This is a genomic window from Pedobacter sp. BAL39 (assembly GCF_000170795.1).
In the GTDB taxonomy this organism is placed as follows: Bacteria; Bacteroidota; Bacteroidia; order Sphingobacteriales; family Sphingobacteriaceae; genus Pedobacter.
The window spans coordinates 115,344-173,014 of the sequence record NZ_ABCM01000012.1 but is presented as its reverse complement, the minus strand read 5'-3'; the positions used below and the strand labels follow the sequence as shown (position 1 = coordinate 173,014).

The following is a 57,671-nucleotide window of genomic DNA, read 5'->3' as shown; positions in this document are numbered from 1 at the left end:
TGATGGATAATCTGAATGTGCCATTAATTGTGGCAGGGAGCCTGATCTCCGAGTTTGATATCCTTGTAAAAGACCATCTGACACCTTTGAAGAATGTCTGCGACATGACAGAATTTCTTGAAGATTTATAAAGAATTTTGCCTTATTTAATAGGTAAAATCCTAATTTTGCCATACTTATAGCATATTCAAAAATAATGGATAATTTATCTTATCTCAGCGGCGAGAACGCCGAATACGTAGAATCCCTTTATCAAACTTTTAAGGAAGACCCCAGTTCAGTTGAGTTCGGTTGGCAGAAATTTTTCGAAGGCTTTGACTTTGGAAGAGCTGCTGGCGGCAACGCAGTAACTGATGAAACTCCCGAGCATTTTCTTAAAGAAATCAACGTGCTGAACATGATCAATGGTTATCGTCAGCGCGGCCACCTGTTTACACATACCAATCCCGTTCGTGAAAGACGCCTGCACCTGCCAACATTGGATCTGGAGAATTTCAAGCTGTCGGCGGCTGACAACGATACTGTTTTCAATGCCGGCATCGAGGTTGGTCTTGGCGCTGCGAAGCTGAGTGATATCGTTGCTTTTCTGAAACAGACCTACTGCAGGTCTATTGGTGCTGAATATAAGTATGTGCGTACTCCTGAAGTACTTTCCTGGATTGAACAGAAAATGGAGGGTGTGCGCAATACGCCCAACTTCTCCATTGATGAGAAACGCAGGATACTTAAAAAACTAAATGAAGCTGTAAGTTTTGAGAATTTTCTGGGCACCAAATTCCTGGGGCAGAAGAGATTTTCGCTGGAAGGTGCTGAGGCATTGATTCCTGCTTTGGACTCTGTCATTGAGAAAGGCTCTGAACTTGGTATTGAAGAATTTGTGATCGGTATGGCGCATCGCGGAAGGCTGAATGTTCTTGCCAATATCATGCAGAAAACCTATAAGGATATTTTTGCCGAGTTTGAGGGCAAAGGTTACAGTGCTGAATCTCCGTTTGGTGGTGATGTAAAATATCACCTTGGTTATTCTACAGACGTGACCACCAATAATGGTAAAAATGTACACCTGAGCCTTTGTCCAAACCCATCTCACCTGGAAACGGTGAACGGTGTGGTAGAAGGGATGACAAGGTCTAAGATAGATTTTAAATATGGTGGCGACAATGCACGCATTGCACCAATTCTGATCCATGGTGATGCGTCTATCGCAGGTCAGGGTATCGTATATGAGGTGATCCAGATGGCCGGTCTTGACGGTTATAAAACCGGCGGTACCATTCACCTGATCATCAACAACCAGATTGGTTTTACCACCAACTATAAAGATGCGCGTTCAAGTACCTATTGTACGGATATCGCAAAAGTGACTTTATCTCCCGTGTTCCATGTGAATGGCGATGATGTAGAGGCACTGGTTTATGCAATTAACCTGGCAATGGAATATCGTCAGAAATATAAAAATGATGTGTTTATCGATATCCTGTGCTACCGCAGGTTCGGACACAATGAGGCGGATGAGCCTAAGTTCACACAGCCATTGCTGTATAAGACCATTGAGAAACACGCCAACCCGCGTGACATCTATGTGCAGCAACTGATTAGTGAGGGGAAACTGGAAGCGAGCCTGGCAAAAGAAATGGAGAAAGAATTCCGTGGTATTCTGCAGGAGCGTTTAAATGAGGCTAAGGAGCTGACCTCCACTTATCAGGATGTTAAATTTGGTGGTGCATGGGCAGATATGCGCATTGCTACAGCCAAGGATTTCGAGAGCTCTCCAAATACAGCGGTTAAGAAAAACACTTTACTTGAAGTTGCGAAGCGGATCAGCAGTTTGCCTAAAGACAAGAAATTCTTCAAGAAAATTGAAAAGCTTTTTGACGAGCGTAGTAAGATGGCCACGACGACACACATCTTCGACTGGGCCATGGGTGAGCAATTGGCATATGGTACTTTACTGGCAGAGGGTAAACGCGTCCGTTTAAGCGGACAGGATGTGGAACGTGGTACGTTCTCGCACCGCCATGCCGTGATTACCCTTGAAGATTCAGAAGAAGAATATATCCCACTGTCGAATGTTTCTGATCAGCAGGCGCCTTTTGACATCTACAATTCACACCTTTCGGAATATGGTGTACTTGGTTTTGAATATGGTTATGCCATGGCCAATCCGAATGCACTGACCATCTGGGAAGCTCAGTTTGGAGATTTCTTCAACGGTGCACAGATTGTGGTAGACCAGTATATTGCCAGTGCAGAAACCAAATGGCAACGTGAAAACGGCTTGGTGATGTTGTTGCCACATGGATATGAAGGACAGGGACCGGAGCACTCTTCGGCGCGTATTGAGCGTTTTATGGAACTTTGTGCAGACCACAATATGCAGATTACCAACTGTACAACACCGGCGAACTTCTTCCATGCCATCCGCAGACAGTTTAAGCGCGATTTCAGAAAACCGTTAGTGGTCTTTACGCCGAAAAGTCTGTTGCGTCATCCTCAGTGTGTATCCGGTATCGAAGAGTTTACCGATGGCAAGTTCATGGAGGTCATTGATGATGCCCGTGTGAAAGCAGCTGATGTGAAAAGGGTGTTGTTCTGCAGCGGTAAGATTTACTACGAGCTGTTGGAAAAACAGACGAAAGACGAGATCAAAGATGTGGCCATTGTGAGGGTTGAGCAATTGTATCCTACTCCTGTGGCACAGATGGAAGCCGTATACAAGAAATATAAAAATGCGGACGAGGCACTTTGGGTACAGGAAGAGCCTGAGAACATGGGTGCCTGGCCATATCTATTGCGCAGACTTCGTAAAACAAGTTTCAGCGCAATCGAAGTGATCTCAAGGAAGGAGAGCAGCAGCACAGCTTCTGGGTTTGCAAGGCAACATGCAGACCAGCAAGCCTATATCCTGGCAAAATCTTTTGAGATGCCGGTAACGGAGCAGGAGAAAAAGATCGCCAAAAAATCGGTGAGCAAAGTTTATAATGTAGATTAGAGAAATATAATACATCAGTTATGAGTATAGAAATAAAAGTTCCGCCAGTAGGCGAGTCGATTACCGAAGTTGTTTTGTCACGATGGGTGAAAAACGATGGAGAAGCAGTTGAAATGGATGAGGTTATTGCCGAATTGGAATCTGATAAAGCAACCTTTGAGTTAACTGCTGAACAGGCTGGAACTTTGAAAACAGTAGCTAGCGAGGGAGATACCCTGGCGATAGGTGCTGTAGTATGTAAGATTGAAGATGGAGGGGCTGCACCTAAAGCGGCCGAAGCTCCTGCTGCTGCGAAAGAAGAAAAGGCAGTGGTAGCTGAAGAAAAAGCAGCTGCTCCGGTGGCTGAAAAATCTGGAAGCAGTTATGCAACAGGTACGCCATCTCCTTCTGCAGGAAAGATTCTTGCTGAAAAAGGAGTAGATGCCGGTTCTGTACAGGGTACTGGTGTGGATGGAAGAATTACTAAGGAAGATGCCCTGAAAGCAGAAAAATCACAACCTAAAGCTGCGCCTGCAGCGGCACCAGCTGCTGCTGCCCCAGTTGTTGCGGGAGAAAGAAACGAACGCAGACAAAAAATGTCTCCGTTGCGTAAGACAGTTGCAAAACGTCTGGTGAGCGTCAAGAATGAAACGGCCATGCTGACTACCTTCAACGAGGTCAACATGAAGCCGATCATGGACCTGCGCAGTAAATATAAAGATCAGTTCAAGGAAAAACATGGTGTAGGTCTTGGTTTCATGAGCTTCTTCTCTAAAGCGGTGTGTGAAGCGATGAAAGATTTTCCTGCCGTGAATGCACGTATTGACGGTGACGAGCTGGTATACAATGATTTTGTGGACATCTCTATCGCGGTATCAGCACCGAAAGGTCTTGTTGTGCCGATCATCAGAAATGCCGAAAGCCTTTCGCTTGCGCAGATTGAAAAGTCGGTAATTGAGCTGGCTACGAAGGCCCGCGATAGCAAGTTGACGATTGAAGAGATGACAGGTGGTACTTTCACCATCACTAATGGTGGTGTTTTCGGATCTATGATGTCTACGCCGATCATCAACGCACCTCAGTCGGCGATCCTTGGTATGCACAACATCATCGAACGTCCGATTGCTGAAAAAGGAGAAGTGGTGATCCGTCCAATGATGTACCTGGCTTTGTCTTACGACCACAGGATCATTGATGGAAGAGAATCTGTTGGTTTCCTTGTTCGTGTAAAACAATTACTGGAAGATCCTGCAAGATTGTTGCTTGGTGTATAATTAGACATTCAGGCCGTTTAAAGGTTTTGATCATAGAAAAGCCTGTATGCGTTTTCGCATACAGGCTTTGTTTTTTGCGGCCTTTACATCTGCTATTGCTGCACTTTTGTCTTGATGTAAAAATTAGGATTTACCATGAAACTTTTGCTGTCGATACCGGCAGTCAGGGCTGTGGTCTTCCAGGTAGTTTCCGGGTGGATGAGGCTGAACGTTTTATTGCCTTTCAGGTTTGCCAGCAGTGGCATATCAAAACCTTCGATAACGTTTGTCCAGCGGTAGGTCAGTTTGCCATCCTTGATCTTATATTCCAGCAGGGGAATCCGGGTATCGCGAAGGTACTGGTCAAAAACCTTGTCCAGCTTTAGTCCACTTTTTTTGGCGATGTAGCTTTCGATCTGCTGTGTGGTTACGGTCTGGTGGTAGAAATCCTTGTTCAGCCCCCTCAGGATTGCCCTGAACTGATCATCGTTAGCCATCAGCTGTCTGATGGTATGGATGAGGTTTGCACCTTTGTAGTACATGTCTCCCGATCCTTCTTTGTTGACATTATAGGGGCCAATGATAGGGATGTCGTTAGAGATGTTCATCCGGATGCCCTGAACGTAAGCTGAAGCTGCATCCTTACCATACAGGCTCTCGGTGAACAGTGCTTCTGAATAACAGGTAAAACCCTCATGAACCCACATATCAGCGATATCTTTACTGGTGATGTTATTGCCAAACCACTCGTGGCCGCTTTCGTGAACGGTGATGAAGTCGAACTTCATTCCCCATCCTGAGCCCGACAGGTCGCTGCCCAAGTATCCTTTTTTAAATTTATTGCCATAGGCAACGGCACTCTGGTGTTCCATGCCGAGGTGTGGTGCCTGTACCAGCTTGTATCCATCAGTATAAAAAGGATAGGGGCCGAACCAGCTTTCAAAAGATTTAAGCATTGGTTTGACATCTGCATCCCAGTGCGGGCGGGCCTCGGTACTGTCTTCTCTCAGCGCCCAGAAATCCAGTGTCAGCGGTCCCTTTTCACCCTGATAGGTATCTGTCCAGTGTGCATATTTGCCAATGTAAAAACTGACACTATAGTTGTTGATGGGGTTGCTGATACGCCAGTTGTACTGTGTATAGTTGTCGTCAAGCTTTTTTTTGCTGACAAAGCGACCGTTGGAAACTTCATCCAGTCCGTTGGGAATGCTAATGCTGACCGTCATGCTGTCTACCTCGTCACTCTGGTGGTCTTTCGTGGGCCACCAGCTGCTGGCGCCGAATCCCTGGCAGGCAACGGAAACCCATGGGTTGCCGGACCTGTCCTTGCTGAATATAAACCCTCCGTCCCATGGTGGGCGTCTGGCAATGCTGGGGTTGCCCGAGTAGAAGACCCTGAAGCTTGCTTTGCTGCCTTTTTTGATTTCATTGGGGAAGGACAAGTATACAGCGTCCAGTTCTCTGTGGAAGTGTATCTCCTGTCCGAGGTAGACCACCTTTTCGATAGTCATGTTCCTGAAAAGGTCAAACTGCAATGTGCTGAAGTCGCTCAGGGCGGTAAAGCTGAATTCATTGCTGCCGCTGATGAATTTTTTATCGATGTCAATTTTCACATCGAGGTGATAGGTGTTGATGTCATAACAAGAGCGCAGGGGCCCCCACATCCCGCGGAGTGTATCAGCACGGCTATACCCTTTTTTGGCACCCAGCAGTTGCGCCGTTGCAATGAGCGGGCTTGCGGCCAGCATGTAAATAAATAACAGATAAAAGGTCCTTTTCATCAGTAGGTGTTTATGGTTTAAGTACCGTTACAATGATGGAAGAGGCATTTTGCTGATCGTGGTAGATGCGGTGTGTTGCTTTCCTGAAGTCTGCATCAGCAGCCTGATAGATGTCTGTAAATACCTGGGGGTTCCTATCTACAATCGGGAACCAGGAATTTTGTACCTGTACCATGATGCGGTGTCCTTTTTTGAAGGTATGTCCAACGTCGGGCAAGGTGTATTTTACCTCAGTAACTTTTCCTGGTACAAACGGTTCCGGGGTCTGAAAGCTGTTCCTGAACTTCCCGCGCATCACCTCGCCACGGATAAGCATCTGGTATCCGCCCATGATCACCTCTTTGTTTTCTGCTGATGTTTCTTCAGTGATTTCAGGGTATACATCAATCAGTTTCACCACATAATCCGCGTCGGTGCCTGAGGTGGAGACCAGGAGATCAGCAGTAAGCGGGCCGGCGAGGGTAATGTCTTCAGTCAGGACTTCTGTCTGAAATACTTTAACATCAGGTCTGCGAGCCGCAAAGCGCTGGTCATCGATCATGTATTCGCGTGTTCTTCTTGCCTGCACACCATCCTGATAAGGAACCGGGTTGTTGGGGTCGCTTTCATACTCGTTGAAGCTGTCCGCGGTTGTAGGTTTATTAAAAGCCAGTCCCCCCTTGTCCTGGAAATAAAGCGTTTTTGTTTCCGTATCCTTTGGTGGCCAGGTGTCAAACGACTTCCATTCATTGCTGCCGGTAAGGAATACCGTTGCTTCTGCAAGGTTAGGGTTGGCACCATCTTTAAGGTAGTGCATAAAGAAGGGGAATTCTATCTTTTCCTGGTAGTAGGTGCTGGTAGGCTGGCCGAATTTGATGTCCCCGAAGCTACTGCCTGTACTTCTGACCCATCCGCCGTGGAACCAGGGGCCGACGACTAGTTTGTTTATGGCATTCGGATTTTGCTTTTCGATGCTTTTGTAGGTGTGGAATGTGCCGAAGGCGTCTTCAGCATCAAAAAATCCACCTACAACCATGACCGCAGGTTTGATGTCTTTAAGATGAGGAGTGATGTCTTTCGCCTGCCAGAATGCGTCGAGGTTAGGATGTTTCATCATCTCGTTCCAGAACTGGATGCTGTCGCCGAAGTATTTGGTGTTCACATTTCTTAGTGCGCCGATGCTGAGGTAGAAGCGATAGTTGTCAACAATAGGATACTCGAAAGGTTTAGGTCCTTTGTCCGGGGTGATGGGTTTCGGTCTTGGCACCCCAAAAGAGGAGTAAAAGTTGAAGGCATCCGCCAGCATGAAAGCCCCGTTGTGATGGAAATCATCCCCCCTGAACCAATCGGTTACCGGAGCCTGCGGTGATACTGCTTTTAATGCCTTATGTGCGCCAGGCAATGCTGCTGTAGAGTAGAAACCCGGGTAGGAGATGCCATATAGTCCGGCCTTGCCATTGTTGTTGGGAATGTTTTTGACCAGCCAATCTATGGTGTCATACGTATCGGAACTTTCGTCGATGGCACTTTTTCCTTTTTTGTGGTCGATGTGTGGCCTCACATCAACGTAATCCCCTTCGCTCATCCATCGGCCCCTCACGTCCTGATAAACGAAGATGAATCCTTCCCTGAGAAATAAGGAAGTGGGACCGAGTGAGGTTTTGTAATTTGCTTCGCCATAAGGTGCAGAGGTGTAAGGCGTGCGGTTGATCATGAATGGATATTTCTTGCTTTTATCCTTAGGGATATAGATCGCGGTAAAGAGCTTTTTGCCATCACGCATAGGGATGCTGCGTTCTATTTTAGTGTAATTTTCGCGTACATACGCAGAGTCTGACTGCTGCGCCAACAGGGATGTTCCTGCAAAAAAGAGGACAAGCGCAAGCCCTAAGGATTTAATACTGGTCATGATGTGTTTGATCGATTTAGTGATGGCTAAATATACAGAAATTGCCATTTGAATGTCCTGTTTGTAACATTAAAGATGTGTAAAATCTGGGGATTAGCAGGATTATTAGCCTTATGTTTATTAACTTTGTACCACAAAAAAAATCCTTATATATGCAGTACGATGTAGTTGTTATTGGCTCGGGTCCGGGCGGTTATGTTGGAGCAATCAGATGTGCCCAACTAGGCTTAAAAACGGCGGTAATAGAAAAATACAAAACTTTTGGTGGTACTTGCCTGAATGTGGGTTGTATCCCTTCAAAAGCATTGTTAGATTCTTCTGAGCACTTTCATAATGCTGCTCACACTTTCAATACACACGGGATCAACCTGAAAGACCTGAAGGTAGACATGCCTCAGATGATTGCCCGCAAGAATGATGTGGTTGCGCAAAACACTGCCGGTATTCAATATCTTTTCAAAAAAAATAAAATTGATTCTTTCCAGGGCCTGGGTTCATTCGTAGATAAAAATACTGTAAAGATCACTAAGGAAGATGGTTCTACAGAGACCATCACCGCAAAAAATGTGATCATCGCGTCGGGCTCAAAGCCTACGGCTCTTCCTTTTCTGCCTATCGATAAAAAGAGAATCATTACTTCTACGGAAGCCTTGAACATTACCGAGGTTCCTAAGGAAATGGTCGTGATTGGTGGTGGGGTAATCGGCCTGGAGCTGGGTTCCGTATATGCACGCCTGGGAACAAAAGTTTCTGTGGTGGAGTTTATGCCTTCCATCATTGGTACCATGGATGCTGGTCTTGGAAAAGAACTGCAACGCGTATTGAAAAAATCGTTGGGTATGGAGTTCTTTATGGGACACAAGGTGACCGGAGCGACAACAAAAGGTAAACGTGTAACTGTAACTGCCGACAATGCGAAGGGAGAGCAGGTGAAGCTGGAAGCTGATTATTGTATCGTTGCTGTCGGACGTACTGCTTATACTGAAGGATTGGGGCTGGAGAATATAGGCATCAAAACAGAAGAACGCGGAAACAAAATTCCAGTAAATGATCATCTGGAAACAGCTGTACCTGGAGTGTATGCGATTGGTGATGTGATCAAAGGAGCGATGCTTGCGCATAAGGCCGAAGATGAAGGTGTGTATGTTGCGGAAACGATTGCCGGACAGAAACCACACATCAACTACAACCTGATTCCAGGAGTAGTATATACCTGGCCGGAGGTTGCGTCGGTAGGTTTTACCGAAGAGCAGCTGAAAGAAAAAGGAACGGCTTACAAAGCAGGATCATTCCCTTTCAAAGCAAGCGGACGTGCGAAGGCGAGTATGGATACTGATGGTTTTGTGAAAGTGCTGGCTGACGCTGCTACTGATGAAATCCTTGGTGTACATATGATTGGGCCACGTGCGGCTGATATGATTGCAGAGGCTGTTGTAGCCATGGAGTTCCGTGCTTCTGCGGAAGACATTGCAAGGATCTGCCATGCTCACCCTACCTATACAGAGGCCTTAAAAGAAGCGGCAATGGCTGCAACTGAAAACAGGGCGATCCATATTTAATGAACTTCTATGCGCTGCTTTGCTAAAGCAGTGTATCTTTAAAGCCGCAGACTATTCGTTTGCGGCTTTATCTTTTTCTTTCAGATTCGGGTAACACTCATATAGCGCTTTTACTGCGATTTCTATGAGTCTTAAGTTTTCTTCCTGATGACCATGTTGTACTTCTACATTGATATAAGGAATCTGGTTACGTTTCGCGTAGATAGATAGAGAGCCATCGTCATCGGCTTCGGTATGTTGCAATACCACATTTACATTGGCCTTTTTTAAAGCGTTGTAGAGTTTTTTCTCTGTCACCAGCACCATGTCGTCCGGGTCCATCTGGAAATTGATGTGGACTGAGTCTGTGACCTTTTCAAGTTCATATCCTTTGAGATAGGACGGTATGCCAAAACCGCCGTCGGCATTGTTGTGCAAAGTGAAGATATACCCCAGTTTTTTCGGATTATATTGGTTCAGTATGATCCTGGCGATGTTTTCCATCTGGTGTACCACTTCATTATTGGAGGGGCCAAATTTTTCAATTCCTATTTTGGCACCTTCTTTTGAGTAAATGCTGTTTGGGTCTGTCTGGTACTGCTGACCGTTATATGTGAACTTGTAATTTCTCTTACCACCATATTGACAATCGATGATGCTGCCCCCGCTGAACTGTATGTATTCAAATGCTGCCTTTACGCCCGTATCCTCATCGTCGTGAATGGCCAGGAAGGAGATGCTGGGTTTACCATATTTGTAGCGTACCAGATTGACATTTAAGTCTCCTGCAACGATAAGGGTAGTATCCATCTCCATCCCTTCAAATACAGGAGGGTGTTGGGCAAAGGCATTCAGGCAACAGCATAGCATCAGGGAAAGGATATACTTCATCATTTTAATATTACAGCGAATCAGTCCATTTGTTTTTCGCTGTAAAATAAAAAAAGAGAATGTCTTTTCAGTACATTCTCTTTTTTTATTATGGAACAAATCGCGTTTTTTTAACGATTAATTGGAGTTAGCACTAGTGGCCGTGGTCCAGGTCATATTCCTTAACATCTTTATGCGTGTAAGGCTCAGCAATCAGTTCTTCCATAGTTTTGCCTTTTTTGTTGAAGCCAAAACGTTCCAACATGCCATCGAAAACCTGATACATTACCGGTACGACGATGAGGGTCAGGAAGAGTGAACTGGTCAATCCACCGATAATGACCCAGGCAAGACCGTTTTTCCATTCCGCACCCGCACCACTTGCAAGGGCAATTGGAAGCATACCGATGACCATGGCAATAGTAGTCATGAGAATCGGTCTCAAACGGGCATGGTTGGCAAGGATCAGTGCCTCGTGCGTTGACTTTCCTTCGGCTTTCATCTGGTTGGTAAAATCGACGAGGATGATCGCATTTTTTGCGACCAGACCAATGAGCATAATGAGACCGAGGATGGTGAAAATACCCAGGGAATTATTTGTCAATGCCAATGCAAGTAATGCTCCAATGACCGACAGTGGGATGGAGAACATCACTACTAACGGGTAGATAAAGCTGTCGTATAAAGCCACCATGATCAGATAAACCAGGATGATAGATGACAGCAAGGCGATTCCCAGTGTACCAAATCCTTCACTTTGGTTTTCCTGGTCACCTGCCCACAGGTAACTTACCCCTACAGGTTTTTTCAGTTTGCCATTCTTTTCCATTTCATCCAGTTTTGCCTGGAATTCGGTGACGATCGTTCCCGTAGGACGGCCAATAGACTGAGCTTTCACCGATACGGAAGTACTCTTGTCCCGGCGTTCCAGCTGACTTGGACCTGCTCCTTCTTTGATTTCTGCAAACTGCGATAGTTTGATCTGCTGACCTTCAGGATTGACGAATATCAGGTTTCTAACATCATCAATATCCTTGCGGTTGAAAGTTTGGTACTGAATGTTGATGTCATATTCATATTCACCTTTACGGTACTTTCCATCAGTATTTCCACTAAAGGCAGTCTGCATCGTAGACCCTACCGTTTGCATGGTCAGACCTAGCGCTGCCATCTTATCGCGGTCTACCTGAACATTAATTTCAGGGCTACCCTTTTCAACAGATAGTTTTACCTCCGCTGAACCTTCGATTGTTGCCAGAACCTTCATCGCACCCTCAGCATATTTCATCGCGCTATCAAGGTCAGAACCCATCACCACCATGTCAATAGGTGCATTCTCCGCAATACCAAGTATACTAATCGGGACAGTTTTTACTTTTGCCCCCACGAGTACCTTAGCGAGCTCGCGGCTCACTTTTGTTGCATAGATGCTGGATTCGTCTTCGCGGTCTTTACGATCTACCAGGCGGACGTTGATCTCCGATTTATAAGCTGTAGCCTGTGTTCCTCCAAAATCACCACTTGCCTGACCTACCGTAGTAATCATCTGGGTAATTTCCTTTTTTGTATTTAGGAATTCTTCTGCTTTCTGAGTATACTGGTTTGTTTTTTCAAGAGAGGCATCTTTAGGTAATTCTATCTGGACAAGGAACTCTCCCTTATCACTTTTCGGGAAAAACTCAGTACCAATAAATCCACCTATAGTAAGCCCGCAAGAACTGAAAAGTAATAAGAACACCCCAATAATGGTGATGGCTTTATGCTTTAACGTCCAGGTTAAGATTCCGGTGATCCATAGTGTGAATTTATGCAGTTGCTTTTCAAACCAAAGGATAAAACGGCCAAAGATGTTTTTTCCCTCAATTCTCTCCAGCTTACCGAAACGTGAAGACAATAGGGGTACAATGGTAAACGAAGCGACAAGGGATAGGAGTGTCGCAATGATCACCACGACACAGAACTGACGCAGGATGTTGGATACAAGTCCAGTGCTCACTGCGATTGGGAAGAATACGACCACAATTACAAGCGTAATAGAAACGACTGTAAATCCAATTTCACTCGTTGCATCATAGGCTGCACGCACTTTGTTCTTGCCCATTTCCATGTGTCTGTAAATGTTCTCCAACACTACGATGGCATCATCGACAAGGATACCTACTACCAATGATAAACCCAGGAGCGACATTAGGTTGAGCGTGTAGCCAAAAAGCCCAATACCAATGAAGGTCGCAATCAGTGAAGCAGGGATCGATACCATAACAATTGCCGCATTTCTTAAACTGTGAAGGAAGAAAAGCATTACAAATGCAACGAGTACAATGGCCAGGATCAAATCATGGATAACGGCGTCTGCAGATTCCAGTGTGAATATCGAGCTATCATTTACAATCAAGATCTTAAGGCCATTGGCTACATAATCTTTTTGAAGGTTTTCAATGATCTTGTGCATACCCCTGCTTACCTCTACGGCATTCGCGTCAGACTGCTTAATGATCTGTATGGCGATGGCACCTTTTCTGTCAATCCGGGCTATTTTTTCAACTTCTTTCTGTGAATCCTGGACGTCTGCAACGTCGCCCACACGGATTTGTGCACCGCTTTTGCTGGTTGCGACAACAAGGTTTCTTAACTCGTCAACTGATTTGTATTTTCCAGACAAGCGCACGAGGACGTCTTGATTCTGTGTTTTTACACTACCGGTAGGGAAGTCAAGATTCGAAGTCAGAATGGCCTGCTGGATTTGAGGTACAGAAAGACCATAACCCTGAAGTTTATCTGCGTCAAGACCTACCACAATTTCACGTTCCTGGCCACCCACGAGTGTTACCTGAGCTACCCCGCTTACCCTGGAGAGGATTGGGGCAATACGTTTATCTATCAAGTCATAAAATGCCGCGTCATCCATCTTCGCAGAGGCAGACATCGTAATCACCGGCAAGTCATCCAGAGAGAACTTGCTGAGTGAGGGCGGGTCTACATCGTCTGGCAGATCAGAGAGAATCGCGTTTACTTTACGTTGTGCGTCATTTAAGGAAAGATCGACATCGGCTTTATCGTTCAGCGTGATGGTAACTACAGATAAACTTTCGTAAGAAACTGCATTCAGCTTTTTGATATTTTCCATCGAGGATACCGCATCTTCAATTTTCTTGGTGACGGTATTTTCCACCTCGTTTGGTGACGCTCCTGGATATATCGTGGAGATGGAGACCACATTGTTTGAGAATTTGGGAAGAAGTTCATAACTCAGCCCAAAGTAGCTCAACAGACCCATCAACGTGAGGACGGTAAAGACCACGATCACGAGGGTAGGGCGTTTGATTGATATTTCTGTAATTTTCATCAGATCTATTTATATTTTAACTGTTTGAAGTAGCCCGGTTTGGCGAGCTGCCTCTTGTCGGTTGAATTGGTAGTCCTGCTTATTTAACAGGCGTAACTTCTGAGCCGTCAACCAGGTTAATCTGGCCACTGGTGATCACTGTTTCTCCTTCTTTCAGGCCATCAACGATTTCAACGTTTTCTCCAAGAATTCTTCCTGGGACCACTTTTCTGATCCTGGCAGTTTTTCCATTTTCCAATACAAAAATCTGGTTGCTGCTCACGCTGCCTACGAATGAACCACGAGGAATGGTCAATGCCGGATTCTGTTTAGGGAACTTAAATATTGCCGTTCCATACATTCCTGCCTTGATGGTGTTCTTTTTATTGTTTTCCACCTGAAGTTCAATCGGGAAGTTCAGTGAGTTGTCTGCTTTTGCAGCGATGAACGTAACTTTGCCCTGGTAATCGTCAGCAGGAAATACATTCGACTTGATCTGTACCTGATCGCCGATATTCAGGTTGGCCACCTGTGATTCATTGACGCTTACTTTAAGTTTCAGTTTGGAAACATCAACCAGTTCAAACAGCTGGGTACCCTGAGCGGTTACAAAGGCACCAACCTCAATGTATCTCTTATTGACAATGCCATTGATCGGAGATTTGATGTTGGCATCACTCACTTTTCTTTGTGCACTCTGCAGGCGTAGCCGTGCATTTTCTACCGCTAGTTTTGCCTGGTCCAATTGCTGCTGCGTTACACCACCGGTTTTGAATGAGCTGCTGTATCTCGCCTCGTCCCTGATGGCATTCTGAAGTGTTGCCTGTGCTGTTTCTTTATCTGTATTGATGATCTCTGCGTCAATGCGCGCCAGGATTTGTCCTTTAGACACTCTTGCACCCTCATCTACATAGATCTTGGTCACGCGGCCAGCATTCTCTGAAAGGAAGTTGAGTTCCTGATTGGCTGCAAAGGTGCCGTTAGCACTGAAATCAAGGTTAATAGGCTCTCTTTTGATAACGGAAGTACGCACACTGACTGCGCCTGAGCCTTGAGCAACTATAGCCGTTTTTGCCGCATTTTTCTTTTTGTTATTGCTCAGCACCCATGCAATAGCACCGATAGTGACGATAATGATTAAGACTGTAATAATTACTCTTTTCATTGTAGTAGTGATTTTATATTTCCGTTTGATTTGATTAATTGAATTTCGGCGATCTTATAATTCAGGAGCGCCTGGGTATAGCTGTTCTGAGCTTCTGTCAATGCGTTTTCTGTATCAAGCAGGTCTGTTAAAGCAGCAAGTCCATTGTTGTAGTTGTTTTGTGTACTGTTGTAGATCTCCTGTGCAAGCGTCACATTCTGACGTTGAGAGTTGATGGTGTTCAGGCTGTTTTTCAATTGAATCTTGGCATTTTCATAAGCCATGTTCAAGGAGTTCCTGGTTTGTCGCCTGTCCTCTTCTGCTTTTTTCAGATCGACATCTGCCTGTCTCACTTTAGATCTAATCGCAAACCCGCTGAAGATGGGTACCCTCAATGTGACACCAATTGCGGAGGCATCATACCAGAAGGCAGAACTATTGCTTTTGAAAAGGTCGAACTTATCGCTCTGACCAGTATAGGAGTAGTTTGCTTTCAGGGCCATTGTGGGATAGTATTCCGCCACGTACGCTTTGCGCTGCAGGGTTAGTAATTCCTTCTGTATGCCTAATAAACGCATTTCAGTCCTTGTTTCCACATTGATGCTGTCGGCAAATACCGGAAGCGAAGGGTTGTTGTCGAGTTGGTTGACTGGCAGACTGATTGGTGTTTCAATTGGCATCCCCATGGAAAATTTCAATTGATTTTCCAGCTGCGTGATGGCATTCATGGTCTGCTCCCTGTTGGTTTGCAGGTTGGTGAGGTTCACCTTGATCCTGTCAACATCAATCTTTCTTGCCAATCCATTTTTATATTGGTCATTAATGATGTTTTCAATGACTTTAACATTTTTGATGTTGGTGTCAATTACATTGAGCTGCTGTCTGTTGACGAGCACCTGGTAGTAATTGTTGGCTACCTGTTCGATGATCTGCTCTTCCGTGAGGTTTGCAGTCATGTTGTAATAGCTTTCACTGGTCCTTGCCGCTTTGAGGCCTGTGAACACCTGCTGATTGAAAATCTGCTGGTTCAGCTGTATGCCTGCATTGGCGTCCCAGCTTCTTCCCAGCTGAAAGGACTGATCACCAACAACCAGCTGTCCGATTACGGGGTTGTAATTAAGGCCTGCATTTCCGGATATGTTTGGTAATGCCTGCGCGCGGATCTCTTCGGTTTTATACCTTCCGCCGTCAATGTCTAGTTTCGCTTTGCGTACATTGACGCTGTTCTGGATGGCATAGTTCAATGCATCCTTCAGGTTCAGCGTCTGCTGGGCGTTGGCTGCGTTTGATAATAGTAATCCGAGCATGAGCAGCGGAATCAGTCTTATCCCTTTGGTGATCGTATTCATCTGATAGTGGTTTGTCTTCGTGATTTATTTAAGTCCTTTGATAAATATATTGGAGAGGCTAAGCTGCTTTTCCCGGATCATTTTCAGGTCCTTTTTGCTGGGGAGCAGCTGTTTATTGCCTTGCAAGAGGCAGAGTGAGGTGATTCCTGCCAGGCTGTCGAGATACAGCTCGGCCATATCTTCTACGTCAATATCGCCGATCTCGCCCTTTTCTACAGCCTCAGCCATTACCTCTGCGTGGAATTTCTGGTTTTTTTCTTTCATGGCCATGAAGGTGCCAATGAGCTGCTCCGAGTGCAATGCAGCATCAGGGCTGCCCCCCGAAAGGTGCAGCATATAATACTTGACGAAAAAGCGGTGTCTGATCTCTACGAAACTCAACAGGCGCTCTTCCACCCTGAATTTATGAAGTTTTTCTCTTTCAACCTGTTCAAAATAATCCGAGAAAATCTTCTCAAGGACACCGTGGATCAGGCTTGTTTTGTCTGGGAAATAATAATATAATGAAGGCTTGGATACGGATAAGTCTTCAGCAATTTCATTCATCGTTGTTTTGCTGATCCCATAATGTGTGAAACGTTTAATTGCACCCTCAATGATAATATCCCTCTTTTTATCTGTTTCTACCATTCTACCTTTTTACCTTTTGACTTTTTGTATTTATTAGTCAAAGGTAAGGCATGAACTGATGATCAGTATAGTTATGTCTTGAAATCCATCGAAACTTACAGTATTATGACAATCTCTTTGTTATTTTGTTTTCAATCCGTTGAGAAAAATCTCGGCTAGCAGCATCTCTTTCTGAAAAATCTGCTTAAACTGATCTTTATTGGGGAATATGGTCTTACTTTTCGCAAGGATATTGAAGTGGATGCCCTGAAGTGCATCGATAAATACTTCAGTGGTGAGCTTCGGATCTTCCATCTGCAATTCGCCGCTAGCTATCCCGCGACTGAACATGGAGCTGATGATGATGACTTCAAATGTTCTTGCTTTATGGAACTTATCCTTCAGGTTTTCAGGGAGTTCACTGCCAATCAGTTGAATCGAATCGAATAGGGTATAGTACTTCTGGATGAAGGTTTGCCTTTTTTGAAGCAGCTTCATGACCCCCTCGGTAACGCTGTTGGTTTTATCAATTGATTTGACCAGATCCCTGCTGATGTAGTGCATGAGGTATTCTATGGCGCTGACATACAGGTTGATCTTGTCTGGGAAATAGTAGTAGAGGAGGGCTTTGGAAAAAGAAATGTCCTTTGCAATTTCGGTCATTGTTGTTTTGGCCAGACCATAATGTGCAAAGCGCTTTAAAGCAGCCTCAATAATTAAGTGTCTTTTTTTATCCTGATTTTCCATGAAGTAAGCCTGACGTCCCTCTCTCTAATTGATGTTTAAACTTTCAAATTCAGTCGAAAAATAGACAAAATTTTTAAATATATTTTTAAACATCTTTATTACAAACCTGAACAATTACATTTGTAAAGAATAGTATATCCACCATTAATATGCCAGTTTTACAGGAAAACATTTCGTTATTGCCGTACAATACTTTTCGTTTAAAAGCTAATGCCCGTCATTTCGTAGAGATTAACGAGCCGTCGGACCTGGTGGCTTTGCTGTCTTCTGCAATGATTAAGGAGGAGCGGTTGCTGGTGTTGGGTGGTGGCAGCAATGTCCTGTTTACAGAAGATTTTGACGGTCTTGTGATTAAAATGAGCATTGGGGGGATTGACGCCCGCACAAAGGGAGACGATGTGTTTGTCACGGCCGGCGCGGGCGTGGTATGGAATGATTTTGTTGGATACTGCGTGGAGCATGGATATGCTGGTGTAGAAAACCTGACCCTCATTCCGGGAACGGTTGGTGCTTCACCAGTTCAAAACATTGGTGCCTATGGTGTGGAGCTGAAGGATGTTTTTTACAGCTGTACGGCTTATCATATCCAAACCGGTATGTCGAAAGTTTTTTTTGCGGAGGACTGCAAGTTCGGTTACCGCGAGAGTGTTTTCAAAAATGAGCTGAAGGGACAATACATCATCAGTAGTGTCACGTTCAAACTCAGCATGAATGCGGTAGTGAATACCAGCTATGGTGCCATTCAGGCAGAGTTGGATCGCATGGCAATTGCTGCTCCAGCCATAGCGGATGTGTCTGCTGCTGTGGCAAGGATCCGTGTGAGTAAGTTGCCGGATCCATCAACGATCGGAAACGCAGGCAGCTTCTTTAAAAATCCGGTGATCGACCTGGAGCAGTTTGAACGGCTAAAGTCCCGGTTCCCGGATTTAGTACATTATACGATGCCTGGAGGAGGGGAGAAGCTTGCGGCGGGATGGCTGATTGAGCAGTGCGGGTTTAAAGGATTGGTTTCAGGCCATACCGGAACATGGAAAAATCAGGCACTGGTGTTGGTGAACCACGGCGGAGCTACAGGACAAGAGGTGTATAGTTTTTCAGAAAAGATCATCACTACAGTGGAGGCCAAATATGGGGTCAAACTTGAAAGAGAAGTAAATATGCTGTGACACTTCTCCATAGACTGCCCATAGGGGGTTTAATCTGCTGCAAACGGCTTTCAGGCGTTTTTTGGTACATATGTTGCATATTGATTAGGGTATAAATTAGACAGACATCAGGACGCCACTCCTATGACCTTGTTTGTTTGCGTATTAATCCTAAAAATTAAAACATTATGACAAAAAATGAATTCAACCTCCAGTTAAACGACCATTCGGTTTCTTTACAGTCATTCGCTTTAAATTTTACTAAAGATGTTGAAGATGCAAACGATCTGGTGCAGGATACGATGTTAAAAGCAGTGACCTACTACAGTAAATTTAAAGAAGGAACCAACTTAAAAGGATGGTTATTCACCATCATGAAAAATACTTTTATCAATAACTACAGGCGTTTGGTGAAAACGAATGCGCTCATCACCAAGTCGGAGGACATCTCGTCGGCCAATCTTCATTATAGTGCTGCAAAAAATGCGAGCGATAGTAAGTTTGTGATTGGTGACATCAATAAAGCACTTTCTACCTTACAGCCTGAGTATTATGTTCCTTTTATCAAATACTTTGAGGGATTCAAATACCACGAGATTGCAGATGAGCTGCAGATCCCTATAGGAACGGTAAAAACAAGAATCCACGTTGCACGTCAGATTCTAAAGAAATACCTGAAAACGTATTCCAAAGAAATTTTAGGAGCTGAAGTCGTTTAGTCGATTTTGCTTCTTTTCCGAGCGCCTTAACCGATCAGTGTTAGGGCGCTTTTTTTGTTTCCAGATATTTTGATCGCGGATCAGTGTTTTTTTACACTATTTTTGATCCTGATCATGGCAGAACTCCCGATATATACCAAACAGCAGCTGGCACTAAGGAACGGCCAGGATAAACCTCAGATATGGGTAGCTTACCTTGGCGTGATCTACGATGTCACGGAGAGCCGGTTATGGCGCAATGGTAAACACTATGAGCATTGGGCGGGACAGGACCTGACGGATGAGCTGGCAGACGCGCCACATGCAGAAGGTGTCTTTGAAAAGTTTGATGCGGTAGGGAAACTCGTATAAAATAAATCGGTTAAAATAAAACTGCCCCGGCAATCTTCCAATTTCCGGGGCAGTTGCAGTTCTTTACTTGTATAACATTACTCAATGGTAAAGGCGCTGAGGCTTACAAACTCCTTGATCCTGGCCGAGACTTCTTCTTCGGTCAGGTTGAGGATTTTTTCAGTTCCAAATTTCTCTACACAGAAAGATGCAAGTGCTGAGCCAAAGATGATGGCATTTTTCATGTTGTTAAAGCTGATGGTGCCTACTTTTGCCAGGTATCCGATGAAACCACCGGCAAAGGTATCACCTGCACCGGTCGGGTCGAATACTTCTGCGAGTGGAAGGGCAGGGGCAGAGAATATTTTATCTTCATTGAACAACAAAGCGCCATGTTCACCTTTTTTAATGATCAGGTACTTAGGACCCATAGCCAAAATCTTTTTCGCCGCTTTAACCAATGAATACTCACCTGCAAGCTGACGTGCCTCAGCATCGTTAATGGTCAGCACATCGACCAGCTTAATGGTCTCCAAAAGGTCATCCATCATGATGTCCATCCAGAAGTTCATGGTATCCAGGACAATTAGTTTTGGTCTCTTTTTAAGACGTTCTATGACTGTTCTCTGTACGATTGGTGTAAGGTTGCCCAGCATCAGGTACTCACAGTCCTGGTAACTCTCCGGAATAATCGGATCGAAGCTTTCCAGTACGTTGAGTTCTGTAACCAGGGTATCACGACTGTTCATGTCATTGTGATATTTTCCAGACCAAAAGAATGACTTCTCTCCTTTTTTTACTTGTAAGCCTTCGGTATCGATGCCATGTTCGGTAAAGGTGTCAATGTCCGACTGAGGGAAGTCGTCACCTACCACACCTACGATTTTTACTTTATTGCAAAAGTACGAAGCAGCTAAACTGGCGTATGTTGCGGCGCCACCTACTATCTTATCTGTTTTTCCGAACGGAGTCTCTATAGCGTCAAAAGCTACAGTACCTATGATTATCAGGCTCATATAGATTGTTTTAAAATTATTTCACTTTTTTTCGATACAAATATTGCATAAATAAATTAAAACCCCTAATATTGCATTCCCAAAACGAACGAAGCTTTGTGTTCTCCAAAGGGTTCAGGAAGCGTTTATTTGGATTAACCAGTACTCCCGAGTAGCTCAGCTGGTTAGAGCATCTGACTGTTAATCAGAGGGTCACTGGTTCGAGCCCAGTCTCGGGAGCAGATTAAAAGAAAGCCTTGCCATTCCGGTAAGGCTTTCTTGTTTTTGAGAATTTTTAAGATTTTCAGGAAGATGGGATCAAGTTCGAAAGTTGTTGGTCCTTCAGTATTATTGGAATACCACCAAAGTCTAAAGATGCATATAGCGAATTTTTGGCTCTTTATGATGTATTGCTAATACTGAATCCCTTTTATCCAAAGAGATTCAGAATCAAAGGACATCAGATGAACTTTAAAAATAATATAGGCCCGGGGTTAATGACCGGGCCTTTGTTTTAGAGTATGTAAAAGACTTTTGATGATGCGAGAGCTGCCCCACTGTGTTTCTCGTCAGCTTTATAAGCTTGTTTCAGCATCTGCTTGATGTCTCGTTCAGCAGTTCTGGATATCGTTGTTGTTGGCGTATCCGTAGGCATGTTTTCAAATGGATCCTGCAGATGAATGGCCATCTTCTCAATGAGAAAGAAAGAGCAGGAGATGGCAATAACCAAAGGTACTTCTACGATTCCGAAGAATTCAATCAGACCGAATGGAAGGAGCATGATAAATAACACCAAGGAGAAGTGAATGTATACACTGTAGGTTGCAGGAAAGATCGTGTTTTTAATGCGTTCGCAGCCACCCATCAGATCCGTAAGACGCGTCAGTGTCCTGTCGATCTCCACCTGTTGGAATTCATTGATCCAACCCAGCTTATAAGCATGACGAAGATCGTTCCCCTGCAGTTCAAGCAATGCAACAGGTATATTAGTATAGTTTTTTACGTACTCCAGGTCCTCAGAAGAAATCCATTTCTCCAGATGGTAAAGCGGATCCTGTGTTCTCAGGTGTCTGCTCAGACTATAACACCAGGCGATCTGCCGTTTGGCCATGCGCTCACAAAAGGCTTTCTCTTCATCGGAACCGTAATTGGTGTCGACAAAGGTAAGCAGCTGCCGTGTAAGCGTTCTGGATTCGTTCAGTATCCCGCCCCATAAAGTCCTGGCTTCCCACCAGCGGTCGTAAGCCTGATTGGATTTAAAAGCCAGCAGCAGTGAGATCACTGTTCCCAGGATGGTCGGCACCGCGATGGGGATGGATATCCTTGTGAAATGGAAATTTTTATACATCAGTGCAATCAGTACTGCATAAATGGTCACAAGGATCAGTTCTTTCCGGATCTTTCCGAAAATGTATTTAATTGGAATATTCTCTTTTAACAGCATGATACGATGGATTAAATGGTTTTCAATTAAGCTTCTTTCAGAAGCTCTTCTTCTAATACTTCCAGGCGTTCGGAGGTAGTGACCTGAACGGGACGCATCGGTTTCATTAGGTTTATTTTCAAGGTGTTCAGGCCGCATTTTTTTATGAGCATGGCAGGGTCTAAGCTTGACTTATTCAGGATGCCTGTGGAGCAGAGGTTCAGGTCCAGCACTTCGTTAATGCAGTGTGCTTCCAGGTAATTTCTAAACATAATTAAGGTGTTCCCATAGAAGAAATCTATTTTCAGCGATTTGATCTGCGGAAATTTTGCCTTTAATGCTTCGCATTGTTGGTAGAATTCATCACTTACATGTTCATATTCTTTGCTTCGGCGCGATAACATCAGCAGGTCTCCAATGGAGTCTGATAGTTTGAACATATGCATGAAAATAAGACTGAGGTCTTTTCCACCAGTCTGCTCACATAGTGATGGTATACAATCCAGGGAGCTGAGCTTAAAATCGGTTGGTACCAGAATGGTCTGCATAGAAATAATTTTAAATGATTGACAATTAAATATTTACAATGCAATATTACCGCTCAATTATTAAGCTGAGATAACAATGGTATTAGATACTCATTAGAGTTTGTGTCTAATATAAGGAGATGTATTTTGTTTAAGTTGTTGTTTTACAGGTGTTTGTCTTGTTTTTCGCTCTAATGTGGTATGTGGACATTAGAGAGTTGTTAAAAATAACTTCAGTTGGATCAGGAACTGGTGGCAATTCTATTCAGTGCGGGTAATATAATCTGTATTTCTGTTCCCTTTTCCACTTCAGATCTGATCCCGATGGAACCCTTGTGAAGGCGGATAATGTTGAGGGTAAGGGGCAGTCCAATACCGTAACCTTCAAACTTCCCTGTGTTGGAGGCCCTGAAGAAAGGTTCAAAGATATGCTGCTGGTCTTTCTCGGGAATGCCAATGCCGCGATCTGTGACGATGACCATAATCAGATTGTCCCGGAACCTGGCCTGGATCTTAACGGGCTGATTATTGGAGTATTTGCAGCCATTCATCACGATGTTACTGATGGCGAGTTGCAGGAGATTGACATTTCCTTCTGTGTATAGGTAGGCTTCATCATCCGGCAGTTCGGAAAAGTCGATGTCAATGACGCGGTTGGGGTCTATCTTTTTTACAGAATCGGCGACATTCAGTACCAGCTCATCAACGCGGATCTGCTGCCAGTTTTGTTTCTTTCCATCGAAACCAGATTGCGCCAGGCCAAGAAGACTGGTCAGGATGTGCTGTAACTTCTCCGCTTCTGAAAGGATTGTTTTTACGGAGTGCGTCGTTGAAGCATCGAGCTGTTGGCCGGAAAGGAGCAACTCTGTTTCACTGGTAATGATGGTTAAAGGGGTCCGCAATTCATGGGAAGCATTGCTGATGAAGTTGTTCTGTGTTTCAAAGGCTGTTTCGAGCCTGGTCAGCATGTTATTAAAGGTGGACACCAGCTCTGACATTTCATCCCGCCCTTTGAGTTCGTCAAGTCGGGAATGCAGGTTATTGGCCTTGATGCTCTTTACCCGTCGGGTGATGTTCCTGACCGGCTGGATGGTGTAGTGGGAGAGTACGGCACCCGCAATATAGGTAAGGATCAAAGAGATCACGAAACTGATGATGAGTACACGTTTCAGTTCCTGTAGCTCCTGGAAGCCATAAGGGTCTGATGCGGCAACGATCACGATGTACTTACCAAAGGAGGTACTGAAGGTTGCTCCAACGTAAAAGTGGTTTTCTTCATTATATCTCGCCCGTCCGTTGTCCAGAATGGCTTTGTAGAAACTTTGCGGCAGTGGCAAAGGTTTCTTGAACTTGTTGTTTTCAGGATTGATCTTAATGATGTAATCTTTCTCTTCCTCGAGCTTTTCAAGGTACCTGGCCCTCACTTCCTCATAAGCAGACGAGTTTTTATCCGGATAAATATTGGTTTGGGCAGCAAGGTTAACCCTGGCGTCAAGACGGTCAAAGAAATCCTCAAAGTTGAACTGGCTGACAAAATAAAAGATAGATGCGTTGAGCAGGATCAGCCCAATGGCCGACATGCAGAAGAAGAGTAGGGTAATCTTAGTCTGTATCTTCATTTGGAGCCTGTGATTTAAAGATGTACCCCATGCCAAATACAGTGTGTATCAATTTGGTCTGATACCCATTGTCTATTTTTTTTCTGAGGTAATTGATATAGACATCTACCACATTGGTGCCCATATTGAAATCTATATCCCATACATTCTCAAGAATCTGGATCCTGGAAAGCACCACATTCTGGTTTTGTATAAAGTACTCGAGTAGCCTGTATTCTGTAGCGGTGAGGTTGATGGTTTTGCCGTCTCTGGAAACAGTTTTTGCGAGTGTGTCGACCTCAAGCCCTGAAATGCTCTGTGTGCTGCGCGGACTGCTGACCACCTTGCTGCGCCTGACCAGCGACCTGATGCGGGCTTCCAGCTCGGCAAACTTAAAAGGCTTTACCAGATAGTCGTCGGCCCCACTGTCCAGACCTGTGATGATGTTTTCTGTACTGCTCAGGGCGGTGAGCATCAGTACCGGTACATTGTTGTTTCCCTTGCGGATTTCCCTGCACACCTGGATGCCATTCATGCCTGATAACATGATGTCCAGGATGATGAGGTCGAAATCATGTTTCATAGCCATCTCGAGGCCTACCAGCCCATCTCCTGCAACGCTGATCTGCATGCCAACTTCGGTCAGCCCTCTGATAATTACAGATACCAGACCCGGTTCATCCTCAATAAGTAAAATCTTCATCGCCACTATTTTTGGGAAAATAAACTGTTGACGTCAAAAAATGAACCGAAATAGAACAATTGACTTAATGATGACTGATCTATCCACATAATTTTAGCTTTTAGTCTTGTTAGTGATATAATAAAGAACTTACTAAGTCATTTCCTTAACAAAAATATCCTCTATGGTCTGAATCTCTCCTGCATAAATGGTTTTTTTTCGTGTAGAAAAGTAAAGTGTGTTTTCCAGGATGTTGTTTCCTTCCCAGATGACCTTGATCTGGCCGCTTTCTATTTCTTTTTTGCATAGAAAATCTGGAATAATGGCCAGTCCATTTTTGCCACTGATACAACGGATGATGGAGCTGAGGTTAGGTACGATATAATTGGGTTTGAAATCGGGCCTTTTATTGAAATTTGTGTGCCAGAAACGCTGCATATGTTCCATGTCGGCGGTAGTACCATACCAGGTTTGAGCCTTCAGCCATTGCTGAAATTCTTGCAGTTGCTTTTTGGTATCGATGCCTTCCAATCCTGCCAGATCAGTTTCGCTACCTGCTACCAGCACAATCCTTTCTTTTGAAAAAGGCTTGTAGGAAATGCCCGGGGATTCTCCTTTCTGCGGAGTGATAATTAAATCAAGGATGCCATTGTCAAGGTCGTTCAGCATCTCCGGATACTCCCCGAATTTGATGATGATGTTGAAGGGGAGCTGGGGAAGATACGATTCCAGTGTAAATTGAAAAGTTTCGAAACACATTCCAATGCTGATCGTTGGTGTGTCCTTTTCTGTGCTTTTATGAAAATGATGTTCTGCTGTTTCCAGTTTGGCCACCGCCTCCTGAATGTAATTGTAGAGGACCTTGCCGCGCTCTGTGGCCACCATCTTTCTAGATGTCCGGTCAAATAATTTGTAGCCCACATAAGCTTCCAGCGAACTGAGGTGCAGACTGACACCCGGTTGGGAAATGTATAGTGCTTCTGCGGCTCCTGTGAGCGTTCCCGTCTCATAAATCGATTTGAAGGTCCTGAACCATTCCAGATTAATCATATACCAGGTATTATAATTATGATACAAATGTATGATTTATCTTATTTTAATTATACAATGCGGCGCTTTAATTTTGTAGTGTCAAATCAAAACAGATATCACAATGAAAGTTTTAATCATAAATGGCGGTCAGGTTTTCGGACACTCCGGAGGTCGTTTCAATGCCACAGTCACCAATGAAACCATTAGTTTTTTCAGCCAGCAGGAAGGGGTGGAAATTCGGATTACGAACATCAATGATGTTTATGATCCTGCCGAAGAAGTAAAAAAATACGTATGGGCAGACCTGATCATTTACCATACACCAATCTGGTGGTTCCAGCTGCCCCACGAGTTTAAAAAGTACCTCGACGTAGTTTTCAGTGCAGGTCACAGGAATGGGATTTACCGAAGCGACGGCCGGTCAAATGAAAATCCTACAGCAAACTATGGAACAGGTGGCATGCTACAGGGCAAGAAATATATGGTTACCACCTCCTGGAATGCGCCTAAGGAAGCCTTTACGCTTCCAGGAGAGTTTTTCATGGAAACCAGTGTTGACCAGGGGCCTTTATTTGGCTTTCACCGGATGAATGCCTTTATCGGTCTGAAACCTCTTCAAAGTATGCATTTTCACGATGTAGAGAAAAATGCTGACATTGAACAGGACATGCTGGTTTACAAAGCGCATCTGGAGAAACTGTTTCTGCCAGCGTTGCCTGCGGAATCCATAGTTTGATAATTAGCCGGAATTTCCCGACAATTACGCTATATTGGAGTAATTTAATGCCGGAAAATTAGCGATGATACCATGTCAAATATTAAACTGATTATAGAAGAAAGGCCGAGTAACATTGGCAATTTTATGGTGGGACGACTGTTGCCTTTTCGGGAGAAGAGGATGGTCGGCCCATTTGCTTTTATTGATCATATGGGCCCCGCCAGTATGAGTGATCATGAGAATCTTGATGTTCCTCCACATCCCCATATTGGACTGTCGACACTTACCTTCCTTTTTGAAGGCAGCATTACCCACAGGGATAGTCTTGGTAGTCATGTTGATATTGAACCCGGACAGGTGAACTGGATGACAGCCGGAAGGGGTATTGCGCATTCTGAGCGCACGCCTGTCCACCTGCGTAGTTCTGATAAGATGCTGCACGGACTGCAGATCTGGGTGGCCTTACCAAAGGAGCTGGAAGAGATGGAACCTGAATTCTTTCACATTGAAGCCGCAGATATCCCCTACTGGGAAGAGGCTGGGGTTGCCTATAAACTGATTGCGGGTGAAGCTTTTGGCAGAAAATCGCCGGTGCCGGTATACAGTCCGTTATATTTTCTTGAACTGAAAGCCCGGGATCGGCAGACAGTTGCTATCGGAGCTGATCTGTTTGGGGAGAGTGCGCTTTATATCCTTCAGGGGGCGATAGAAAGCGAAGGGTATATTTATGGTCCAAAGCAGATCCTTGTGGCCAGTGACAGCCGGCTGTGTGAATTTACCATGCAGGAAAATACGGTGGTTTACATCTTTGGAGGTGATGCCTTTCCGGAGGAACGGTTCATCTACTGGAACTTCGTTGCTTCATCAAAAGAGAAGATTGAGGAAGCCAAACAGCGCTGGCAGGACCAGCAATTTGCGCCGGTGCCGGGAGAAACAGATTTTGTGCCTTTGCCGCCGCAGGGCAAGCAGGTTAAATAACATCAGTTAACCGGTTATCCATCCCGGTTACAACAATACTTTATCCAGATTAGAAAAATACTTTTATGAATATAGAACAGGAAAACACAGAGAAAAAAGGTTATTTCAAGGCACTTGAGGGGTTAAAGGAGGCAGGGCTGATGAGTTATGTATGGGCGGGCCCCGGTAAGATCATTATTGACCATACCGAGGTGAACCCAGACTTCTCAGGCAAAGGTGTAGGGAAGGCGCTGGTACTTAAAGCTGTGGATTACGCGCGTGAAAACAAGATAAAAATCCTTCCTTTATGTCCTTATGCGAAGAGTGTTTTTGATAAGGACGCCGGTTTGAGCGACGTCCTGTTTTAGCTGTTAAACTTTGAACCTTTCATGAAATGCACGGTCGAGCGTCTCACGGTGCATCGGGTGCGCAAGGCTGATCAATGCCTGTGCACGTTGTTTAAGGCTTTTTCCAAAGAGGTTTACCTTACCGTATTCTGTTACGATCCAGTGTACGTGTCCACGCGTGGTCACCACACCGGCACCTTCTTTCAGGAAGGGAACAATCCTTGAAATGCCTTTTGAAGTAATGGAGGGCAATGCGATAATTGGTTTACCTCCATTGGATAACGAAGCGCCATGGATAAAGTCCATCTGTCCGCCGATGCCTGAATATTGATAAGTACCCATGGAATCTGCACAAACCTGACCGGTGAGGTCCAGCTCAATTGCGGAGTTGATGGCAGTCACCTTCGGGTTCTGACGAATCAGACTGGTGTCATTGGCATGTGAAATCTCCATGACCCTGATCATAGGGTTGTCATTGACGAAATCATATAATTTTCTCGTTCCAATCATAAATGAGGTAATGGACTTTCCTTTGCTTACCTTTTTCTGGCTATTGTTGATGACCCCGCTCTGGATCAGAGGAATGACACCATCAGAAAGCATCTCTGTATGCAGACCCAGGTTTTTATGGTTGGTCAGGTTTTTCAATACCTGATCTGGGATACCGCCGATGCCGAGCTGTAAGGTGGCACCATCGTCAACCAGGGAGGCAATGTGCTGACCGATGGTCACCATGGCATCTGTAATTTTCAATCCATAGTCTACTTCCGGCAGTTCTGCCTCATGGTATACCATGGCGTTGAACTTGCTGACGTGAACGAATCCATGTCCGTGTGTTCTTGGCATCCTTGGGTTTACCTGTGCAATAACGTACTTCGCGGTATCTACAGCCGCTTTTGCGATATCTACGGAGGTGCCCAGGGAGCAATAGCCATGTGCATCAGGTTCTGAAACGTGCACCAGCGCAACATCTAAAGGAAGAAAGCCTTCTTTGAAAAGTTTAGGGATCTGACTTAAAAATACAGGTACATAATCGCCATGGGCACTGTTTGCCACAGACCTGGTAGTGGCGGATACAAATAGAGAATTGAAAAAAAAGCTGCTGCTGTACGTAGGATCGTTGAAGTCAATATCGCCAAGGGTGGTGATACTGGTTAGCTCGACGTTGTTGAGTTCTGCATGTCTGGCTTGCAATGCTTTAACGAGGTGTATTGGTGTGGCGGCGCTGCCGTGAATGAATACCCGGTCTCCGGATTTAACGATTTTTACTGCTTCTTCTGCTGAAATATGATTTTGATGATTCATTGATATATTATGATGGGTTGATATTCATGTTTTGTTCAAAACACCTCGCTGCGATAGACTGATCTGCGAAGTCCAACACTTCCTGTCTGACGATTTTGTAATGTGCAAAAAGGTCGCTGACTTCCTGTTCCATGTCCAGGTGCCTGTTGAGGAATAAGATAGTAATATTTTCCTGGGGATTGACCATCAGCGGTTCAATCACTTTCAGGTGCGCAGCAAGCGCATCCTCTGTTTCGGTGATTTTTTCCTTCAGCACAGCTGTTCTCTGGACAAGTGTTTTCAGGGTTTTCATTTTTTCTTTATCTGCCCCAACATATCTTAACGACAGTTTTTGGAAAAAATTGAGTTCACTCTTGTGAAATTCCAGATTTGATATCCAATATTTTGTAACCAGATGAAGCTCCTGGAGCTCATTTTCGAGTTGAAGATCTTCTATCGTTTTCATGCTTTCTGATGTTAATCTTTCGTGTGATAAAGATCAGAAAACAATGGTTTTAGGATGGTGATGATGGTCACATCAACCCATGATTGTAGTCATACAGAAAAAATAGAGTGTCCCGGGTTATCTTCCGGTAAGATCTACCTTAAACGTGTCAAACAACTGCGCCTCCTGATCTTCCACATTGACACCCAGTGCCGGGATGGTATAGTAGCTGCCATGGATGGCGAAGCTGAAGGGTGTTTTCTCAATTTCAATCTTAAGGAAGCCATGTTTGTTGTCGCAGTAATTTTGCAGATGTATCTCGTCCAGCAACTTACTGTTGGCATTCATGTTCGGTCCCTGCGGATCAGCAAGGGCATGCAGCTCGTCGAATCCGCCAGCACCTGCAACAATAAAAGGAAGGGTTTTTCCATCACTATATTGTTTGTGGAAGCGTTGGTAATTGTGGACATGGCCGCTGAAGATGATGTCTGGCCTTACACCGGCTTCCTCAAATGAAGATTCCAGGAACTCAATCATGGGCTGACTGGAGCCGTGGTTGTTGTCTGCCGAATAAGGTGCATGGTGCATGCAGACAATGATCGCCTTATCAGCCTTATGCAATGCGGCGTGTTTGAGCTCATTGACGAACCAGCGCTGCTGCTCCTTTTCGATGTATCCATATTTAGGTACATTGGTATGCAGCCCGATGATCGTCGCCAATGGGGCCTGCATCGTCCAGTATACATTAGGTTGTACCTGGCTTTTGCGCTTGCTTGCCGTTCCGAAATAAATTGTCTTGGGGCAGACATTGCAGAATGCCGCATAGAAAGCCTCCAGGCTGCTGTATTCTTCTTCACATTCAGGGTTCACATCACTGTCGTGATTGCCTGCAATGGCATAGATCGGACCCGGGTAATTATCGTAGGGTTTTAGGAACTGAGATTCATATTGGTTGGCCTCTCCATAGTGATAAACAATGTCTCCCAGGTGGTATAAAAATGAGGGGCGTTGTTCTTCCGTTCCGCAATTGAGGAATTGCTGGGACATCTGACTTACGACTTGCTGCTGAGATTCAGGATGTTTCAATCCGCCGGTATCACCTACCATGTGGAAGACCATCGACTGCACCGGTGTCGCTACAGGCTGTTGGCCTACATCTAAACGGTAAGGGTAGCTGCCGGATGGCGACGGCAAAGGCTGAAACTTATACTGGTCATCAATTTGATCTTTTTTAAAAACTGCTTTGTAAAGAATTTTTGTGCTGATCATAGTCGTACGATTTTGTTTACTACTGGGCTTACTATGTTGGTAAGTTACCATCAGTATGTTAATTCCCGGTTAAGTGTCTAATTCTTAATGTAAGTTTAAAGGCCAGCTAACATTGACGGGTAATTTGCCGGAATTGTGAAAATTTTCAGCTTATCTTTATCGAAATTATGCTGATGTATGAGCAGTTCAGAAATCTCACGGTTGTCCAGGCTTACCGCCATTTTACTACAACTCCAGTCCAGGAGGATGTCTACTTCTACAGCGCTTGCCGAACGGTTTAATGTAAGTGTGCGGACCATCTACCGGGACATCAGGGCGCTGGAAGATGCCGGTGTGCCCGTCATCGCTGTTGAAGGAAAAGGTTATAAACTGATGGAAGGGTACACCCTGCCTCCGGTCAGCTTTACGGAACGACAGGCAAATGCGCTGATCACTGCCGAGCAGCTGGTCATGAGGAACCGCGATGCTTCTTTTGTTCAGGACTATGCAGAAGCGATTGTTAAAATAAAAGCGGTCCTGCAACATGGCATCCAGCATAAAACGGAGCTGCTCTCGGACCGGCTGGTGGTCGGATACCAACCGGAAGGTTACAGTTGCACCAGCAATAACCTATCTGTCATCCAGCTGGCGCTTACAAACTTTAACCTCCTCCGCATTGATTATCAGGCGGCAGATCCGACAGCCAAAACTTCGAGGATAATTGAGCCCTTTGCTTTATACAGCTCGCAAGATAACTGGGTGCTAATTGCATTTTGTCGCTTGCGTGCCGAATTCCGCTCCTTCCGTCTCGACAGGGTAAAACACCTGGTGGTACTTGACGAAAAATTCCAGCCCCATCCGCTCACCCTGGCTGAATATTTCGAAGAATGGATGAAAAAATCGGATAGGCCCTGACAATGGGTTGTCAGCATCAAGGTTAGTTTTGCCCCTATGATGATCAAAATGGACGAAGAACAACTGGATGCCTTTTATGTATTGGGTATCGCCGTAAGAACAGCGAATACACCAGGACGGGCGACAAAGGATATTCCGGCCCTCTGGGCACGTTTTCTGTATGAAAATGTGGCTGAAAGAATTGAAGGCAGACTGGCTGATGATGTATACTGCGTTTACACGGAATACGAAGGCGATTATACGATGCCTTATACCACGTTGATTGGTTGCCGGGTACAAGCCGGGACTGAGGTTCCTGCCGGGATGCAACTGATGGAAGTTGAAGGTGGCCAGTTTCTAAAACATACGGCGGCCGGCGACCTGATGAAAGGCCTTATTTTTGAAGCATGGACCAACATCTGGAACGCAGCGCTACCCAGGGCTTACCGCTCCGATTTCGAGGTGTACGATGCTGCTCCATCAGCCGAGGCACTGGCTACGGTCTCTATTTATCTTTCCGCAAAGCTGTGATTGGCATACCTTGCTTCCAATTGTTTTGTTAAATTTGAACATACCTAAATAGTTAGTATGATAAAATTTAATAAATCAATTGGAATACCCATGGTAGCGGGTTCCATCATGCTGCTTGCAGCATGCCAGTCAGGCAAGAACACTGAGTTGTCTTCCGGAGTCATCCTCAAAAATATGGATACTACTGTAGTCCCTGGAAACAACTTTACCCAATATGTAAACGGCGTATGGATCAAAAACACGAAGATCCCTTCTGACAAACCTTCTTATGGCGTTGGTGCAATTATCAACGATAAGGCTCAGGAAGATGTGAAGGAGATCATCGAAAATGCGGCAAAGACCAAGTCTGCGGATGGATCTGAGGAGCAGAAAATCGGCGATCTTTATGAGTCGTATATGAACATGAAAGTTCGCGATTCTATTGGCCTGGCTCCTTTGGCTGAAGAATTTAAGAAGATCGATGCCATCGCTGCTGTAAAAGACCTTCCTGCCTACTTCGCTTACGCCAATAAGTTCGGTAACATGATGCCTTTCAGCATCGGTGTGACCGAGGACTTCAAAAATCCGAAACAATATGTGCTTCAAACCTGGCAAGGCGGACTTGGATTACCTGAACGTGAATATTATTCACTGCAGGATGCAAAATCCAAAGACATCAGGGCCAAATATCTGCTGCACATTGAACGCATGCTCCAGCTGGCACAAATCCCTGATGCAAAAGCAAAGGCTTCGCAGATCATGGCATTGGAAACGGCCATCGCCGCACAGCACATGAAAAAAGAAGAGACAAGGAACATGGCTGGTCTTTACAACAAATACGCAGTGAAGGACCTCTCCAAATTGACGCCTGATTTCGACTGGAATGTGATGTTGTCGGAAGGTGGTTTCAAAAAACAGGATAGCGTCGTGATTTCGCAGGTGGCTTACACAAAAGCATTAAACGGAATTATTAAAAATACGCCAGTGGAGGTATGGAAAACTTACCTGAAATGGGGAGTGGTTACTGGTGCAGGTTCTGCATTGACAACTGCCATCGACAAAGAGAATTTTGACTTTTATGCGAAGACCCTTTATGGAATACAAGAGCAGAAACCGCTATGGCGCAGGGCTGTAAATGTGGTGAACGGCAGCCTCGGTGAAATGGTTGGTAAGCTGTACGTGGAGAAACACTTTTCTCCTGAAGCTAAGGAGAGAATGCTGAAACTGGTGCAGAACCTCCTGAAAGCTTATGAGGTGAGCATCAAAGGCCTCGACTGGATGAGTCCGGACACTAAAAAACAGGCCCTGGATAAAATCAGCAAATTCACACCGAAAATCGGCTATCCTGATAAATGGATTGACTATGGTGCCTTGAAAGTAGTAAAGGGAGATCTGTATGGCAACTTACAGCGTGCTACTGAGTTTGAATACAAGCGCAATCTTGACAAATTGGGTAAACCTGTAGACCGCACGGTATGGGGCATGACGCCGCAAACGGTGAATGCCTATTACAACCCAACCATGAATGAGATCGTTTTTCCTGCTGCCATCCTGCAACCTCCGTTTTTTGATATGAATGCGGAAGATGCGGTAAACTACGGTGGAATTGGAGCGGTAATTGGCCACGAGATTGGTCATGGTTTCGACGACCAGGGCAGTACCTTTGATGGAGATGGGGTGATGCGCAACTGGTGGACAGAAAAAGACAATACTGAATTTAAGAAACGTACCAGCGCCCTTGTTGCTCAATACAGCGACTTTAAGGTCTTTCCTGACCTGAACGTAAACGGCGATTTCACGCTTGGTGAGAACATCGGTGACCTTGGTGGATTGACCATCGCCCTGAAAGCTTATAAAGCGAGTCTTAATGGCAAAGAAGCACCTGTAATGGATGGCTTCTCGGGAGAGCAAAGGGTGTTTCTCGGATGGGCACAGGTGTGGCTGGAGAAATCAAATGAGCAATCGCTGAGAAACCAGGTGGGTACGGATCCACATTCACCGGCGAAATTCCGTGTGAATGGTGTGGTCAGGAACATCCCTGAATTTTATACTGCCTTTAACGTGAAACCTACAGACTCACTGTATCTTGCTCCTGAAAAAAGAGTAAAGATCTGGTAAGTACGCAGGTGATTGCGGTAAAGCTTAAAAAGCGTCTGAACCCTATGGGCTCAGACGCTTTTTTTATATCATCGGAAGCTGTTCTTATCGGGGCGTCTCTTTATATCGGGGCCTGTCAAATTTAGGAGCTGATGTAACTCTCCAGCTGTGAAATGGTCAATTTCTGGTCCTCAATGATAAACTTCACGACGTCGCCAATAGAGACCATACCAATCACACCCGTTTCGTTCACCACGGGTAAATGTCTGATGTGTTTGTTGGTCATGATTTCCATGCATACCTCGATATGATCATCGGGACTAATGGTAATGGGCTGCCCGGTCATCACTTCCGCCAGGAATGTATCTGCAGATGATTTACCCTGGAGGATGATCTTGCGGGCATAATCACGCTCTGTAAATATGCCCAGCAGCTGGCCGGATTCCATGATCAGGAGCGCACTGATGTTCTTCTCCATCATGACGTGCAGGGCGTCCAAAACGGAGGTACTCGCCGGAACAGAGAAAATCTGGGATGATTTAGTTTTCAGGAGTTGTTTTATAGTCTTCATAACACGTTAATTATTAGCTAATTAAATGTAATGAAAAATTATGAAATCCAAATGCACTAAATCATACTTTTATCTGTCATCATCGGAAGGATTTCATCTACATAGGTACGCTCGTTGGCCAGGCGCGGTACTTTATGCTGACCACCAAGTTTTCCTTTTGACTTCAGCCAGTTGTAAAATGTGTTGTAGGGGGCGTTGTGGACTTTCGGACGTCTTAAAGCGAGGTCTTTAAAGCGCTTGGCATCATAGTCGGAATTGACCTCCCGAAGTGTTTTGTCGAGCACATCTACAAAGTATTCAAAGTCGTTTGGCTGCTGGTCAAATTCAATGATCCATTCATGGCCACCAACTTCTTCTCCTTTAAAGTAGATAGGGCAGGCGGTATAATCTTTAAACACCGCACCGGTTTCGGTACAGGCCTTGCAGATCGCCTGTTCGGCATTGTCGATGATCACCTCTTCGCCGAAGGCATTGATGAAGTGTTTTGTTCTGCCGGTAATCTTAATACGGTAAGGAGAGAGGCACGTGAACTGTACCGTGTCGCCAATCATGTAGCGCCACAAGCCTCCATTGGTGGAAATGATGATGGCGTAGTTCTTAAACAGCTCCACTTCATCCAAAGAAAGGGTGTCCGGGTTATCATCGTCCAGCTTTTCAATTGGCAGGAACTCGTAGTAAATGCCATAATCCAGCATCAGGAGCAGCTCGTCGGACTTCACCTCATCCTGGATGCCGAAAAAGCCTTCAGATGCGTTGTAGGTCTCCAGATAATACATGTCACAGTTGGGGATCAACTCCTTAAACTGCTCCCGGTAAGGTTTAAAGTTGACCGCTCCGTGGATGTAAAGTTCCAGGTTTGGCCATACCTCCAGCAGGTTGCTCTTGCCGGTCAGTTCCAGTACTTTTTTGGCGAGGACAATCGTCCATGTGGGTACTCCCGCAATGTTGGTTACATTCTCCTTGATGGTGGCAACAGCCATCTTCTCCATCTTATCCTCGTAGTTGTCCATGAGTGCGATGGAGATGTTTGGCGTGCGGTAGTACTCCGCCCACATCGGCAGGTTTTTGATCAGCACAGCAGAGAGGTCCCCATAAAAAGAATCCTCGTTCAGTTGGTTAATCTGATGGCTCCCGCCCAGCACAAGGCCCTTGCCTGTTAAAATCTGGTTTTCCGGGCGGTTGTTGCAAAAGATGGACAACATGTCTTTTCCACCCTTAAAATGGCACTCCTGCAGCGATTCTTCCGAAACAGGAATAAATTTACTGCGGTCGCTCGTTGTACCCGACGACTTTGCAAACCACTTGATTTCTGTCGGCCATAGTATATTCTGTTCTCCACGGAGCATGCGCTCAATGAAAGGTTTTAAAGTTTCGTAGTTCTGGATCGGGACCCTTTCCTTAAACTGGCGGGGGTTGCTGATCGACTCATAATCATATTTTCTACCCCATTCTGTATCTGCGGCACTGGAAATGAGCTTCTCAAACCATTCTTCCTGTACATCATGTGGGTATTTCATGAAAAGCTCAATCTGATGAACACGCTTTTTCATGTACCATGTGAAAATCGAATTTACAATTGCCATGTGTTAGAATGATAAGGGTTATAGATTTTTAGTGCGCAGTACAAAGTTTGATCCAAGGTATACACGTCTTACCATCTCATTGGCGGCAAGTACCTCCGGCGTGCCGGACTCCAGGATCTTGCCCTCAAACAACAGGTAAGCCCTGTCTGTGATGGAGAGTGTTTCCTGTACGTTGTGATCCGTAATCAGGATGCCTATGTTTTTCTTTTTCAGCTTGGCAACGATGGTCTGGATTTCCTCTACGGCAATGGGGTCTACCCCCGCAAATGGTTCATCCAGCAGGATGAAGTTGGGGCTTGCTGCGAGTGCCCTGGCGATTTCTGTCCTGCGGCGTTCCCCTCCGGAAAGAAGGTCTCCCCTGTTTTTGCGCACCTTGTTCAGACTGAACTCATTGATCAGCTCTTCGAGTTTCTCATGGCGCTCCTCCTTGCTCATGTCTGTCATCTCCAGAATGGACATGATGTTGTCTTCTACAGAAAGTTTGCGGAATACAGAGGCTTCCTGTGCCAGATAACCGATGCCTTTCTGTGCCCTGCGGTACATCGCATCAGAAGTGATGTCCTCCTCATCCAGAAAGATGGTGCCCTCGTTTGGTTTGATCAACCCTACAATCATATAAAATGAAGTGGTCTTGCCAGCCCCATTCGGCCCCAGCAAACCAACAATCTCGCCCTGGCTAACCGAAAATGAAACATCGTTAACAACCGTGCGCTGTTTGTACTTCTTGATGAGGTGATCTGCTCTTAGTATCATTTATAGTTTTGGTTTTATGACGGTTTTTCAGAACTTAGTAGGTTTTGATCCCTTTGATGTTCAGCTGCAGCCGTCTCTGGTCTTTCCAGACGTTTTCTTCTATGGTATAACAAATTGAAAAAGGAACATTTGGCCGTAACAACGATTCATGCTCAGCAAAATTAAATCCAATACTTTCAAAAATAGGGGAATTTTGTTGTTTTACACTCAACTTTAAATGTTTTGTGGCGACAACATAGGGCCTGCCCACCATGGTTACACCATGACTTATGAAAACAGGTGCCGGATTATGCGGGCCGAAGGGCGACATCTGGGAGATGATCCGCTGAAACTTGCCGTCGATTTGTTGAAGTTGTATTTCTGCATCGATGCTGATCTCCGGACAAAGCAGGTCCTCGGTGATGGTGGAGGAAACAATCTCCTCAAACCTTGCCGAAAAAGCGTCTATCTTTTCAGGCTCAATGGTCAGACCGGCAGCAAACTTATGTCCTCCAAACTGTACAAGCAGGTCCTGGCAGCCCAGCAGTGCTTCATAAAGATCAAAGCCGGCGACAGATCTTGCGGATCCGGTAAGCAGTCCGTTGGACTTGGTAAGCACCACTGTAGGGCGGTAATACTTTTCCGTCAACCGGGAGGCAACAATACCGATGACCCCCTTGTTCCAGCTTTCATGGTACACAACGGTGGTTTTTTTGTTGATCAGTATTTCACAGTCGGCAATCAGCGCAAGTGCTTCAGCAGTAATGTTCTGGTCGGAGGTTTTGCGTTCGGTATTCTGCAGGTCAATGAATTCGCTTTGCGCCAGCGCAATCGTATCCTCGGTGCACAGTAGCATTTTTACCGCCTGGTTGGCATGGTCCATTCTTCCGGCGGCATTGATCCTCGGGGCCAGGGAGAAAACCACATCGGTCAGCGTATATTGTTTGCTTCTTCCGGAGATGTCCATCAGGGCCTTCAGTCCCATACAGGGTGCGGTATTCAGCTTAATGAGTCCATGATAGGCAAGGATACGGTTCTCATCTTCCACAGGAACAATGTCTGCAGCGATACTCACCATCACCAGGTCCAGATAACGCTCATACTTTTCAGCAGGAAGCCCGTGTTTGATACAGTAGGCCTGCGCCAGTTTGAACCCAATGCCACATCCTGCAAGCTCTTTAAAAGGATATTCACAGTCTGATTGTTTCGGGTCGAGCAAGGCGGCGGCGGCAGGGAGTTCTTCACCAGGCATATGATGGTCACAAATGATGAAGTCTATACCCAGGCCCGTTGCATACGCTACCTTATCTACGGATTTGATGCCACAGTCCAGCGCAACAATCAGGCTGTAGCCATTTGCACTGGCATAGTCGATGCCCTGGGTGGAAATGCCATATCCTTCTTTATGGCGGTCGGGGATGTAGTATTCAATCTTTGTAGTGAACTGGCTGAAGAAACTGTAGGCCAGGGCCACAGAAGTGGTTCCATCTACATCATAATCTCCATAAATCAGTATTTTTTCTGATGCAGCAAGTGCCTCCTCAATCCGCAGGACCGCTTTCATCATGTCCTTCATCAGAAAAGGATCATGAAGTTGTGACAACTGAGGCCTGAAATAGTCTTTGGCCTGTTCAAAGGTGATGATGCCCCTTTGCACCAGTATCTGTGCCAGGCTGCGGTCTATATTTAATTGCTGTGCAAGCGAATCTATATGTACGTAGTTCCCTTGTACAGCCTGCACCCATCTTTTTTCCATTAGGTTTTTCTCGTCTAAATCTTTTCTGAACGCTCACCGGCTTGCGAATGTCTTTTTACAGACACTTAGTTCCGGCAGGTTCCCTATCTTTGCAAAGATTCGTAAATATATCATTTAATTATTTCTTCTTACTAATACTAATAACTACGCCATTGCAAGTTCACACGCTATATGAAGGATCTTATTCCGTAGATGCTACCAAAAAATTCATCCCTTTCGACCCGGTAAAAGATAAGGCAAAAGACCGTCCTGCTTCTTTATTTGTTCATGTGCAGCCTTTCCTTGTTGCCATGGAAGACCAGCTGATCTTGTTCGATACAGGTCTGGGTTACAGCACTGAGGAAGGTAAACTGATCTTGCACGAGAACATAAGAAAGGCTGGGTTCAGTCCAGATGAAGTGACGATGGTGCTGATGTCACATTTGCACTTTGACCATGCCGGCGGTATGATCCATCAGGTAGGGGAGCAGGTGGAGCTAAGTTTTCCACATGCCGTATATGTGATTCAACGTGGCGAGTGGGAGAGTGCCTTTAGCAATACCTCGTCTTCTTACAAAAAAGAAATCTTTGAATTTTTACAGCGCAATGCGCAGTTGCATTTTGTAGAGGGCTCAGGTGCCCTGAACGCTCAGATCAGCTATGAGCTTACTGGTGCTCATACCCCCTTTCACCAGACTTTCCTGCTGGACGAGGGCGATGAAAAAGTGTTTTTTGGTGCAGATGTACTCCCCGAACCCGAAGAGTTGCTGCGTAAATTTATCGCGAAATACGATTTTGACGGACGAAAAGCAATGGAGTTACGTCAGAGCTACGGCGAACGCGCAGCGGCTGAAAACTGGAACTGTCTCTTTTATCATGGGAAGTCCAGGGCTACCGGCTTCGTAACATTAGAAGACGGTCAGTTTAAGATACAATAGTAATCTGCTTGATGAGTTCCGTCAGGCGCTCGATGGACAGTGGCTTTGAAATGAACCCATTTACGGTTCTGTAGGTCTTGGCCTTTTCAATATCATTCTCATAAACCGATGAGGAGAGCATGTACATGTCTACTTTTTGATGGATGCTGAGTGTCTCGTAGGCTTCAAGGAATTCCCATCCATTCAGGACAGGCATGTTGATGTCTATAAGAATCAGGTGAGGCAGCTCCTGACCGGCCGAAAGCAGGCCTGTTAGATAGTCCAGTGCCAGCTGGCCATTGGCTTTGGCAACCATATCCACATCATACCCCGTTTTCTCTACTATCTTTTTGATGATGAAAATATTGATGTCGTCATCATCAATTACAAGCAGCTTAATTTTTGAGGTCATCATAGGTGTTTAACAGTAACAGTAAATTAGGTTATGGTGTAATATAAAGTTATAAAATATGTGTAAAGGTTAAAAGTAATCTCCAAATATATTATATAAAAAAGGTCATTATATGATAATGACCTTTTAATACCTTAAAGCTAAGGTTATTATTTTTTAGCTACAAGTTTAATGGACAATTCAAATTCATCATAAATCATCTTGTCGCCTACATCAGGAAAGATGCTTTTAGACCTGAACTTAATGCCATATTTTGTTCTGTCTACCAATACTTTATCGGCCGTAGTCGTTACAGAACCATCTGCATTCCATACTACTGTTGCAGGAAAAGAAATGGCGCTGGTGATGCCTTTAATAGTAAGGTCGCCAGTTATGTTCACCGCGTTTCCACTTCCAGCAGTTACTTTTTTAATTACAAAAGTAGAAGTTGCAAATTGGTCACTTCCAAAGAAATCATCTGCTTTCAGGTGTTTCTCCAGGTTTGCACTCTTGTCGGCATCCTTGATGCTGGTCATGTCGATCGTGAACGTTCCACCTGCAAGTTTTTTGCCGTTAAACAGCAAAGTGCCTGATTTCAGGTCAATAGAGCCGTTGTGGCTGCCGGTAACTTTTTTTCCTAACCAGCTTAACGTGGATTTAGAAACATCGACTTTATACGTGTCTGCCTTGAATGCAGGGGCAATAAAAGCCGAGGAAACAGCAACTACCAGGAGTAATGCTAATGAAGTGAATTTTAATTTCATGTTGTATTTGATTTGATGATGGATGAAGCGCAGTGTACGCCCTTTTGATACATTTAGAAGTAAATATATCAAAAGGGTTTAACTGATTTAGAATTATTTTAAACTGTAGCTTCTTCCATGTAGCTCTCTATCGGAGGGCATGCACAAACCAATGACCTGTCGCCAAAAGAGTCGTTTACTCTTCCTACCGAAGGCCAGAATTTATAGGCTGCAACATAAGGCAGCGGGAAAGCCGCAGTTTGTCTGCTGTAACTGTGCGACCATTCATCACCTGTAACCACTGTTGCGGTATGCGGTGCATTTTTCAACGGGTTGTCAGTTTTGTCTGCATCACCGCTTTCTACCGCACTGATCTCGGCCCTGATGGCAATCAGCGCATCACAGAACCTGTCCAGCTCATGTTTAGGCTCACTTTCGGTAGGCTCTACCATCAGTGTACCTGCAACAGGGAAAGATACAGTTGGCGCGTGGAAACCATAGTCCATCAGACGTTTAGCGATATCTACCACCTCAATGCCGAAGTTTTTAAAGGCGCGGCAATCGAGGATCATCTCATGCGCACAACGACCGTTGGCACCTGAATACAATACCGGGTAGTGTGTTTCCAAACGTGCTTTCATGTAGTTTGCATTCAGGATCGCATACCTGGTTGCGTTAGTCAACCCTTCGCTGCCCATCATAGCGATGTAAGCATGGGAGATGACCAGGATGGAAGCGGAACCCCATGGTGCAGAAGAAACAGCAGGAATAGATTTTTCTTTGCTGATGTCTACAACTGCGTGCGCAGGAAGGTAAGGTACCAGGTGTTTTGCAACACCAATAGGACCCATGCCAGGGCCACCACCACCGTGAGGGATGCAGAATGTCTTGTGTAAGTTCAGGTGACAAACGTCAGCGCCGATGTTTCCAGGACTGGTCAGACCAACCTGGGCATTCATGTTTGCACCGTCCATATATACCTGACCACCATTTTCATGGATGATATTACAGATGTCAATGATGCTTTCCTCAAATACACCGTGTGTAGAAGGATACGTCACCATCAGGCAGGAAAGGTTTTCTTTATGTTCTTCTGCTTTAGCCTTAAGGTCATCCACATCGATGTTCCCGTTTTCAAGAGATTTTACGATGACGATTTTCATTCCTGCCATCGCTGCGGATGCAGGGTTAGTACCATGTGCCGAAGAAGGGATCAGTGCGATATTACGGTGTGCATCACCACGATCCTGGTGATAAGCCCTGATGACCATCAGACCAGCATATTCGCCCTGGGCACCTGCATTTGGCTGAAGGCTCATTGCTGCAAAGCCAGTAATTTCGCTCAGCCATTTGTCCAGCTCATTGAAGAGTGTATAATAACCCGCTACCTGATCTGCGGGAGCGAAAGGGTGTACATTGCCGAACTCAGGCCAGGTCACAGGAATCATCTCTGTGGTGGCGTTAAGTTTCATGGTACATGAACCCAGAGCAATCATCGAGTGACAAAGAGAAAGGTCTTTGCTTTCCAGTGATTTGATGTAACGCAACATCTCATGTTCAGAATGATGTGCGTTGAATACCGGATGTGTCAGGTAAGCCGACGTACGTTGTAAAGCTGCAGGAATTACAGTTTCTATGTTGTTATCGGACAGTTCTACCTGATCTGCTGCAATGGCTTTCACCTTCGCGAAGATTTTTGTCAGCAATGCTACATCTTCGATGTCTGTTTTTTCATCCAAAGAGATGGTGACAATGCTTCCATTGTAGTTCAGGTTGATCTCGTTGTCGATACATTCCCTATGGATAGAATCTACGAGATCACCAAGGTCAAGGCGGATGGTGTCAAAGTATGCTTTGTTCAGTTGTGTATAACCAGCTTGCTCCAGGGATTGAGCCAGTGATATGGTAAGGCCATGGATCCTTTCTGAAATTAACCTCAGCCCTTTGGGGCCATGATATACAGCATAGAATCCCGCCATAATAGCGAGTAATGCCTGTGCTGTACAGATGTTTGATGTCGCTTTGTCTCTGCGGATGTGCTGCTCTCTGGTCTGCAGCGCCATGCGCAGTGCGTAGTTGTTATTGCTGTCAATGGTGACACCGATGATACGTCCCGGAATGGCACGTTTATATTCGTCTTTTGTAGCGAAGAAAGCAGCGTGAGGACCACCGAAGCCCATAGGTACGCCGAAACGCTGTGATGTACCTACCACAATGTCAGCTCCCCATTCTCCCGGAGGCGTCAAAAGCGTTAAGCTTAGTAAATCAGCAACAACGGTTACTTTTACGTTCTGGCCATGTGCCTTTTGTGCAAAGTCTGTATAGTCGAATACCTCACCGTTGCCCGCAGGATACTGGATGATGGCACCGAAGAACGTCTCGTCAAGCGTTACCGACTGGTGGTCGCCGATGACGAGTTCAATGCCGAAAGGGTTGGCCCGTGTTTTTAAGATGTCAATGGTTTGTGGGAAAAGCAGCTCCGAGACAAAGAATTTCCTTGCCTGTTGGTTTTTGCGCAGGCTGAACTGCATGAACATGGCTTCTGCAGCAGCAGTACCTTCGTCCAGCAGGGAAGCATTGGCAATTTCCATTCCAGTAAGGTCTATGACCGCCGTCTGGAAATTTAATAAGGCCTGAAGACGGCCCTGCGCAATCTCCGCCTGGTAAGGAGTATACTGCGTGTACCATCCCGGGTTTTCAAATACGTTACGTAAGATCACACCAGGGGTCAAAGTATCATAGTATCCCTGACCGATATATGATTTGAATACTTTGTTTAAAGAAGCTGTTTGTTTTAAGCTGCTTAGGTAGTCCTTCTCAGATTTCGCCGCCGGCAGGTTTAAGGGTTGTTTCAACCTGATTTTCTGGGGAACAGTCTGTTCGATCAATTCGTCAACAGAACCCAGGCCAAGGGTGTTCAACATTGCTTGTGTGTCCTCTGTATTAGGAGCAATGTGACGGTCTTTAAAGTCTTCTTTGTAGTGAATATTTAAACTCATGAAATCTATAAATAAAAAGTTGCGCAAAGGTAATAAAAAATAGCCTTAGTTATACCCTTTAAACATTTATAGATGTATATATTACAGAGACATCCGTAAGAAAATGCGATTGTCCTCTTTATTCTCCGGCAACCATCCAGCCTTGCTCTTTTTTGAACTTTAATTTGTACGTTTTTGTGACAAAATTTCCTGCTGCGTCCCGGTCTTTTAACAGGATGCTGAAATCGTTCTTTTCTTTCTTAAGAGAGGTGGTAACATGAGCCACTCTGGAGTCTCCTTTAATGAGTTTTATTGGTTTTTCATCGGCAAGAGCATAGTTCAATGCTCTCACTGTTGCTTTGTTGCCGTCTTGTTTAAGTACATATTCATTTGCCTTTTGGGTCAGGCTGACCTGATATATATGAAGGCTATCTTTTGCCAGCAAGCGTTTTTTCTCTGACTGGAGCGACAGCTCAACGAGTCCTTTGCCTTCCAGTTTTTTGTATTTATCCAGCTCAGGCTGATCGTTCCTGCCTCTGAATTTCAGGGTTCCCAGGTTGATCCTGACCGTTTCAAACTGAGGCTTGTTTTTCAGGTGCGCAGTGATCACCTCTGTGGCGGTGCTTTCGTCGAGGTTGCCGCCGCCTTTACATCCTGCAATCAACAGGAAAAGGCTAAACACCAACAGGCTGAATGGGGCTGCTTTTTTTAAGGACTTCATAGGGGCAGAATTTAGTAGGTTTTCAGTTGTCTCAGATAAAGCTGGATGGTGTTCTCCAGTCCCAGGTACAGTGCGTCGCTCACCAGGGCATGGCCAATGCTGACTTCCAGCAAGCCGGGGATGTTCGACGCAAAATACGCAAGGTTGTTCAGGTCGAGGTCGTGACCGGCATTGATGCCCAGTCCGAGTTCGTTTGCTTTTTCTGCTGCCGCAATATAAGGGGCAATTGCGGCCTCTTTATTTTGCTGGTATTGGTGGGCGTAAGCTTCAGTGTAAAGCTCAATGCGGTCGGTGCCACTCAGTGCTGCCGCCTCGACGATCTTCACATCGGGATCTACAAAGATGGATACCCGGATTCCCGCGGACTGGAAAATGCCGGTCATCTCTTTGAGGTATTCCTGGTGTTTAATGGTATCCCAGCCGTGGTTGGAGGTGATCTGACCCTCTACATCCGGAACGAGCGTCACCTGCGCAGGTTTGTTGGCCAGTACCAGGTCGACAAACTTCTGCTCTCTGCAGTTCCCCTCAATGTTGAACTCTGTGGCAATCACGGCTTTCAGGTCAAATACATCCTGATAAAGGATGTGACGTTCATCGGGTCTCGGGTGTACGGTGATGCCCTCTGCTCCAAAACGTTCGGCATCAAGCGCTACTTTTACCAGGTCCGGATTGTTGCCGCCCCGACTGTTACGCAGGGTTGCAATTTTATTGATGTTTACGGATAGTCTTACCATGATGTAAAAATAAGTGAATAAATGATGTTCTGCCAAATAAAAAAGGTTGGGCGGAGATCAGCTATTTAACAATGTGGCATCTCAATTATTGACGGTGTTGATCGAATGAGAGATGCATATAAGTGATATCATAGTAGTAGTTATAGCGTTTTTTGTATGATTACTAACATTATAGTATCACAAGTGTATAAATTTTAATAGAAATGATGCTGTCGCCAGCACAAAGAAAAAGGAGTAGAAAATCATTGTTCTCTACTCCTTTTTACCTTAAAAAACTAAGGGATTTTAGTGTTGACAGAAAGATTAGTATCTGTAAGCTTCTGGTTTGAACGGACCTTCTACAGGAACGCCAATGTAATCTGCCTGATGCTGATCAAGAACATCCAGCTCTACACCGATTTTAGCAAGGTGTAAACGGGCAACTTTCTCATCCAGGTATTTAGGAAGTACATAAACTTTGTTTTCGTATTTGTCTGTATTTGTCCACAGTTCAAGTTGTGCCAGGGTCTGGTTAGTGAACGAGTTGGACATTACAAAGCTTGGGTGACCAGTTGCACAGCCTAAGTTAACCAAACGGCCTTCAGCCAGTAAGATGATGTCTTTACCATCGATCGTGTATTTGTCTACCTGTGGTTTGATCTCTACTTTAGTATTGCCATAGTTGGTGTTCAACCATGCTACGTCGATCTCATTGTCAAAGTGACCAATGTTACACACGATAGCTTTGTCTTTCATCGTTTTGAAGTGCTCAGCACGAACGATGTCACAGTTACCAGTAGTGGTTACGATGATGTCTGCTTCTTTAACTGCAGTAGCGAATTTCTTCACTTCATACCCTTCCATTGCTGCCTGAAGCGCACAGATTGGATCGATTTCAGAAACGATTACACGTACACCTTGTGAGCTCAATGACTCTGCAGATCCTTTACCTACGTCGCCATAACCAGCAACAACAGCAACTTTACCAGCCATCATTACATCTGTAGCACGACGGATCGCATCTACCAATGACTCACGACATCCGTATTTGTTGTCAAATTTAGATTTGGTAACAGAGTCGTTTACGTTGATTGCAGGTAAATGTAAAGTTCCGTTTTTCATACGCTCATACAGACGGTGTACACCTGTAGTGGTTTCTTCAGAAAGACCTTTTATGTTCGAGATCAGCTCAGGGAAACGATCGAAGACCATATTGGTCAAATCACCACCATCATCAAGAATCATATTTAATGGCTGACGCTCAGGGCCGAAGTGTAATGTTTGCTCAATACACCAGTCAAAGCTCTCCTCATCAAGACCTTTCCATGCATATACTGAAATGCCGGCCGCAGCGATTGCCGCAGCAGCGTGATCCTGTGTAGAGAAAATATTGCATGATGACCAGGTTACTTCTGCACCAAGCTCTACCAATGTTTCGATCAGAACTGCAGTCTGGATGGTCATGTGCAGACATCCTGCAATGCGTGCACCTTTTAATGGTTTTGAAGGACCGAATTCCTCGCGTAAAGACATCAGGCCAGGCATCTCTGCTTCTGCCAGTTCAATCTCTTTGCGGCCCCATTCTGCCAGTGAAATGTCCTTAACTTTGTAAGGAACGTACGTAGTCTCTACTGATGACATATTGTTTTTTTTAAGTGTCTGTTTACAAATTTTTTATACAAAGGTATATGCATTTCAGCACGCACAAGCACACCATCAGGCAGCATACCCTATCATGATGCAAAATTACACAATAGTTTCACCAAATTCAAAAGTGCAGCAATGTTCTGTACGTGATTAATGGAAGGATGATGATGAGCTTTGCCGGTTGCGGTAACTTGTGGTTTGTACATCGTCGGTCCATGTTTATGGTTGTACAAGAAAAGCTATTGAATATATTGAAATATTCGGGCTGCGGGTAAGCCCAAACTGTTTGATTGCAAACAACGCTCTCCTTCCTGTTGTTAGCTCCATATGGAACACATAAACAGACCCTATCAGCCGATTGAAAACTATGGTATCATTGGCAACCTGAAAACGGTTGCACTGGTAGGCCTTAACGGGTCTGTGGACTTTATGTCCTTTCCGCGCTTCGATTCACCGACAATTTTTGCCGCAATGCTGGACGAACATATCGGTGGCTTTTTCTCAGTGGAACCCGTGATGGGAGAGTATAAAAGTAAACAGATGTACATTCCTGGTACAGCTGTGTTGCTCACACGCTTTTTCTCTGATGACGGGATTGCTGAAATTACAGACTATATGCCCATGAGTGAGGATAAGACCAGCAGTTCAAGTGCCATCATCAGGAAGATCAAAACCATCCGTGGTACCATTAAGTACAAAATGAAATGTGCACCCCGGTTCGACTATGCACGTGCGGAACACCTCGCAGAAATAACTGACCATCAGGTGATTTTCTCTCCCCAGCATGACGGCAATGCCAGGTTGCGGCTAATTGCAGATGTTCCTTTACAACTTGAAGGTCAAGATGCTTTTGCGGAATTTACACAGTCAGAGTCCGAAAAAGAAGTGTACATCGTACTGGAGTCCGTAGAAAGAGGGGAAGAAAGTGTTTTTGAAAGTATTGAACATTATGCACAGCATACTTACCGGGAAACCATCAATGACTGGCGCAGGTGGATTAAAAAATCTACTTATAAGGGAAGGTATAGTGAAACCATCTTCCGTTCCGCGATTACCCTGAAGCTATTGACCTCCTGTCAGTTTGGTTCTGTCATTGCTGCGGCAACCTTCAGCCTGCCCGAAACAATCGGCGGCAACCGTAATTGGGATTACCGTTTTACCTGGACGCGGGACGCTGCCTTTACCATGTATGCTTTTCTCCGGCTTGGGATGTATGATGAAGCGACGGACTTCCTTACCTGGATTCTGGATCTTTGTAAAGAACAGAAACTGCAGCTGATCTATGAGGTGGATGGCAATACAGATCTTGTGGAGCAGGAGCTGGATCACCTGGATGGTTACATGGGGTCAAAGCCCGTGAGAATTGGAAATGCAGCGAAAGATCAGCTGCAAATTGACATCTACGGCGAGCTTATAGATACAATCTATATTTACAACAAATCATATAAGCCTATCACCTATGAGTTCTGGTCTGCCATCTGTGGCATGGTGGAATCCGTGATGGACAAATGGAAACAGCCGGATCATGGCATCTGGGAGATCAGAGGGGAGACCCGGGAGTTTCTTCATACCCGGCTGATGTGTTGGGTAGCGATGGACCGGGCCATCAAGATTGCGGAACACCGCTCATTTCCTTACGACGTATCCTGCTGGACTGGCGTCAGGAATGAGATTTACAAAGACATTTATCACAATTTCTGGAACGAGCAGGTTGGCGCCTGGGTGCAATACAAAGGAGCGGATGTGGTGGACGCCAGCGTGCTGCTGATGCCACTTACACATTTCATCGCTCCGCAGGAGCCCCGTTGGATTTCTACCATGGAGGTGGTCGACCAGCAGCTCCGTCTGGATGTGCTCATCTACCGCTACAAAAGTACTGATGTGGATGTTGACGGACTGGATGGTGAGGAAGGGACTTTTACGATGTGTTCTTTCTGGTATATTGAGGCCCTGGCCAAATCAGGACAGGTGGACCGTGCTGTAGAGAACTTTGAGAAGATGATGGGGTATGCCAATCACCTGGGCCTGTTTAGTGAAGAGCTCGGGAAAAAGGGTGAACACCTGGGAAACTTTCCGCAGGCATTCACCCATCTTGCTTTGATCAGTGCTGCCATGGAGTTGGATAAACAAATCAGCAGGCTCTGATTATTCGTACCTCAATGCCTCTATCGGATCTAACCTGGAGGCTTTCAGTGCCGGGTAGTATCCGAAGAAAATCCCTGTTACAGCACAGACAAGGAAGGAGATGACGATGGAGAATTCTGAAATTACAGTTGGCCAGTTCAACATGGAGGGAATGATGATGGATGCAGATATGCCCAGCAATACACCAATGACACCTCCGGTGATGCTGATCATGATGGCCTCGATCAGGAACTGCAACAACACGTCAATCCCTCGGGCTCCAATGGACATTCTCAGTCCGATCTCCCTTGTACGTTCCGTCACGGATACATACATGATGTTCATGATGCCAATACCGCCGATCACCAATGAGATGCTGGCCACAGCAGTCAGCAAGGCCGTCATCATGCTGCTGGTCGAGTTGAGCATGGTCATCAGCTCCGCCTGCGTTCTGACCTGGAAATCGTTTTCCTCGCCAGTCCTTAACCGGTGTGTTTCCCTCAGGACGGTTGTCACCTCGTCTACGGCTGCGTCCGAAGCATCCTCCCTGATGGCAGAAGCATAAATGCTTCCGAAATAGATTGATGACAATACTCTTTTCTGTACTGTAGTGTAAGGGGCAATGATGATGTCATCCTGGTCCTGTCCGAAGTTGCTTTGTCCCTTAGGGGTAAGCACACCAATCACCTGAAAAGGGATCTTTCCAAAACGGATGATCTTGCCAATCGGATCCTGTCCGTTGGGAAAAAGATTGTCCACCACTGTCTGGCCGAGCAGGCACACTTTTGCAGACGACTTTACATTGTCTTCTGTAAACATGATGCCTTCTTTTACGGAAAGTTTGCGGATCTCCAGATATTCCGGATTGACACCCTGTATACTTGTGGGCCAGTTGGATGCTCCGCTGATGGCCTGTCCGCTGGAGGAAGCAAGTGGTGAGATCTTAGCAATGTTGGGTGCTTTCTTTTTGAGTTCCTGCACATCGAGGATGGTGAGGCTTTTCATGTTGCTCCCCATCATCCGTGCGCCACCGGGTTCATTGCTGTAGGGCATTATGGTGATCATATTGGAGCCCATGCTCGACAGGGATTCGTTGATGCTCTGCTTGGAGCCTTCACCTATAGACATCATGGTGATGACCGAGGCCACCCCAATGATGATGCCGAGCATCGTCAGCAATGCTCTTAACTTATTTCGTTGTAAGGCCAGCATGGCCAGCCTGATCAGATTCGATATTTTCATCTTGTACTGCTTATAATGGTCATCTGGTTAATAATCATCTGTAGCCGGTAAGGAGGCCAGTGCTTCCTTAGCAGATTTCCTGCTGTCATTGATCAGGTCCTTCTGAACTTTCCCATCCCTTAACATGACCGTCCTGGTACTAAAGGCGGCGATGTCAGGCTCATGGGTCACAAAGACAATGGTTTTCCCCTGGCCATTCAGCTCCTGCATTAGCGACATGATCTCATAGGAAGTCCGCGTATCCAGATTTCCAGTGGCCTCATCGGCAAGGATCATCACCGGCTCGTTCACCAGCGCACGCGCAATGGCTACACGCTGCTGCTGCCCACCCGACAGCTGGTTGGGGGTATGGTCCAAGCGCTCGCCAAGTTTTACAGCTTCCAGGGCGGCAATGGCCCTTTCCCGCCTTTCCTTGCTGCCGATCGTTGGATTGTATAAAAGAGGCAGTTCTACATTTTCCAGTGCCGACGTACGTGGTAGCAGGTTGTAGGCCTGAAATACAAAACCGATTTTTGTGTTCCTCAATTTTGCAAGCTCGTCCCGCGACAATTCCTTTACGTTTACATTGTCCAGCATATAAATGCCGTCAGTAGGTTTGTCGAGGCAGCCCAACATGTTCAGCAGGGTGGTCTTACCAGAGCCACTGCTGCCCATAATGGTGACAAACTCTCCGGCATTGACATCGAAAGATACCCCCTTCAGGGCCCTGACGATCTCCGTGCCCATCGTAAATTCGCGTTTAACGTTCTGTATTTCCAGGATCTTATTGTTGCTCATCGTTTCGGTCTTTGTGGTAAAAATGGACTTGATGAGGCCGATCTGGCACCCTTTGCCTGAACTTCAGCACCGGTCACGACTACATCATTCTCATCTAAGCCTGTTAAAATCTGTACATGTGTGTTGTCGTTAAGCCCAGTAGTGATGGCCTTCTGGATCAGCTGGTTTTCCTGCACTGTCCATACAGTTCCTTTGCCGGCTCCTTCTTCTTTTTTCGCCAGAGGCATCAGTTTGTACTGTTTTACTAAACCTGAATCCGGGCTATATTTCAGCGACTGTGCCGACAATAGCAGGGCATCGTCTGCTTGTTTGGTAAAGATGACAATGTTGGCTGTCATCCCGGGTTTAAGCTTTTTATCATCGTTGGGTGCATCGATCAGAGTAGAGTAGGTGACTACATTTGAGGAGATGGATGGCTGGAGGCGTACATCTTTTACCGTTCCCTTGAAGGTATCATCAATGAATGCATCCACAGTGAAGGTCGCATGCTGCCCCTTTACCACCTCGCCGATATCGGCCTCATCGACCTTTGCTTCCACCTGCATCTTGGTGATGTCTTTGGCGATGGTAAATATGGTTGGTGTATTGAAGCTTGCGGCTACGGTCTGCCCGATGTTAACGCTTCTGCCCAGCACCACGCCATCAATTGGTGAGTAAATCTTGGTGAAGGAGAGGTTACGCTCTGCAGATTTCAGCTGTGCCCTGGCATTGTCTACAGTGGCTTTTGCTACCTGGTGGTTGTTGAGAGACAGGTCATAGTCTGCCCTGCTAATGGATCCTGTTTCAAAAAGCTGCTTCTGACGGTTGAAGTTTGCAGCCTGATAACGTTCGTTACTTTGTGCTTGTGTCAATGAGGCTTTTGCCTGGTCGACCGTCGCCTGAATGAGTATGGGATCCAGCTCTGCCAGCAGCTGCCCTTTCTTGACGGTGGAGTTGAAATCTGCATACAAGGCAGAAATGGTTCCTGAAACCTGTGTACCCACGGTAACCGTATCGACGGGCTGGATGGTGCCGGTGGCGGTTACACTAAGTGAGATCTTTCCTTTGCCGGGCTTCTCGGTGGTCAGTGCCATAGGCTGCTCCTTGCTGCGCAGGAAGAAGTACCACACTAAACCAAGGGCAAGGAGGATGGAAAGGGTAGTGATGATGATTTTTTTTGACTTCATGGTTTATAGTTTTATAGGTACTCCGATGTAGAACTCATAGATTTTGATGGCCAGGGCAGCATTGTACTTGGCCTGTATGTAAGATTGTGTGGCCTGCACATACAGGTTGCGTTGCTGGTAAAAGTCGACCAGGTTGGCCGCGCCGATCTGGAGCTCCTGCGTGGCAATGCGGTATACTTCCTGATTGTACTTCAGCTGTTCTGCGGCTGATGCATATTGTGTTTTTGAGTTCTGTACGTTTATGAATGCATTTTCGGTGGCCAGCGACAGCGTAGTTTTGGTGTTCTCCAATGTCAGCTGTGCCCGGTCGGCTTCAATCTTCGCCTTGGCGACATTTGTCTTGTTTTGCCGCTTGCTGAAGATGGGAATGGAGAGGTTGAGTCCTGCCTGCTGATAAAAATTGTTATCAAACTGCCTGAAGGCATTGTAGGTAGGGTCATTTGCATAACTCGTTCCCATGCCAGCACCGAGTGTCAGTGTAGGCAGGTATCCTGATTTTGCTTTTTGCAGGTTCAGGCCGGCAATCTGTCTGCCCAGTTCTGCGTTTTTTACTTCGGGTCTGTTCTGAAGTGCTTGATGCTGTAGCATCGCCAAAGGAGGTACTTCTTTTTCGGTAATGACCGTATCTGGTTTGACAATATCGAACTGGTTGACATCAGGAAGCTGGAGCAGTTGTTTCAGGGTGATTTTGTCCTGACGTTCCGCATTTTCTACGGCAACCAGGTTATATTGATCGCCGGCAAGCTGTGCTTCGAGTTGTGCTACATCCTTGCGGGCAACACTTCCAGCTTTATACTGGCGCCGGATCTGTTCCAGCTGCGCAGTAGATGTGGCTACAAGGTCCTTGTTATATAAGATGCTTTCCTTATCTATAAGGATGTTCAGGTAGGCTTGTGTAATCTGCATGGTAATGTCGTTAAGACTTTCCAGGATGCTGAAATTTGCCGATTGTACGGAAAGGTCCTTTTGTTTGATGTCAGTCTTTAGGTATCCACCCTGGTAAAGCGTCCAGGAAGAACTCAGTCCGTAAGACCCGGAGGAATTCAATGCGCTGGTACTGCCGTTGGTGTTTCTGTTATAATGGTTGAAGGATTGGGAAGCCGCCCCCTGAAGATCAGGAAGCATTGCCGCTTTCGCCAGCAGCTTGTCCTGCTCCGCACTTTGCTGGTCCAGTCTGAGGCCGCGAACCTGGATGTTGTTGTCCTTTGCATATTCGAGGCAGGTGCTCAGGTCCCACACAGCAGGAAGCGTCCGTGTCGCTGTATCCTGCCCGTGACCACGGATGGACACCAATGCAAAAAGCATCAGCAGCAGGTATTTTATTTTGTGTTTTGACATCATCGGTGTATAAATAATGTGTTGATTTGCTCAAAACAACGCTTCCGTCGAGGATAAAAAAAACGAAATAGACGGAGGTATAGATTACACCGACGGAGGCCACCTGTTAATCGACGAAAATATTTGGACTTGTTTATGAAGGTTGGCTACCTTGTGCAGCAGTTGTCCATCAGAAATTTATCCGGTATGAATGCAGTAAAAAGCCGTTCCTATATTACCATCTTACTCCATGTACTCCTGTGGATGCTGTTCGCTTTTGTTCTCCTTTTTTATCAGCCACTCACCTGGGGCATCAACGTTCCTTACCAGTTCTGGATGAAACAGTCGGTGGTCCTGATCCTGCTGATCGTGGTTTTCTATCTGAACAGCATGGTTTTGGTCCCTCAACTGGTACTCAGGAACAAAAGCCTGCTTTTCTTACTGATCATCCTGCTGATTGCCGTTGCTGCGGGCCCGTTGGTGCATCTGTTTGAAGATGCCGTGCAGTTGCCTCGACTGATGGAAAAAGCTTTTGATCAGGTTGGAATGCATAGGCCTCCAAAAAAGAGTGACCGCCTGGACCTTTTCCTTATCCTGATGTTGCTCATCATTGTCGGCATCAGCACTAGCGTTACCATCATTCAGAAATGGCAGGCAGATAAACAATTGAGAGAGGCACTGGAAAAAGAAAAAATCGGATCTGAGCTTTCCTTCCTGAAAGCGCAGATCAATCCTCATTTCTTTTTCAATACCTTGAATAACATCTATGCCCTTACGCATGTCGACGTGGATAACTCCAGAAACGCACTCCATAAGCTGTCGCGCATGATGAGATACCTGTTATATGATACCCAGTCTGGCGTTACTTCCCTGAAGAAGGAGGTTTCCTTTATTCAGGACTACATCACGCTGATGAAACTGCGCCTGAATGAAACGACAAAGGTGATCTTTAATGCGCCGGACGACGGTGACGCAATTGAAATTGCACCAATGATGATCTTACCTTACGTCGAAAATGCCTTTAAACATGGTGTAAGTACGGTGGTTCCATCGGAAATCTTTATTGACCTGGTGCTGAATGGCAGGCAATTGGAGCTGACGGTGACCAACAGCATCTTCAGCGACCAGTCGGTCAGCGCTGATGAATATGGAGGCATTGGACTTCACAATACCAAAAGACGGCTGGACCTGCTGTATCCCAATACGCACACTTTTAGCGCGGGTCAGACTGAAGACCACAAGTTTATTGTTCACTTAACCCTTACACTGGATGGTACTGAATTGCATCGCAGTTGATGATGAACCGCTGGCTTTGGGCCTGGTTTGCAGCTTCATTGAGAAAACACCTTTCCTGAAACTATGCGGTAGCTTTTCCAGCGGGATTAAAGCACTGGAGATGCTGCATGATACGCCCATCGACCTCATCTTTCTGGACATCCAGATGCCGGATGTAACGGGCCTTCAGCTGGCGCGGATGGTAGACCGTCAACCAGGAAAGGCCGGGCCGCGGGTGATCTTTACTACCGCATTCAATAACTATGCGCTTGAGGGATACAAAGTAGATGCACTGGACTATCTGTTGAAACCGTTTGATTATGAGGAATTTTTGGTAGCGGCAAATAAAGCCAGAGCTTATGCTGAGGCATTGAACGCACCGCAGGAAGAAGTGGGCGGTCCGGAGCAGGAATACATCTTTCTGAAAGTCGAATACCAGCTTGTCCGCGTGGCAATCCGGGATATTCTTTACATTGAAGGTTTGAAGGATTATGTGAAAGTTTACCTTCAAAGTACGGAAAAGCCCATTCTCACACTCAGCAGTCTGAAAAATCTGGAACAGAAACTTCCTTCAAAACGATTTATGAGGGTGCACCGATCCTATATTGTTGCAATAGATAAAATCGATGCGATCTCGAAAAATAATTTTCATATCGGTAACATCAGCATTACCGTAGGTGAGCAGTATAAGGAGGCATTCAATGCGTATCTCAATAAACTGAGCTCCTAAAGAGGAGTAGTTTCCGGCCACTGGTGCTTGGCTAATATGTGGTGTGTGATCTTGATATGCTCTAGCGACGAATGGTGTTAACAATTGCAGGCCTACAAAATAGAAAATGCCTTCACAAGATCGTGAAGGCATTTTTGCTAGGCCAATGAGGCATTTCTGGAATCAAATTGCAGTATTCTTTGCTTTATAATTTTTTGACCTGCGAATGCAACTTAACGCCAGCCTAATCCTGGGGCAACATGTTCCAGGATGGCAGACAGTACATGCACATTGTAGTCCAGGCCCAATGTGTTGGGGATGGTCAAAAGGAGTGTATCCGCTTCCTGGATCGCTTCGTCTTCAGCTAATTCTTTGATAAGTTGATCGGGTTCTGCCGCATAACTTCTTCCAAAAATAGCACGCTTGTCTGGTTCAATCATTCCGACCTTATCAACTTTGCCTGTCTCCTGGCCAAAAAAGCGTCGGTCTTCGTCTGTTATTAATGCAAAAATAGAACGGCTTACGGATACCCTGGGCTCATGAAGATGCCCTGCTTTTTTCCAGGTTTCCTTATACAGCCTGATCTGCTCAGCTTGCTGTACGTGGAAAGGTTTATTGCTTTCATGTTCTTTTAAAGTGGAACTCTGCAAGTTCATGCCATTTTCTGCAGCCCAGATGGCGGTAGCATTAGAAGCTGCTCCCCACCAGATACGTTCCCGTAGTCCTTCGGAATGTGGTTCTAAACGCAGTAAGCCTGGTGGGTTTGGAAACATCGGATTGGGATTGGGTCTGGCGAAGCCTTTGCCCTTAAGCTGTTTAAGGAACTCTACTGCCTTACGGCGGCCCATATCGGCATCGCTTTCTCCTTCAGCTGGCTCATATCCAAAATAACGCCACCCATCAATGACTTGCTCGGGCGAACCTCTGCTGATTCCCAGCTGCAACCTTCCCTCTGAAATTAAATCGGCAGCTCCGGCATCCTCCACCATATAAAGCGGGTTTTCATAACGCATGTCAATTACGCCTGTTCCAATCTCTATCTCACTTGTCTTGGCGCCAATCGCCGCAAGTAAGGGAAAGGGGGAGGCCAGCTGATTGGCAAAATGATGGACCCGGAAATAGGCACCGTCTATACCGATTTCTTCAGCGGCAACTGCCAGTTCAATAGATTGGAGTAAGGTGTCACTTGCTGTGCGGGTTCCGTAAGCAGGATGGTTAGACCAATGGCCAAATGATAAAAATCCTATCTTCTTCATAAATCTTCTTTCAAGTTCTTATTTCTAAAATGATTGATTCTGATGATGCGTTGATCTTTTTTCAAATCTACTCGTCGTCAAAAATAAGTTATAACAAATGTATTCATTTTGAAGCGGGACTTATACGCAATCAGCTGGCAGTTCAAAACAATGACAAATACCTGAAGCTATAAGATGGTGATTTGAAAAAGGGAGTGGGAAGTTTGTGTAAGATAATAAAGATGTCCACGTTACTAAATCGGCTCTGAATTTGATTCTCTATTTAAGAATCTGCAAACAATAATTTTTTAGGTGCCAGCAATGACGATAGGCTTGAGCATCCTTTCTTTGAACGTCTTTGCGGAGCCAGAGTCAGACAAACTTTTGAAACCGTCCAGGCCTTTTATCTTTTCAAGCTCTGAATTCAGATCATCATCAGACTTGATGATCGATAAAACTGCAGGGTCATCTTTCCGCAGATCAGACAAAACAATAACGCCTTTTTCCAGGGCGAGCGTAATCAATTCAGAAAACTTCGTATTGGCGAATATATGTTCGGGTTTTCTGAAGTACTCATCGTTGAGCTGCCGATATTTACTGGTAATCCATGAAGCTGCCTTTTCACTTTTAAGACCGATCTTTCCATTCTGAACACCGAGTTCATTTATA

At 45.5% G+C, this 57,671-nt stretch carries 50 protein-coding genes and 1 tRNA gene (2 of these 51 cut by a window edge); 18 read left to right on the top strand and 33 right to left on the bottom strand.

Annotation, left to right across the window (positions count from 1 at the left end; translation table 11 throughout):
- The 3 genes from PBAL39_RS16210 to odhB form a co-directional block, all read left to right on the top strand.
- A protein-coding gene (locus PBAL39_RS16210) for a MerR family transcriptional regulator (protein ID WP_232282971.1) crosses the window boundary here: on the top strand, positions 1-131 show its final stretch. The gene continues 748 nt to the left of window position 1, outside the view; the window shows 131 of its 879 coding nt (coding positions 749-879); its start codon lies off the left edge, out of view; the stop codon is at positions 129-131.
- A 65-nt stretch (positions 132-196) separates the two neighbouring features.
- On the top strand, positions 197-2,992 hold the full coding sequence (locus PBAL39_RS16205) for a 2-oxoglutarate dehydrogenase E1 component (RefSeq protein ID WP_008243417.1): 2,796 nt from the start codon (positions 197-199) through the stop codon (positions 2,990-2,992).
- A 20-nt stretch (positions 2,993-3,012) separates the two neighbouring features.
- Complete coding sequence (odhB, locus tag PBAL39_RS16200; RefSeq protein WP_008243416.1) at positions 3,013-4,245, top strand: 2-oxoglutarate dehydrogenase complex dihydrolipoyllysine-residue succinyltransferase; 1,233 nt, start codon at positions 3,013-3,015, stop codon at positions 4,243-4,245.
- Positions 4,246-4,337: 92 nt separating this feature from the next.
- Here odhB and PBAL39_RS16195 read toward each other — a convergent pair whose 3' ends face one another.
- Together PBAL39_RS16195 and PBAL39_RS16190 are read right to left on the bottom strand one after the other, a co-directional pair.
- Complete coding sequence (locus PBAL39_RS16195; protein WP_008243414.1) at positions 4,338-6,005, bottom strand: M1 family metallopeptidase; 1,668 nt, start codon at positions 6,003-6,005, stop codon at positions 4,338-4,340.
- Between the two features lie 10 nt (positions 6,006-6,015).
- A complete protein-coding gene (locus tag PBAL39_RS16190; RefSeq protein WP_008243405.1) occupies positions 6,016-7,941 on the bottom strand; it encodes a CocE/NonD family hydrolase in 1,926 nt (641 codons plus the stop codon).
- A gap of 104 nt (positions 7,942-8,045) precedes the next feature.
- On the opposite strand from PBAL39_RS16190, the gene lpdA reads away from it, so the two are divergent.
- A complete protein-coding gene (gene lpdA, locus PBAL39_RS16185; protein ID WP_039866815.1) occupies positions 8,046-9,452 on the top strand; it encodes a dihydrolipoyl dehydrogenase in 1,407 nt (468 codons plus the stop codon).
- A gap of 51 nt (positions 9,453-9,503) precedes the next feature.
- Here lpdA and PBAL39_RS16180 read toward each other — a convergent pair whose 3' ends face one another.
- From PBAL39_RS16180 to PBAL39_RS16155, 6 genes are all read right to left on the bottom strand, one after another.
- A complete protein-coding gene (locus PBAL39_RS16180) occupies positions 9,504-10,325 on the bottom strand; it encodes a hypothetical protein (protein WP_008243401.1) in 822 nt (273 codons plus the stop codon).
- A gap of 130 nt (positions 10,326-10,455) precedes the next feature.
- Positions 10,456-13,647, bottom strand: a complete 3,192-nt coding sequence (locus tag PBAL39_RS16175) for an efflux RND transporter permease subunit (protein ID WP_008243399.1) — start codon at positions 13,645-13,647, stop codon at positions 10,456-10,458.
- A gap of 79 nt (positions 13,648-13,726) precedes the next feature.
- Positions 13,727-14,791 (bottom strand): efflux RND transporter periplasmic adaptor subunit, encoded by a 1,065-nt coding sequence (locus PBAL39_RS16170; protein WP_008243397.1) that lies wholly within the window; start codon positions 14,789-14,791, stop codon positions 13,727-13,729.
- Positions 14,788-16,119 (bottom strand): TolC family protein, encoded by a 1,332-nt coding sequence (locus PBAL39_RS16165; protein WP_008243396.1) that lies wholly within the window; start codon positions 16,117-16,119, stop codon positions 14,788-14,790. The genes PBAL39_RS16170 and PBAL39_RS16165 overlap by 4 nt, the downstream gene beginning before the upstream one ends.
- Before the next feature lie 24 nt (positions 16,120-16,143).
- Positions 16,144-16,749: a TetR/AcrR family transcriptional regulator gene (locus tag PBAL39_RS16160; protein WP_008243394.1), complete on the bottom strand. Its 606-nt coding sequence runs from the start codon at positions 16,747-16,749 to the stop codon at positions 16,144-16,146.
- 120 nt (positions 16,750-16,869) lie between these two features.
- Positions 16,870-17,475: a TetR/AcrR family transcriptional regulator gene (locus PBAL39_RS16155; protein ID WP_008243392.1), complete on the bottom strand. Its 606-nt coding sequence runs from the start codon at positions 17,473-17,475 to the stop codon at positions 16,870-16,872.
- Between the two features lie 149 nt (positions 17,476-17,624).
- Here PBAL39_RS16155 and murB point away from each other — a divergent pair, with 149 nt between their 5' ends.
- The 3 genes from murB (at position 17,625) to PBAL39_RS16140 (ending at position 19,690) form a co-directional block, all read left to right on the top strand.
- On the top strand, positions 17,625-18,641 hold the full coding sequence (gene murB, locus PBAL39_RS16150; RefSeq protein WP_008243391.1) for a UDP-N-acetylmuramate dehydrogenase: 1,017 nt from the start codon (positions 17,625-17,627) through the stop codon (positions 18,639-18,641).
- 167 nt (positions 18,642-18,808) lie between these two features.
- Positions 18,809-19,339 (top strand): RNA polymerase sigma factor, encoded by a 531-nt coding sequence (locus PBAL39_RS16145; RefSeq protein WP_008243390.1) that lies wholly within the window; start codon positions 18,809-18,811, stop codon positions 19,337-19,339.
- Between the two features lie 114 nt (positions 19,340-19,453).
- Positions 19,454-19,690 (top strand): cytochrome b5 domain-containing protein, encoded by a 237-nt coding sequence (locus PBAL39_RS16140; RefSeq protein ID WP_039866847.1) that lies wholly within the window; start codon positions 19,454-19,456, stop codon positions 19,688-19,690.
- A 77-nt stretch (positions 19,691-19,767) separates the two neighbouring features.
- On the opposite strand, the gene PBAL39_RS16135 is transcribed toward PBAL39_RS16140, so the two are convergent.
- The gene (locus PBAL39_RS16135; protein WP_008243388.1) at positions 19,768-20,685 is read right to left on the bottom strand and encodes a PfkB family carbohydrate kinase; all 918 of its coding nucleotides are present in this window, start codon (positions 20,683-20,685) and stop codon (positions 19,768-19,770) included.
- Positions 20,686-20,830: 145 nt separating this feature from the next.
- On the opposite strand from PBAL39_RS16135, the gene PBAL39_RS16130 reads away from it, so the two are divergent.
- Positions 20,831-20,904: transfer RNA gene (locus PBAL39_RS16130), tRNA-Asn, on the top strand.
- Positions 20,905-21,178: 274 nt separating this feature from the next.
- Here the strand turns inward: PBAL39_RS16130 and PBAL39_RS16125 are convergent.
- The 5 genes from PBAL39_RS16125 to PBAL39_RS16105 form a co-directional block, all read right to left on the bottom strand.
- The gene (locus PBAL39_RS16125) at positions 21,179-22,108 is read right to left on the bottom strand and encodes a bestrophin family protein (protein WP_008243387.1); all 930 of its coding nucleotides are present in this window, start codon (positions 22,106-22,108) and stop codon (positions 21,179-21,181) included.
- Between the two features lie 26 nt (positions 22,109-22,134).
- A complete protein-coding gene (locus PBAL39_RS16120) occupies positions 22,135-22,635 on the bottom strand; it encodes a hypothetical protein (protein ID WP_008243385.1) in 501 nt (166 codons plus the stop codon).
- A 221-nt stretch (positions 22,636-22,856) separates the two neighbouring features.
- Positions 22,857-24,233, bottom strand: a complete 1,377-nt coding sequence (locus PBAL39_RS16115) for a HAMP domain-containing sensor histidine kinase (protein WP_039866813.1) — start codon at positions 24,231-24,233, stop codon at positions 22,857-22,859.
- Positions 24,217-24,915: a response regulator transcription factor gene (locus tag PBAL39_RS16110; protein WP_008243381.1), complete on the bottom strand. Its 699-nt coding sequence runs from the start codon at positions 24,913-24,915 to the stop codon at positions 24,217-24,219. The genes PBAL39_RS16115 and PBAL39_RS16110 overlap by 17 nt, the downstream gene beginning before the upstream one ends.
- 132 nt (positions 24,916-25,047) lie before the next feature.
- The gene (locus PBAL39_RS16105; RefSeq protein WP_008243379.1) at positions 25,048-25,944 is read right to left on the bottom strand and encodes a LysR family transcriptional regulator; all 897 of its coding nucleotides are present in this window, start codon (positions 25,942-25,944) and stop codon (positions 25,048-25,050) included.
- Positions 25,945-26,047: 103 nt separating this feature from the next.
- On the opposite strand from PBAL39_RS16105, the gene PBAL39_RS16100 reads away from it, so the two are divergent.
- From PBAL39_RS16100 to PBAL39_RS16090, 3 genes are all read left to right on the top strand, one after another.
- On the top strand, positions 26,048-26,662 hold the full coding sequence (locus PBAL39_RS16100; protein ID WP_008243378.1) for an NAD(P)H-dependent oxidoreductase: 615 nt from the start codon (positions 26,048-26,050) through the stop codon (positions 26,660-26,662).
- Between the two features lie 72 nt (positions 26,663-26,734).
- Positions 26,735-27,622 carry a pirin family protein gene (locus PBAL39_RS16095; protein ID WP_008243375.1) on the top strand — a complete coding sequence of 296 codons (888 nt, stop codon included), beginning with the start codon at positions 26,735-26,737 and terminating at the stop codon, positions 27,620-27,622.
- A gap of 65 nt (positions 27,623-27,687) precedes the next feature.
- On the top strand, positions 27,688-27,969 hold the full coding sequence (locus PBAL39_RS16090; protein WP_008243374.1) for a GNAT family N-acetyltransferase: 282 nt from the start codon (positions 27,688-27,690) through the stop codon (positions 27,967-27,969).
- Positions 27,970-27,972: 3 nt separating this feature from the next.
- On the opposite strand, the gene PBAL39_RS16085 is transcribed toward PBAL39_RS16090, so the two are convergent.
- From PBAL39_RS16085 to PBAL39_RS16075, 3 genes are all read right to left on the bottom strand, one after another.
- Positions 27,973-29,253, bottom strand: a complete 1,281-nt coding sequence (locus PBAL39_RS16085; protein ID WP_008243371.1) for an acetyl-CoA hydrolase/transferase family protein — start codon at positions 29,251-29,253, stop codon at positions 27,973-27,975.
- Between the two features lie 7 nt (positions 29,254-29,260).
- Positions 29,261-29,698, bottom strand: a complete 438-nt coding sequence (locus PBAL39_RS16080) for a hypothetical protein (RefSeq protein WP_008243369.1) — start codon at positions 29,696-29,698, stop codon at positions 29,261-29,263.
- A gap of 117 nt (positions 29,699-29,815) precedes the next feature.
- Complete coding sequence (locus PBAL39_RS16075) at positions 29,816-30,946, bottom strand: metallophosphoesterase (RefSeq protein ID WP_008243366.1); 1,131 nt, start codon at positions 30,944-30,946, stop codon at positions 29,816-29,818.
- A gap of 177 nt (positions 30,947-31,123) precedes the next feature.
- Here PBAL39_RS16075 and PBAL39_RS16070 point away from each other — a divergent pair, with 177 nt between their 5' ends.
- Genes PBAL39_RS16070 through PBAL39_RS16060 form a run of 3 tightly spaced genes read left to right on the top strand, consistent with a single transcriptional unit; the run spans position 31,124 to position 34,447 of the window.
- The gene (locus tag PBAL39_RS16070; RefSeq protein ID WP_039866810.1) at positions 31,124-31,840 is read left to right on the top strand and encodes a YafY family protein; all 717 of its coding nucleotides are present in this window, start codon (positions 31,124-31,126) and stop codon (positions 31,838-31,840) included.
- A gap of 36 nt (positions 31,841-31,876) precedes the next feature.
- Complete coding sequence (locus tag PBAL39_RS16065) at positions 31,877-32,350, top strand: GyrI-like domain-containing protein (RefSeq protein ID WP_008243356.1); 474 nt, start codon at positions 31,877-31,879, stop codon at positions 32,348-32,350.
- A gap of 57 nt (positions 32,351-32,407) precedes the next feature.
- Complete coding sequence (locus PBAL39_RS16060; RefSeq protein ID WP_157274055.1) at positions 32,408-34,447, top strand: M13 family metallopeptidase; 2,040 nt, start codon at positions 32,408-32,410, stop codon at positions 34,445-34,447.
- A 121-nt stretch (positions 34,448-34,568) separates the two neighbouring features.
- Here the strand turns inward: PBAL39_RS16060 and PBAL39_RS16055 are convergent, their stop codons facing one another.
- The 4 genes from PBAL39_RS16055 to recJ are packed head-to-tail and all read right to left on the bottom strand — an operon-like array spanning position 34,569 to position 39,068.
- The gene (locus tag PBAL39_RS16055) at positions 34,569-34,997 is read right to left on the bottom strand and encodes a CBS domain-containing protein (RefSeq protein ID WP_008243352.1); all 429 of its coding nucleotides are present in this window, start codon (positions 34,995-34,997) and stop codon (positions 34,569-34,571) included.
- Between the two features lie 56 nt (positions 34,998-35,053).
- Positions 35,054-36,580, bottom strand: coding sequence for a GH3 auxin-responsive promoter family protein (locus tag PBAL39_RS16050; RefSeq protein ID WP_008243350.1), 1,527 nt, complete (start codon positions 36,578-36,580; stop codon positions 35,054-35,056).
- Positions 36,581-36,598: 18 nt separating this feature from the next.
- A complete protein-coding gene (lptB, locus tag PBAL39_RS16045) occupies positions 36,599-37,333 on the bottom strand; it encodes an LPS export ABC transporter ATP-binding protein (protein ID WP_008243349.1) in 735 nt (244 codons plus the stop codon).
- Positions 37,334-37,367: 34 nt separating this feature from the next.
- Positions 37,368-39,068 (bottom strand): single-stranded-DNA-specific exonuclease RecJ, encoded by a 1,701-nt coding sequence (recJ, locus tag PBAL39_RS16040; RefSeq protein ID WP_008243340.1) that lies wholly within the window; start codon positions 39,066-39,068, stop codon positions 37,368-37,370.
- Between the two features lie 152 nt (positions 39,069-39,220).
- Here recJ and PBAL39_RS16035 point away from each other — a divergent pair, with 152 nt between their 5' ends.
- Entirely contained in the window at positions 39,221-39,985 is a 765-nt protein-coding gene (locus tag PBAL39_RS16035) for an MBL fold metallo-hydrolase (protein WP_008243338.1), read from the top strand.
- On the opposite strand, the gene PBAL39_RS16030 is transcribed toward PBAL39_RS16035, so the two are convergent.
- The 6 genes from PBAL39_RS16030 to ahcY form a co-directional block, all read right to left on the bottom strand.
- Positions 39,972-40,379 carry a response regulator gene (locus PBAL39_RS16030; RefSeq protein ID WP_008243337.1) on the bottom strand — a complete coding sequence of 136 codons (408 nt, stop codon included), beginning with the start codon at positions 40,377-40,379 and terminating at the stop codon, positions 39,972-39,974. The two genes, PBAL39_RS16035 and PBAL39_RS16030, sit on opposite strands and share 14 nt — an antisense overlap.
- A gap of 146 nt (positions 40,380-40,525) precedes the next feature.
- Complete coding sequence (locus PBAL39_RS16025; protein WP_008243335.1) at positions 40,526-41,119, bottom strand: YceI family protein; 594 nt, start codon at positions 41,117-41,119, stop codon at positions 40,526-40,528.
- A 98-nt stretch (positions 41,120-41,217) separates the two neighbouring features.
- Positions 41,218-44,097 (bottom strand): aminomethyl-transferring glycine dehydrogenase, encoded by a 2,880-nt coding sequence (gene gcvP, locus PBAL39_RS16020; protein ID WP_008243333.1) that lies wholly within the window; start codon positions 44,095-44,097, stop codon positions 41,218-41,220.
- 118 nt (positions 44,098-44,215) lie between these two features.
- Positions 44,216-44,797 (bottom strand): hypothetical protein, encoded by a 582-nt coding sequence (locus PBAL39_RS16015; RefSeq protein WP_008243330.1) that lies wholly within the window; start codon positions 44,795-44,797, stop codon positions 44,216-44,218.
- 11 nt (positions 44,798-44,808) lie between these two features.
- The gene (locus PBAL39_RS16010) at positions 44,809-45,531 is read right to left on the bottom strand and encodes a pyridoxine 5'-phosphate synthase (protein ID WP_039866844.1); all 723 of its coding nucleotides are present in this window, start codon (positions 45,529-45,531) and stop codon (positions 44,809-44,811) included.
- Positions 45,532-45,834: 303 nt separating this feature from the next.
- Positions 45,835-47,151 (bottom strand): adenosylhomocysteinase, encoded by a 1,317-nt coding sequence (gene ahcY / locus PBAL39_RS16005; RefSeq protein ID WP_008243328.1) that lies wholly within the window; start codon positions 47,149-47,151, stop codon positions 45,835-45,837.
- Positions 47,152-47,484: 333 nt separating this feature from the next.
- Here ahcY and PBAL39_RS16000 point away from each other — a divergent pair, with 333 nt between their 5' ends.
- Positions 47,485-49,302, top strand: a complete 1,818-nt coding sequence (locus tag PBAL39_RS16000) for a glycoside hydrolase family 15 protein (protein ID WP_008243327.1) — start codon at positions 47,485-47,487, stop codon at positions 49,300-49,302.
- Here the strand turns inward: PBAL39_RS16000 and PBAL39_RS15995 are convergent, their stop codons facing one another.
- The 4 genes from PBAL39_RS15995 to PBAL39_RS15980 are packed head-to-tail and all read right to left on the bottom strand — an operon-like array spanning position 49,303 to position 53,807.
- The gene (locus PBAL39_RS15995; protein ID WP_008243326.1) at positions 49,303-50,523 is read right to left on the bottom strand and encodes an ABC transporter permease; all 1,221 of its coding nucleotides are present in this window, start codon (positions 50,521-50,523) and stop codon (positions 49,303-49,305) included. It lies immediately after the preceding gene.
- A gap of 27 nt (positions 50,524-50,550) precedes the next feature.
- The gene (locus tag PBAL39_RS15990) at positions 50,551-51,300 is read right to left on the bottom strand and encodes an ABC transporter ATP-binding protein (protein ID WP_008243325.1); all 750 of its coding nucleotides are present in this window, start codon (positions 51,298-51,300) and stop codon (positions 50,551-50,553) included.
- On the bottom strand, positions 51,297-52,466 hold the full coding sequence (locus PBAL39_RS15985; protein ID WP_008243324.1) for an efflux RND transporter periplasmic adaptor subunit: 1,170 nt from the start codon (positions 52,464-52,466) through the stop codon (positions 51,297-51,299). Before PBAL39_RS15985 ends, PBAL39_RS15990 begins: the two co-directional genes overlap by 4 nt.
- A 3-nt stretch (positions 52,467-52,469) precedes the next feature.
- On the bottom strand, positions 52,470-53,807 hold the full coding sequence (locus PBAL39_RS15980; RefSeq protein ID WP_232282970.1) for a TolC family protein: 1,338 nt from the start codon (positions 53,805-53,807) through the stop codon (positions 52,470-52,472).
- Between the two features lie 132 nt (positions 53,808-53,939).
- On the opposite strand from PBAL39_RS15980, the gene PBAL39_RS15975 reads away from it, so the two are divergent.
- Positions 53,940-55,079: a sensor histidine kinase gene (locus PBAL39_RS15975; protein ID WP_008243322.1), complete on the top strand. Its 1,140-nt coding sequence runs from the start codon at positions 53,940-53,942 to the stop codon at positions 55,077-55,079.
- The gene (locus PBAL39_RS15970) at positions 55,054-55,788 is read left to right on the top strand and encodes a LytTR family DNA-binding domain-containing protein (RefSeq protein WP_008243321.1); all 735 of its coding nucleotides are present in this window, start codon (positions 55,054-55,056) and stop codon (positions 55,786-55,788) included. The genes PBAL39_RS15975 and PBAL39_RS15970 overlap by 26 nt, the downstream gene beginning before the upstream one ends.
- 212 nt (positions 55,789-56,000) lie before the next feature.
- Here the strand turns inward: PBAL39_RS15970 and PBAL39_RS15965 are convergent, their stop codons facing one another.
- Complete coding sequence (locus PBAL39_RS15965; RefSeq protein ID WP_008243319.1) at positions 56,001-57,023, bottom strand: LLM class flavin-dependent oxidoreductase; 1,023 nt, start codon at positions 57,021-57,023, stop codon at positions 56,001-56,003.
- Between the two features lie 287 nt (positions 57,024-57,310).
- Positions 57,311-57,671, bottom strand: partial view of an HD domain-containing protein gene (locus PBAL39_RS15960; RefSeq protein ID WP_008243316.1) — the 3' portion only. The gene runs 503 nt beyond the window's last position; the window shows 361 of its 864 coding nt (coding positions 504-864); the start codon falls outside the window, past its right edge — the gene reads right to left on this strand; it ends in the stop codon at positions 57,311-57,313.

What these genes read in the sequence shown, in the direction of transcription:
- PBAL39_RS16100 (WP_008243378.1), top strand. Translation starts at nt 26,048, where the DNA reads ATGAAAGTTTTAATCATAAATGGCGGTCAGGTTTTCGGACACTCCGGA.
- PBAL39_RS16120 (WP_008243385.1), bottom strand. Translation starts at nt 22,635, where the DNA reads ATGCAGACCATTCTGGTACCAACCGATTTTAAGCTCAGCTCCCTGGAT.
- PBAL39_RS16000 (WP_008243327.1), top strand. Translation starts at nt 47,485, where the DNA reads ATGGAACACATAAACAGACCCTATCAGCCGATTGAAAACTATGGTATC.
- PBAL39_RS15970 (WP_008243321.1), top strand. Translation starts at nt 55,054, where the DNA reads ATGGTACTGAATTGCATCGCAGTTGATGATGAACCGCTGGCTTTGGGC.
- PBAL39_RS16105 (WP_008243379.1), bottom strand. Translation starts at nt 25,944, where the DNA reads ATGATTAATCTGGAATGGTTCAGGACCTTCAAATCGATTTATGAGACG.
- PBAL39_RS16065 (WP_008243356.1), top strand. Translation starts at nt 31,877, where the DNA reads ATGATGATCAAAATGGACGAAGAACAACTGGATGCCTTTTATGTATTG.
- PBAL39_RS16030 (WP_008243337.1), bottom strand. Translation starts at nt 40,379, where the DNA reads ATGATGACCTCAAAAATTAAGCTGCTTGTAATTGATGATGACGACATC.
- lpdA (WP_039866815.1), top strand. Translation starts at nt 8,046, where the DNA reads ATGCAGTACGATGTAGTTGTTATTGGCTCGGGTCCGGGCGGTTATGTT.
- PBAL39_RS16010 (WP_039866844.1), bottom strand. Translation starts at nt 45,531, where the DNA reads ATGGTAAGACTATCCGTAAACATCAATAAAATTGCAACCCTGCGTAAC.
- PBAL39_RS16195 (WP_008243414.1), bottom strand. Translation starts at nt 6,005, where the DNA reads ATGAAAAGGACCTTTTATCTGTTATTTATTTACATGCTGGCCGCAAGC.
- PBAL39_RS16085 (WP_008243371.1), bottom strand. Translation starts at nt 29,253, where the DNA reads ATGAATCATCAAAATCATATTTCAGCAGAAGAAGCAGTAAAAATCGTT.
- PBAL39_RS16205 (WP_008243417.1), top strand. Translation starts at nt 197, where the DNA reads ATGGATAATTTATCTTATCTCAGCGGCGAGAACGCCGAATACGTAGAA.
- PBAL39_RS16170 (WP_008243397.1), bottom strand. Translation starts at nt 14,791, where the DNA reads ATGAAAAGAGTAATTATTACAGTCTTAATCATTATCGTCACTATCGGT.
- PBAL39_RS16080 (WP_008243369.1), bottom strand. Translation starts at nt 29,698, where the DNA reads ATGAAAACGATAGAAGATCTTCAACTCGAAAATGAGCTCCAGGAGCTT.
- odhB (WP_008243416.1), top strand. Translation starts at nt 3,013, where the DNA reads ATGAGTATAGAAATAAAAGTTCCGCCAGTAGGCGAGTCGATTACCGAA.
- PBAL39_RS16135 (WP_008243388.1), bottom strand. Translation starts at nt 20,685, where the DNA reads ATGAGCCTGATAATCATAGGTACTGTAGCTTTTGACGCTATAGAGACT.
- PBAL39_RS16125 (WP_008243387.1), bottom strand. Translation starts at nt 22,108, where the DNA reads ATGCTGTTAAAAGAGAATATTCCAATTAAATACATTTTCGGAAAGATC.
- recJ (WP_008243340.1), bottom strand. Translation starts at nt 39,068, where the DNA reads ATGGAAAAAAGATGGGTGCAGGCTGTACAAGGGAACTACGTACATATA.
- PBAL39_RS15980 (WP_232282970.1), bottom strand. Translation starts at nt 53,807, where the DNA reads ATGATGTCAAAACACAAAATAAAATACCTGCTGCTGATGCTTTTTGCA.
- PBAL39_RS15995 (WP_008243326.1), bottom strand. Translation starts at nt 50,523, where the DNA reads ATGAAAATATCGAATCTGATCAGGCTGGCCATGCTGGCCTTACAACGA.
- PBAL39_RS16090 (WP_008243374.1), top strand. Translation starts at nt 27,688, where the DNA reads ATGAATATAGAACAGGAAAACACAGAGAAAAAAGGTTATTTCAAGGCA.
- PBAL39_RS16075 (WP_008243366.1), bottom strand. Translation starts at nt 30,946, where the DNA reads ATGATCAGCACAAAAATTCTTTACAAAGCAGTTTTTAAAAAAGATCAA.
- lptB (WP_008243349.1), bottom strand. Translation starts at nt 37,333, where the DNA reads ATGATACTAAGAGCAGATCACCTCATCAAGAAGTACAAACAGCGCACG.
- PBAL39_RS15975 (WP_008243322.1), top strand. Translation starts at nt 53,940, where the DNA reads ATGAAGGTTGGCTACCTTGTGCAGCAGTTGTCCATCAGAAATTTATCC.
- PBAL39_RS16180 (WP_008243401.1), bottom strand. Translation starts at nt 10,325, where the DNA reads ATGATGAAGTATATCCTTTCCCTGATGCTATGCTGTTGCCTGAATGCC.
- murB (WP_008243391.1), top strand. Translation starts at nt 17,625, where the DNA reads ATGCCAGTTTTACAGGAAAACATTTCGTTATTGCCGTACAATACTTTT.
- PBAL39_RS16050 (WP_008243350.1), bottom strand. Translation starts at nt 36,580, where the DNA reads ATGGCAATTGTAAATTCGATTTTCACATGGTACATGAAAAAGCGTGTT.
- PBAL39_RS16155 (WP_008243392.1), bottom strand. Translation starts at nt 17,475, where the DNA reads ATGGAAAATCAGGATAAAAAAAGACACTTAATTATTGAGGCTGCTTTA.
- PBAL39_RS15990 (WP_008243325.1), bottom strand. Translation starts at nt 51,300, where the DNA reads ATGAGCAACAATAAGATCCTGGAAATACAGAACGTTAAACGCGAATTT.
- PBAL39_RS16145 (WP_008243390.1), top strand. Translation starts at nt 18,809, where the DNA reads ATGACAAAAAATGAATTCAACCTCCAGTTAAACGACCATTCGGTTTCT.
- PBAL39_RS16160 (WP_008243394.1), bottom strand. Translation starts at nt 16,749, where the DNA reads ATGGTAGAAACAGATAAAAAGAGGGATATTATCATTGAGGGTGCAATT.
- PBAL39_RS16095 (WP_008243375.1), top strand. Translation starts at nt 26,735, where the DNA reads ATGTCAAATATTAAACTGATTATAGAAGAAAGGCCGAGTAACATTGGC.
- PBAL39_RS16070 (WP_039866810.1), top strand. Translation starts at nt 31,124, where the DNA reads ATGAGCAGTTCAGAAATCTCACGGTTGTCCAGGCTTACCGCCATTTTA.
- PBAL39_RS16060 (WP_157274055.1), top strand. Translation starts at nt 32,408, where the DNA reads ATGATAAAATTTAATAAATCAATTGGAATACCCATGGTAGCGGGTTCC.
- PBAL39_RS16055 (WP_008243352.1), bottom strand. Translation starts at nt 34,997, where the DNA reads ATGAAGACTATAAAACAACTCCTGAAAACTAAATCATCCCAGATTTTC.
- PBAL39_RS16025 (WP_008243335.1), bottom strand. Translation starts at nt 41,119, where the DNA reads ATGAAATTAAAATTCACTTCATTAGCATTACTCCTGGTAGTTGCTGTT.
- PBAL39_RS16140 (WP_039866847.1), top strand. Translation starts at nt 19,454, where the DNA reads ATGGCAGAACTCCCGATATATACCAAACAGCAGCTGGCACTAAGGAAC.
- PBAL39_RS16175 (WP_008243399.1), bottom strand. Translation starts at nt 13,647, where the DNA reads ATGAAAATTACAGAAATATCAATCAAACGCCCTACCCTCGTGATCGTG.
- gcvP (WP_008243333.1), bottom strand. Translation starts at nt 44,097, where the DNA reads ATGAGTTTAAATATTCACTACAAAGAAGACTTTAAAGACCGTCACATT.
- PBAL39_RS15985 (WP_008243324.1), bottom strand. Translation starts at nt 52,466, where the DNA reads ATGAAGTCAAAAAAAATCATCATCACTACCCTTTCCATCCTCCTTGCC.
- PBAL39_RS15965 (WP_008243319.1), bottom strand. Translation starts at nt 57,023, where the DNA reads ATGAAGAAGATAGGATTTTTATCATTTGGCCATTGGTCTAACCATCCT.
- PBAL39_RS16110 (WP_008243381.1), bottom strand. Translation starts at nt 24,915, where the DNA reads ATGAAGATTTTACTTATTGAGGATGAACCGGGTCTGGTATCTGTAATT.
- PBAL39_RS16115 (WP_039866813.1), bottom strand. Translation starts at nt 24,233, where the DNA reads ATGAAGATACAGACTAAGATTACCCTACTCTTCTTCTGCATGTCGGCC.
- PBAL39_RS16190 (WP_008243405.1), bottom strand. Translation starts at nt 7,941, where the DNA reads ATGGCAATTTCTGTATATTTAGCCATCACTAAATCGATCAAACACATC.
- ahcY (WP_008243328.1), bottom strand. Translation starts at nt 47,151, where the DNA reads ATGTCATCAGTAGAGACTACGTACGTTCCTTACAAAGTTAAGGACATT.
- PBAL39_RS16015 (WP_008243330.1), bottom strand. Translation starts at nt 44,797, where the DNA reads ATGAAGTCCTTAAAAAAAGCAGCCCCATTCAGCCTGTTGGTGTTTAGC.
- PBAL39_RS16165 (WP_008243396.1), bottom strand. Translation starts at nt 16,119, where the DNA reads ATGAATACGATCACCAAAGGGATAAGACTGATTCCGCTGCTCATGCTC.